This window comes from Photorhabdus akhurstii (assembly GCF_019090985.1).
Classification (GTDB): Bacteria; Pseudomonadota; Gammaproteobacteria; order Enterobacterales; family Enterobacteriaceae; genus Photorhabdus; species Photorhabdus akhurstii.
The window spans coordinates 3,344,942-3,400,566 of record NZ_CP020335.1 but is presented as its reverse complement, the minus strand read 5'-3'; the positions used below and the strand labels follow the sequence as shown (position 1 = coordinate 3,400,566).

Sequence of the window (55,625 nt, the reverse complement as noted above, 5' to 3'; positions counted from 1 at the left end):
CCGTTGCCGCTGCGTTTGTCGCAATGGAGTGCTATACCGGCGTATCTGACGAATGTGATGATGAAAATGAGAGTGGAGATTGTGTCCGCAAAGCGTTTTTGGAAGCAGTAAACACCCCTCACCCTAATGGCAAGTGGGGGGGATTTATTGAGCAGGAGAAAAAACGTCAGGAACTTATACTCAGACTTGCAGAAGAGTATGGATCTTCTCAGTGATTTGTTTTTCTCTTCTGATTAGTTGTTCGTTATCTATAGGAATTGTTTCAGAGGCTATTTGACATTCTGAAAAGAGAATATCTTTCAGGGCATCTTTTTGTACGGGTGAAAGCAGTTGTAACATTGCAATCACAATCCGCTCTGTAGCTGTAATGCTGATTTCCAGTTCACGAACAGCTTCGTTAATTGCTTTACTCATTAATGCCTCTCCCTATTAGCTATGGTTACTTATCGAGATTTAATGATAGCAGATAAGGGAATTTCCATAACGGAATGAATTCAATTGATTACGAAGGCTGCGATCTGACGCGGCCTTTTTTCTATGTATGTCATAGTAATTTTTCATTAAAGGTGGTAATCATGCTGGTTCGTCATCAGGAATCTATGGAGAAAGGCATGTCAATTACTTATTCTGATATTCGCTCTCAGCACAAACTGCTACAAGAGAAATACAAAGCCAGAAAAGAGCTTCTTCAAAGTGATGCTCAGGATTTAATGAAAGAATATTATAAATCCTTAGATCTCCCTGCATCATCGTGGAAAGATAAAGAGGGTGTAGAGCAGCCATATGTACGTTCTTGCATCATAAATCAACAAGGGGATCTTGAATATCGTCCTGCGCATGTAGTTCAATTGGATGAGGATTATAGGCTTAATTTTCAAATGGGGACGATGGTAAATGACACGCTGTGTGTGGGTGATTGGTATTATGTTGCAATATCACTATGGTATGCAAATTCACTCTTGCATGTCAGTGTGGCAAATGGCGCTCATGAGTTCACTATTCCAAAAGGCACTGTGACAGACAGGTTTTTTGAAGTGACTTCGGCAATCAAGACAGTTATCCATGCAGGATTAGATGATCCTGAGTTGGATTAATAATTTTCAGAATTATCAAGGTCGCATAAGCGGCCTTTTTCTTTTCACACCCGTTTAACGGGGTATCAATCCCCAACGGGGGTGGAAATATGAAACTCATGGACAAGCAACCAGACATCTGGATGCAGCTATGGCTGTGGCTGCTGTCAGTCAAAGAACAAGGTTTAGGCGCGGCACTGGCTGCAACAATGGCGTATCTCAGAGGTCGATATAACGGCGGTAAGTTTTGGAAGACAATTATTGACGCGATGATGTGCGCTTTAATTGCTTGGTTTATTCGTGACTTATTGGTCTTTTTAAATATGAGTACCGACCTGGCTTATATCGGCAGTGTGATTATTGGTTATCTCGGTACTGACTTTTTCGGCCAGTTGATGCGTGGGACTTTGCGTAATAAAGCGGGGGTATCTGATGCAAATCAGTGAGAAAGGACTTAGTAAGCTGAAAGCCTATGAAGGTCTCAGCTTAACAGCATATCGTTGCCCTGCGGGTGTTTGGACAATTGGCTACGGTCATACTCGCGGGGTTAAACCCGGTGATGTGGTTACAGATAAACAAGCCGAACAGTTTCTACTAGAAGACTTAGCCCCGGTTTATCTCACGATTAAATCAAACGTTAAAGTATCACTGACACAAGGCCAGTTTGATGCGCTTTGTTCTTTTATCTTCAACTGTGGCACTGGTGCTTTCGTCCGCTCAACATTGCTCAAGAAACTCAATGCGGGTGACTACAAAGGGGCTGCAAATCAGTTCATAGAGTGGAATAAAGCTGGTGGGCGTGTATTGCCGGGTTTGGATGCTCGCCGGGCTTCTGAGAGAACGATGTTTTTATCATGAAATTCAACAGAACTATAAGGAAGAGTGATGAGCATTATTCAGATTCTGGTTCCGGTAATTTATTTTGTCGGTGTTATTGCGGCATTTATTATTTTTACATTGATAGAAAAACGAGCTAATGATCCTGAGGAGTTTGGGGTCATTTTGTTTATGTCATTCCTGTGGCCGCTACTGATTATTCTTATGCCAATTGTTTTTGGATTCTCTTTTTTAAACGAGAAATACAATCAATTTGTTGGCAGACGGTCATGAAATTCAACGCTCACTACTACACGATACTCGCGTTAATCGTTATTTCACTGACAGCGTATTACTATCACTCTGAGTTACAGAGAGAGCAACGTGTTACAAAGCAGCAGCAAGAAGACATTCAGCAACTCACAGACACTATCGACTATCAGAACTCTCACATCACTATGTTGAATGAGTTAGACATTAAACACACGCAGGAACTTGCTCATGCGAAATCTGAAATTGATGTGCTTCGCAATGATGTTGCCGCTGGTCATCGCCGGTTGCGCATCGCGGCCACCTGTAATCAAGGCAAAGCCGGTTCCTCCCGCGGCATGGTCAATGCAGGAACCCCACAGTTTACAGAAACAGCTCAGCAAGATTATTACGATCTCCTCCGAATGATGGCGGAAAACGAACAGCAAACTAAGTACTTGCAAGAGTATATTAAAACTCAGTGCCAGCAGGTGAAGAAATGAAAACGGAAGTTGACTTGATTTACTTTGAAAAAAACAGAGAAGAGAAAACGCAACTCAGTAAATACTACGTATCACATACAAATTCAAAAACAATTCTCGAACAAATTCTTGTTATTGAAAAAGACCGATTCGGTAGATATACCCCAAAAATGGAATTTACTGATTTTGCGGAATTAGAATCGGAGAAAGAAGCTGCTTTAAAGCTCGCAGACTGGATGCGACGCATGAGTGAAGCAATAGAGAATCATTTTAGAACGCAGTGTCAGTAACAGCCTCAGTTATCTGGGGCTTTTTTATATCCGTATTTCACCGCGCACCGCAGCGCAACCCAAACGTCGAGCCTTTATTTAGGAATGAGCCTTTGAGGACTCAGCTATAGCTGATGCACTTCGACGGGCTGATTTCCTATGCGGCAAAGGTTCATTACCTAAGTAAGGATAAGCATCATGAATTACCCAACTATCGTAATTGAAAACATTCAAGTTCGTAGTAATGAGTATGGCACCTATAACCTTAATGACCTGCATAAGGCAGCAATAGCGGGAGGCTTAGCGCAAAAATGGCAGGTGCCTAGTCAGTTTCTTTCTTCTGATGGAATTCAGGCATTTATAGATGAAGTTTCCAAAGTGCTAAAAAACACTTTGGAACAAAATCAAATACTTGATGTTATTCGTGGTGGCGCTTATCGCGGTACATGGGCACATGAGCTTATTGCTCTTCGTTATGCTGCCTGGCTTTCCCCGGCTTTCGAAGTGAAAGTTTATCAAACATTCCGTGCTTTTATTCTCGGCCATCTGGGTAAATTTGCGCAGGCAAACCGGCTTGAGCTTGAATATCAAAGTAAGAAACGGAAAGTGAGTACAGCAGCGAGAATAATGAACAAGTGGGGCGTGGGTGGCGAGAAGCATAAAATCGAATCAGAAAGGGAGCTGCTAGCTAAAGAAATTCAGGTTTCTATTCCTGGTTTGGTGGAGATGAAATAATGGATATGCCAACCCATGAATTTTTCTGCTGGCGTGTTGCTGAGGCGTATTGCTACCACTTGATGAAGGTTAATCAGAGCCTGGTATATCGTCATTTATTTGGCGATATACAGGTAAACCAGCATTTCATTGCCGGGCTGCTTGATGGCAGGCTAAGCGAAAAACTCAAACCTGATAGTCAGGCGCGGTTTTACTACAAGCTACTTGAGCCTTTCTTTCAAAAGGCTGATGAGCGAGTCATATTTATTGGCGGTGTTGCTCCAGAGCTTAACCGGCGTGGCAAACGATACATGAATGCCTTCCTGCATGAATTCGGGATGATGCTGATTGATATTGGCGTCAGAGAAGAAAGCGGGCGCTATCAGCTACCGACCGAGTGGGAACCCGTATGAATTCTGCATATTGCTAAGGCATGGGCGAGTAAATATAGCTCAGTCAAGCCCAAATCTCGATTTATAACATTCTACAAAGAGGTAGGTATGAGTACTAAAGTTTTCAAATATCAATTAGGCCAGGCGGTCAAAATCAACATCAGCATTGAAGTGGGTGAAGTGAAAGGCCGTGCTGAGTATATAAATCACATCAATAACTATTGGATCAGCTATCGTGCCTCTGACGGCCGGGCGGCAGAAGGCTGGTTTGATGAAGATGAGATTTCATCAGCAGATGAAGACTAGTCACTAATTCAGAGCATTCTGCTGACAGAGTGCTCGATAGTAGTGATTTCTTTATGGGCGCCCAGCGAGTGGATACCGACTTTTTAGCATAAAGTTCTGATTACAACTGTTTCAGGGGTGGAAAGGGTTCTAACTGCTTCCGTTTGCTGATGTAATATACAATACTCGGCTAGGGTCGCCCCCGAAAAGCGGATTTCGTCACCGCCTGCCGAGTATTTAATGACGATTAACGAGACGAGGTTAATATGAAAAGTTTCGATTGTTTAGTTGTTGGTGGTGTCGATCACGGTAAGCGGTATACTTTTACAACGGAAGACGAATATTTAAGACTAACACCGGAAGATTATTTACGCGTTGGAATCCCTATTCACTACTGGATAAATGAGACTGACGGTAAATATTACATGATTGCAACAGATGGAGAGTTAAACTCGTCTGAGATTAGTTTAGCGATTTCGGAAACAGATCCGCCGCTTAAGTCGATATATTAAATTATTGCAGGTCGCTTTGGCGGCCTTTTTTATTTAAGGGAAAGAGATGGCACTCACAGACAAGCAGGAAATGTTTTGTCGCGAGTACCTCGTCGATTTGAACGCCACACAGGCAGCTATTCGTGCGGGGTACAGTGATAAAACCGCAAACAGAATTGCAGCTCAATTATTGTCAAAACTTGACATTCAAAAACGGATTTCAGAACTAAAGTCAGATCGTAATGAAGTGGTTAAAGTCGATGCTGAATACGTGCTTAAACGCTTAGTCGAAATCGACAAAATGGACGTACTAGACATCATTGATGACGATGGCAGATTAAAAGCAATAAGTGAGTGGCCTAAGTCATGGCGTACAACATTATCAGGCTTCGATATTTCAACGACGATTCATGACAGCGATGAAAGCACAGAAGAAACTATTCTCAAAAAAATTAAATGGCCGGATAAAGTTAAAAATTTGGAGTTGCTTGGTAAGCATGTAAGCGTTCAAGCGTTCCGTGAGAATGTTAAGACCGAGCTGACGGGTAAAGATGGCGGGGCAATCAATATTCATTACACGTCGGAAGATTACATTAAGGCACAACAAGCATTAGAAAATATTCTTCCCGATTTGGATTAGATAACAACAGGATTGGATTATGAGTGATTTGCTCGAATGGGAAAATCTGAATTTCCCTGGTCGGGTTGCGCTGAAATCTAAATCCGAAAAATCATTCCTCAATTTTACTCGGTTATGGTTTGAATTGTTGCAGGGTGAACGAATGATGGTTAACTGGCATCACAAGCTGATGTCTAGCAAAATTGATGATTTAATCAGTGGAAAACTCAACCCCAGAAACCTCATAGTCAATATTCCACCGGGCGGGACAAAAACTGAATTCTTCTCTGTTCATCTGCCTGCATACATAAATACGCTGGTTCAAACTCGACGATTGCGAAGATTTAGAAATCTGAATATTTCATTTGCCGATACATTGGTTAAGCGTAATTCTCGCAGAACGCGTGACATTATCGCTAGCCGTGAATACCAGGAATTGTGGCCTTGTGGTTTTGGTGTCAATCAGGCGGAAGAATGGGAGGTAATCGATCAGAAAGGGCGCTCAGTTGGTCAGACTGTATCTCGCTCAAGTTGTGGTCAAATTACTGGTGGTCGTGCTGGTTATCCGGGGGAGGATTTTTCGGGCTTTGTTTGTCTGGATGATTACAACAAGCCGGAAGATATGTTTTCAGCATCACGGCGTGATAATGCAAACCGAATGCTTGTTAACACAATACGTTCTAGGCGCGGAGATAAGAGTAAGGATCATCCGACGCCGTTTGTTTCCATTCAGCAGCGATTGCATACCGACGATGCTACAGGTTTCATGCTAGATGGGAGAATGGGAGTTGATTTTCATCATGTAGCGATCCCTGCTTTGGTTGATGAACAATATATAGAATTATTACCTGAGCCGTGGCGATCTTTGTGCTGGTTCGGAGTTAAAAATTCTGAAAGTGTTGTGGTTGGTGGCGTTCGTTATTGGTCGTACTGGCCTCAAAATGAGTATATTGGTGATTTATTAAAACTTTGGGAAAGTGACGAATACACGTTTCTTTCTCAATATATGCAGCGGCCACGCTCATTGACGGGAAATCTGATTGATACGGACTGGTTTAAACGTTACGCACATTTGCCGCAACTTACTCACCGCGCTGTCTATGTCGATACAAACTCTGGCAAGGTGGAAGACTATAACGACTATACCGTGTTTACGTTAGTTGGAATGGGGATTGATGGCAATCTTTACATCATTGATAGCGTTCGCGGCAAGTGGGACCCGGAAGATCTGTTAAAAACCGCAACGGAGTTATGGGATAAGTGGAAACCCTACGACAGAAGACGGCCAGCCCCATTGCGTCATATGGGTATTGAGGATAAGCAAGCCGGGCAAGGACTCATTACCACGCTGAAAAAACGTCGAAGTATTCCCGTCTTGGAAATCCCTCGCGGCGCGGGCCAAAACAAACTAATTCGCTGCTTGAACAGTATCCCTCAAATGAAAACCGGGAAAGTATTCATCCCGGCACTGATGACTGATGACGGGCAAAAAATTGAACAAGTTTATTACGCAGATGGTGCGATTGCCGCATCTACTGACTGGGTAATGCCCGCACTGGCTGAATGCGCTGATTTTTCAGCAGACGATAGCCATAAAAATGATGACATTCTCGATACGATCATGGATGCAGTCGAGATTGAATTAATTACTGGAACAACTATCAGTTATGACAAATGGGTTTAATGATGATGGATAAATTGGAGTTCGGCGGTAAGCCACGGATTCGCCTGACAGCTGACGGGATAACTAACGTCATGACCGGAATGGGTACAGACCGCGACAGACGCATGTATAACCGTTTTATGTTTGGCATGATGCAAGATTTCGCTGAACTGGAGGCGGCTTATATTGAGAACTGGATAGCTCGCTCGATTGTCGATATTCCCGTTGATGATGCTACTCGCGAATGGCGTTCGTTTTCATCTGATGAGGCTACAGCTATTCGTAATGCTGAGAATCTATTTAATGTTCAGGGAATAACGCAAGAAGCATTTAAGTGGGCTGGTGTATACGGTGGGGCCGGTGTGCTCATGATGACAGATCAGCCGCTTGATAAGCCGTTCGAATTAAACAGAATTAAAAAAGGTTCGCTTAAGCGCCTGCTAGTTCTTGATCGCATGTTTATTAACGGCCAGCAATATAATGTGACAAATCCCTTGGCAGATAATTATATGCAGCCTGACTATTACGTCGTTAATGGGGGTACACAGCAAATTCATTACAGTCATTTTGTCAGAGCGCCGGGGGCTGCATTGCCAATGCGCTTACGTATGATTAATGGCGGTTGGGATGACAGTAGATTGCGGCGTTGTATGGAAGATGTCAAAGATGCCGCTTCTGCAAAAGGCGGGATCGCTTCTCTGATTCAGGAAGCCAATATTGACACAATCAATCGGGAGAACCTCGCTACAGAGTTATCATCGGGTGACATGGATGAGGCTATAGCTAAACGCTGGAACACATTTGGCATGATGAAATCTTTGTTCAGAATTGCATTGCTTGATGCCGATGAAGTGCTGGACAGGAAACAAATCTCATTCGGCGGGTTGGCCGAAGTTTTGTATGTATTGATGGAATGGACCTCTGGTGCTACAGGTATCCCAATGACACGATTATTCGGCATTCAAGCTAAAGGGCTGGGTGATTCTGGCAAAGGCGATATGGATAACTACTACAATACAATTCGGGGCAGTCAGGAGACGCAATATCGGCCATTCCTAAAAAGGATTGATGAGGTACTTGTTCGCTCTACGTTGGGTGCATATCCAGACGGGATTGACTTTGAATTTGCACCACTTTCACAGCCGACAGATACGGAATTGTCAACTCAGCGGCTGGCTGACGCACAAGCTGATGATATTCGGCTAAATCAGCGAGTAGTTAAGCCATCACAAGTGGCTCGAAAGTTAATGGAGCAGGGTGTTTATGGTATTGCAGAATCTGACATCGACGAACTTGTTAGCGACGAAGAAGCAGAACGGGCCGGTGATTATCAGTTCAAGCTTGGAGACCTTGCAGGATCTGATAAAGAAAACACCGGTCAGGCGCAGAGCGTCAATTAGACCTATTAAGCCGTCTGACAAAACCGAACGTTATTACTGTGCACAATTGCGTGAAATTGTTAGACAGATGGCGCAAGCGGTCGATGAGGCGCTAACGCCAGTTCTCAGGCGCAGTTATACTGCTGACAGCTATCTCACTGACATTATCAAAGAGGCCATCAGGCAAGCATCAGAGTTGTTTTTCAATTCAGCATTTGGACAACAGGCAGAGCGATTAGCGCAACGAGTTGTCAGTCGTGCTGAGTCTGAAAGTTCAGAAGCTTTTGTTGAACAAATTAACCGGGCTATCGGTATCGATATGACTGGGTTAATGATCAATGAGTCGCTTGTTGATTATTTTGATGCATCGGTTGAGAGCAATGTTGCATTAATTAAATCGCTATCATCTGATTATTTTGACGATATTCAGCGTGAAGTGATGGAGGGTATTTTGCGCGGTGATTCATTGACTAACATTGTTCGAAATATCCAGTCAGTGACCGGGGCGACATATAAGCGAGCACGTTTAATAGCTAGTGATCAAGCGCTAAAAATACACAGTGATATTACACGCAAGCGTCAGCAATCAGCCGGCATTGATCGTTTTCGGTGGGACACTTCGCAAGATGTAAGAGTGTCTGGTAATCCGGCTGGCAAGTATCCCAATGCAAAAATTAAATGCTTCATGATAGCCCGTGCTGATGTTGGTCATGGCCGGGGGGTCTATCTTTGGTCGCGTGGTGCTAGCTATGCAGGTGAAACAGGACTATTCCCCGGTAGAGCACATGTTAAATGTCGCTGTAATGGCACTCCATTAATCAAGGGTCTTGATTACTAATTAAATAGGATTATTACATGCGGATTACTGTATGTGATCGCGTGTCTTACCCTGTCAATTCACAACGTGAAATCACGCCAGAGGGTTATTTAAAAGTCCCTGGCAGGGTTGCTCGCGTCGGTATACAGCAATATCTAGCGTCCGAACTGGGATTGACGGATAGGCCACCCGGTCAAATTGTTAATGTTTATCGCCCGTATGAGGAAGTATTTTCTCAATCGAGCTTGGGTAGTTATGACAATGTGGATGTCACAATTGATCACCCTGGAGAGCTTGTTGATTCCAATTCATTTAAGCAAGTCACAGCAGGGCATGCAATTTCTTCGGGAAGACAAGACGATGATTATGTTGTCGTTGATTTACTTATCAAAGATCAAGCGGCAATCAACGCAATAAACGGAGGTAAGGCGGAATTATCCGCAGGATACACATCTGAATATGAAAAATCGTCTGGCGTTTCACCAGACGGGACACACTACGAATTTATTCAACGCGATATCACTATTAATCACATAGCACTATGTGACCGAGCGAGAGCTGGACATCGCGCGCGATTATTTGACCATAAACCCACCGGAGTAACACCCATGTTTAAAGTTGTACTCGATTCTGGCGTACACGCAACAGTCACTGATGAAGCAACTCAGCAGTTGATCCAATCAACCATCGATGGACTGAAAAAACGCGTTAAAGACGCAGAGGAAGAAAAAGAAAAGGCCGAAGCCGCCAAAGATGAGGCAGAAAAGGAAAAAGAAGAAGCAGAGGCCAAAGCTGACGCTAAAGATGAAGAAATTGAGGAGTTAAAGAAAAAAACCTCTGAGGATTCAATCTCTAAACGTATCTCTGATGTCATGTCTGCGCGAGATGCTGCAATGAAAATTGTGGGTACCGGTTTTAACTGTGACTCAACCGATCCATTAAAAATCAAACGCGCTGCACTTGATGCGGCAGGTATTAAATGTCGCAAATACACTGCATGGGATAAAGCCCCGGACACATACGTTTCAGCTTATTTTGATGCAGAAGAAGAGCGTCGGGAAGATGAGGACGACGAAGGGACCGAAGAAGAAAAACAACAGGCTAATGATTCGCTGAAAAATTTCAGCCGTGACATGCGCAAAACAAAGACGACTGATGCTCAATCTATGCGCGATAGCGCTCGGCAAGAGTGGATGGACAAACGTTATGGTAAACAACCGGAGAAAAAATAATGGCTATTGCTCAAAACAATTTTACGCTGTTCCGCGGCAAGGCGTACGAAGGGCAAGTTTCAACGATTGATGTTTATGAAGCAATCTCTCGCCGCGTCGAAACTGGCTTGATCCCATTTGGCCGTGCGGTAGTGCGTGGCACTAAAGAACGCTCATGCGCCCCGGTCTCAGCAACAACCACAGCAGATCAGGTTATCGGTTTCACTATTCGCACATTAGCAGAATTTAGCAACAGCATGCCGACGAATCCGCCGAATTACCAAGTCGGCTATGACGTCAATCATATCGCGTCTGTACTTCACCGCGGGCCAATGCATGTACTTTGCGTTGATGGCGCTGAGGCGGGACAAGTTGTCAGTGTCATCTTGAAAGAAGGTACAGATCAAGGTCGCCTGACTACGGGAATGGGGGCGGGTCTACTGGTGTTAAATCAAGTGAGATGGGTAGATAACGTGAAAGCCGGTGAGGTGGGTGAAATTCGCGTTGATGGCATTCTGAATGTCTATGTAGAAGGGAAATAATTCATGAGAAAAAGTGTTTTTGACGTCAGCCCCGTAGCGGCATTGTCTTTTTTGGTTCAGCAAGCGGCCTATATTGAGTCCGAAATCTATCGTATGGAATACCCGCAGTTTAAATACAATACACTGTTACCTCTTGATGACAGTGCGCCGGACTGGATAAAGGTCGTGGCTTTCCGCTCGATAGATGCACGCGGTGAGCTGCAAGTATTTGGACCAAATTCTACTGATGTCCCCACTGTAGACATTGCAATGAGTCAGGGCTTTCAAGAAATTAAAATGGCGGCACTGGGTTATACCTACACGTTGGAAGAAATTGGCTTCGCCATGCAGAACAATATCAGTCTTGATGCTGAACGCGGGCAAGCGGTGCGTGATGTGGTAGAGCAAGGGCTGAATAAGATCTACTTACTCGGCCACGATGATATTGGTGAGGGCCTTTACACTAGTGAAAATGTGTCAACAGAGGCAGCAAAAGCCACACTGCAAGCATTGATTGCTGACATACCAACTAAGGGAACGCAGCCGATCATTGACTTCTTCGGCGCGGCTTATAGCCAGGTTTATTTAAGCAATACGATGACTGTTCATCGTCCAAATACTTTTGTGCTACCCCCCGAACAAATGCAGTTGCTGATGCGCACGCTGTTATCAACTCAGAACGCCTCAAATGTCACGTTGCTTGAGTTTTTGCGTACCAATTTCCGGGATATGGATTTTGATGATGACATTTTACTTAACGGCGTGGGGGCAGGTGGCAAAGATCGCATGGCTGTGTACAAGAAGGATAAGCGAGTTGTTAAAGGCCATGATGTGATGCCGATGCGTTTTCTTGCCCCTGCAACTGCCGACAATATTAACTTCAAAGTCCCTGCGCTTTTACGTACCGGTGGCACTGAGTGGCGTATTCCCAAAGCTGGGCATTATGTTGATGGGGTGTAATGATGAATGAGTTAACTAACTTACACACGTCGCCGCTAACAGTGACAGATGCAAACGGTAAACGAATCACCATCCACGTAGGGCATTCCGTTCTTGTTGATGGTGATTTCATTGATCACTTGTTTCATCAGGCTGGGATGATGCGTGTAGAGGTATTGGATACCCATGACGCTGATACTGATGACAAGGATATTGGCGCACTGCGGGAGGAGTATGAAACTCTGATAGGTAAGAAAGCTCCCGCAGCAGCAAAGGCATCTACATTGCAAAAGGCCATTGACGATAAGCGTGAAGAAATACAGCAAGCGTCGCGGTCAGAAAATGCCGATAACCCGTCAGATTGACGGGTTTTTGCTTTAAGGGGGAAAGGTGGAAATTACAGCGCAAATCGTGACTGATTTTCGTGAGTACTACCCGGAGTTCAGTAACGTTGAAGAATGGTCTGATAAAAGTGTTATTCAGGCACTTGAAGAGGGCGATTCAGAAACAGGTAAGCGGTGGCTGAAATATAATGCTCGTCCTGCGTCTATTAAAAAACGTGGCATGTTTGCGTTTGCCGCTCATCAGTTGGTGATGCGCAAGCGTGCTATGAATGGAGACGTGGGAGCGGCTTATGCTATTTCATCTAAATCAGTGGGTGATGAATCAACTTCATTTGCTGTTCCTTCTGTCACTTCTGATGAGTTAATTATCAATGGCAATCTTCCACTAACTTCTTACGGCCTTGAGTTTCTTCGCTTAAGGCGTCGTGCTGGAACGGGGGGAATGATGATATGAAGCTGAATGCAGAAGTCCGAGGCGGAAATAAACTGGCGCAGAAATTGCGCCAAATCCATGACCGGGTGACATCTAAGCGGCGGGTGCTGGTGGGATTGCCTGCCGGTTCTGGTGAACAAGATGGTACCCCTTTAGTCGTCATCGGGGCAGTGAATGAATTTGGTGCGACTATTCAACACCCGGGCGGTACGAGCTACGGCTACAAGGATGAAAAATCTGCCAGAGAGGGGAAAGTTCGTTTTTTGAAAAATGGACAAGGATTACTGCAAATGGGGGTCACTGGGCCGCACACAATCAACATACCTGAACGCTCATTTCTTCGTGTCCCCATTCGGCAAAATCAGGACAACATCAAGAAAGCTTTTATGAAACTGACAAAACAAGTCACTCGTGGCGATATAACAGCATTCCAGATGTTAGATCAAATCGGTGCAAAAGTTGCCGGGTATTGCAAAGAAGCCATTTCAGCCGGTATTGAACCGGCAAACGCAAAATCAACAGTGAAAGCCAAAGGATCATCTACTCCGTTGATTGATGACGGTATTCTGAGGGCCGCCATTACACATGTTGTAGAGGATTAATTATGTTTGGTAATGGCTTAGATATGCACGGTCATATCGATTCAATATTTAATTCTCCTATTGCTGGTGGTGTACGACTTATCCGCGCTGCAAGGGGTGATTATACCGGGCCGGGTGGAACGTGGCAGGAAGGAGAGCCGCAAGTAATCCCGCTCACTCTTGTTAACGTTCAGCCTGCGTCATGGAAAGATATTCAGACACTTATTGGCATGGGAGGCACGGCAAATCCACAAGATATTCGGTCAGTGCATATCAATGATGGGGTTAATTATATTTGGCCTGATGACGACGGTAAATTTGCTGATTTACTGGAATTCAGCGACGGGTTAGGTGTCCGCAAGTGGCGCGTGCTCTCTTGTGATAATCGACCGTGGCGTAATTTTTGCCGTGCGGTTGTTGAACGGTATCGAGGGGCGGGATGATGGAAACTCTGGAAGAATTACATAGTGTATTTCAGTCATTGCTAAAACTGGCATCCGGCGTTGACACAGTGATTTTAGCTGATCAGGGCAGAGCGCCACCAAGATCATTATATGTCACCTATAAGCCCATCCCTATTCGTGCATACGGACAAACAAGACGGAAACGGGCATTTGTACCCGCTGTTGAAGAATTTGACCCATCATTAGGAAATAACTGGCAGGATTTGCAAGAGGTTGCTTATACCTCAATGGAATTCATGGTGTCGGTGAATTTTCTCAATGAGGGCGCGGATAGTGCGATTATGCGGTTGCATAATGCAAATTTCCAGACTCCTGTCAGCGAATTCTTATATCGCAACAAAATAGCTTGGTGCTACGTGAGTAATTGCCGAAATCTGACAGGAATATTGCAAGCCGGTATCCAACCCCGCTGGCAGGCAGACATTCATCTGTTTATCGAACAAACCGTATCCTACTCCCTGTTGCGGGCAGCCGGATTCAAAATTGAAATTAATGATGAGAGGTAAGTATTCTCATGTCTTATTCTGTAGACAATATTATTCCTGTCAATCTGCTACTTACCCCCGCAGGGCTTGGGTACGCGGATTTTTCAAGCGCCATGATATTTGCCGATGCAACGGATTTGGTTGATAAGGTTAAATTCGAAGCGGGTACATTCCGAGACTACAATTCAACGTCAGGTATTGCGGCAGATTTTAAAACTGACAGCGATATCTATCGCATTGCTACCCGCTATTTCGCCAATATTCCCAAGCCACCACAGATTACAGTCTGGATGAAAAACCCGACTGAATCGCTTGTTGAAAACATGAATAGCGCGGCAGATGCGCTGTGGCGGTATCACTACTTCTTTAAAAATACTGACGTAACCAAAGAATCGGTGATTGAAATCGCTGACTGGGCGGATGCTAATGGTCATCCAGTCTGGTTAACATTCAGTGATGAAGGGATCGTTGACCCAAATATTAAAGATGACGTGATATCGGTACTAAAAGGCAAGGGTAACAGGCATGTGTTTGCCGGTTATAAATCTCCGTCATCAGTGAAGACAGACCCGACCCAAGCGTATGCAATGATCCAGCTAGCTGCGGCATTTCATAAATTCCGTCCTGCGGGTATTAACACCGCTATTACCGGGGAATTTCAAGTGCTGCCCGGTGTTATCGGTGATGATTTGAAAACCAGTGCATACAACGCACTGAAAGCCAAAAATAGTGTCTTTTTCACACAGATTGAATTGACAGGTCAGACAGATAACAGCCGGGTGATTAACAGTAAATCTATGTCGTCATACGGCGAGTTCATCGATGATGTGGTCAATCTGGATGTGCTGAAAAATTATATTCAAGTTGATGGTTATAACTATATTGCCGGAGCGGGTTCTAAACGAGCGTTAACGCCGCGCGATTACGGCGGATTGCTGACGACAATTTCAGATACTTGTAAGCGGTTCTATAACAACGGCGTGTTGGGAACGGGTTCCTATGTTGATCCTGATGACGGCAAAACCAAAGTGGCCCAGTTCGGTTTTATACTCCGCTCTAAACCTGAGGATGTGCTTAATTTGACATCATCACAGCGCAAACAGCGTCAATATCCGTCAACCTCTCTTTTAGTCATTCTGGCTCGCGCCGGACATGTGGCCGAAATTAATATTAACGTGGAGTAATTTATGTCTATGCAAAGGTACGGCGCGGATGGCGCTAACCTGACTGTGTTTGGTATCCCTATTGATGATTTTGGTGATACCGACCCGCCGATCACTATCGAAGATTTAGAGCCGCGAGCAACACTAAAACGCGGTATTGGTAAAACATCAGTACGTCTTGATAACCCAACCCGGCCTAAGCGTCTGACGATTAATTTGATTCCCGGTTCTGAACAGGCCCGGCAAATCATTGCAGTAGAAAAAACAAAGGTAGATGCCACATTCTCGTTTTTCCAGACGGGAACGGCGGAAACTATTCTCGGATTTGATGGGATTTTAGTTAACCGGGGTTCGACAACCCGCGCCGGTAAAACGGGTGTGAGTGATGAACAATTTATATTTGAATTTGCAGATTCAGAGGAAACCTAATTAATGGGCAGAAAAATTGAAGTTGAAATTAATGGTACTCTTTTTAGCGGTGCAACAGCATCAGCTAAAGACCAGCTTGAGATGTTACAGATTGCGGCCAAAGAGGGAATTTTGCCCGCCATGAATGATAACTCTACTGAAATGGGTTTGGCTGTGAGTCTGGCAACAGCCGATACATTATCATTGAATCGGTTGAAGGAACTTTGTATCAAGAACGGTAAGATCGTGCGTGATGCCGATAATGTGCCAGTTGCTGAAAATTTATTCCAGGATGAAGTACAGAATTACCTTGTCTTGCTTGGCAAGGTCTTGAAGGAGAATATTGGCCCTTTCTGGCAGCTCAGCGCAGGGAGCGAAAACGGCGCAGAAGTAGCACAGAATCAATAAACCCCGCGATTAATTGGTTTCTCTGGCGTCCCTGTACGGGGGCCGGTGATGCCTGTCCGCCGCTGGCTAAATGGTCTGACATGCTGGATGGCACTTATACCATTGATGATGTGCAAGCCATGCACGCAGTCATGGACGATTTAGTCGATAGTATGGAACGTGCACTCAGTCACAACACCTAACGCCCTGACATTCGTCGGGGTTTTTTATGTGCTTCACACGCACGAATCAAATAAAGCCCAGAACCTTTTCACAAATGCACCCTTGAGGACTGCCAGTGGTTGGCTGCCTTCTGGGGCTGGTATTCCTGTGTGACAAGGGTTCATTTTTGAGCAGGTAATAAGCCATGAATAATATCTTTCCAATGGAGTATGAAAAACAGTTATTCCCATTCAGTAATGCATGTTGGGCTAATGCCACAGTGGCAGCCAAGCACTTTGGCAAATTGACAAAGGACTGGCTGAAATTAGGTTCAACTAAGAATTACATTAGGGAAGTTGGTCAAGAGCTTGATATTGAAGCGTATAATTCTAAAGGGGAGATTTCTCCTCTTTTAGTTAACGTAGAAAAAGGCCGTAACGGTGGAACATGGATTCACCCTGAACTGGTCATTGAGTTTGCTCGTTGGCTCTCTCCTAAATTTGCCCGGGCATGTGATAGACATATTAAAAACATGTTGATATCACAGAACCGAACACTGACCGAAGATCAGATTATCAATCTGCTCATCCATCAAGAGCCGACGACATGGGAAAAACGGTTCCAAGAGCCTTATTATCAGGCGTTATCGAGAATGACAGGCTTACCTTATTTTGGTCATGTAGGTGGTACTCCATCACTGTTTGGTGCGATCACATCCAAGTGGGTATACCAGGTTGTATTGCCAGATGTTGTTTATGCCGAAGCGAAAGAAGCTGCTAAAGGTAGCGGGGAGAAGATCCATCAATATCTTAAGCCAGAGGCATCAAAGTTGGTGGAAGAACAATTGAAAGCCGTAACAATGCTGGCTAACGGTTGCGCTGACTATAAAGATTTTGAGGCTCGTTGTGTGTCAGCATTCGAGGTAAAGGGACAGTTAAAACTGATTTATCCAGCCGCGTGATTGATATGGATATATACATTTCACTTTGGTATATTCTGGGCGGGCGCTTGAGACTATCTGTCTCTGGCGTGCTGGAGCGGATAGAAGAAAGCCCCAAATGATCTTTCAATCAATTTGAGGCCAATTCTTTATGCTTCACAACATAAGATTAGCCTCTTACACGCCGAAAGGCAAGGAGACGCTAACCATGAAACAGCAAAAAGCGATATTTATCGCTATCGTTATCTGCATTGCCGCCTTAGCGGCTGTACTTATTACGAGGAAAGACCTCTGTGAGGTTCGCATCCGAAGCGGCCAAACGGAAGTTGCTGTTTTCATGGATTACGAAACCAAGTAAGAGCAACGGCGGGGAGCAATCCCCGCCATCTCTTGTTGCTGAACATGGCTCTCAAGCGCCCTTTTTTGCGTTTAATTGCGCCCTCCTGGTGATAGGATGTGATTTTGTCATTGAGTAAGGGTAAGAGATGGGAATTATAAAATTTTTCATTGTTATTATTGTGACTTCTATTAGCTTAACATGCCTTGCTAATCAAAAGTTACCAAATGAAATAAATGGCTATATCGGTCAAGAAATTATAACCGGAATGGGTAATAGGATGGGTAGCGGCATGGTCAATGTTGGAGGATTATCGGTCGGAAAGGATAGGGTAAAACTTTATTTCATTGATTATACAATCGATATATTAACCAATGAAAAGAAACCGATTTTTTTCAGAAATGGCCTTATTGATCATAGGGAAATAGTGCTAAATTGTAAGGATAAAACATATTCATCTTACACAGCAAAAGAACTTCATGAATTGGCAAATGCTCCATTGTCATATCATGAGTTAGGTCATCCTCATAAATGGGGTGATTATGATTTTAAAGATGATGGTTACTTGGGCGTTCAATATAAAGATGATCAAGAAAAAGTTACCAAGCTATTTAATTTTATGTGCGATTCTGGAATTAAATAAAAGGGCGATATTATAACAAATATCATGATCCGCCTCGCACCGTTCACTGCCGCACAGGCAGATTAAAGCCCCGAAAGGGGCTTATTTATTGGGGTTGTGCTTCTTGACTTTTATTGGTTCAAGCAATGGTGGAAGGGTGTCTTCTATCCGCTGAACAGTATCTTTCAATGAGTTGATATTTCTTCTGATTAAATCAAATTTTTGTTCATCACTTATTCTTGTCGATTGTGTAAGTAGTTTGATTTGATCTTTTAAGTTTGCTACCTGTGTTTCTAGCTGAGTGTTTTTTCCTTCAGCTACGTGGGATGTTTTCCATAACTGAGCGACATGTGAATACATTCCCTCAATGCCGGGATTGTTCGCGGCGAATAGATTTTCTAGGGATAGTGAAAGCTCTATGCGTTTAAGCATCTCTTGTTGAAGGCTCCTCCCTGACTCCTTTGCCTTTAATTCTATTTCTTCCCTCATTTCTGTTGGCATCCTGAAAGGGTACGGCGAGTATTGCTTTGCCATGTGAGTAACCTCAAATAGATATAAAAAGATACATGATATACCAAATGTTCATGTTGACAATGATACAAATAGGATCATATCATTCATGCATGCCACAATTATTATGTATCTTTTTGTATCGGAGGAGGGAATGAAGAAAGAAGCGCAAGCGAAAGCATACCCGCTTAGACTGCCCCAGGATGTAAGGGACTGGTATCAAGGGCAAGCGAAGTTGTCGGGACGGTCTTTTAATAGTGAGGTTGCAAAGGTTCTAACTGAAAGGATGAATCGTTCAATTGGAAGGGTAAAGAATACGTAAAAAACAGAGCAAAGTACTCGGTCTACTAATTCCATGAAAATAAAAAGATGATATTGTCCGCCAAAAGTAGCAAAACCCCAATGGTTGCAGCCGATTGGGGTCTCAAATCTGTTATTAACTAGCGAGGAAATTACAGACATGAATAATGTAACACTAGCAGTAAATTCTGTCACTATGTCAAGCCGCGAGATAGCGAAGTTGACGGGCAAGAATCATGCTGATCTATGCCGTGATATTCGCGTCATGCTATCTGCCTTATATAGTGGTGAAGAGAAAGATTACATCCGTAACGCAGATTTGCTTTACTTTACTAATCAATGTGTTGGTTGTGTTCAGTATGACATAACCAATCCGAACGCATGGGAGTATCATCTTGACCGTCGTCATACCGAAATCTTAATCACTGGCTATGATGTTAAACGCCGTGCAGCGGTAATTGATAGGCTTGTTCTATTGGAGTCAAACACAAGAAAAAGTGTTAAAAGCCAGTCTGGTTTGCCTGAATATCGCCGAGCCAGAACTTTGAAAATGTCAGTTGATGCAGTTAGCAATCTGTTTAATTTGATGCCTCACTTAAGCAACGAATCAAAACAGTGTGCAGCCGCAAATATCATTAACCCTATTGTCGGCTTTGAAGCGGTTCCTCTCCCTGCGTTGGAAGAGAAATATTACACGGCTGGTGAAGTAGGAAAGATGCTGGATCTGTCAGCTAACAAAATCGGGCGGATTGCTAATGATAACAATCTGAAAACCGAGCAGTACGGGAAGTTCTTCTTGGATAAGTCTGCTTACTCCGATAAACAAGTTGAAGCTTTCCGTTATAACGAGAACGGCATCAAGGCACTTAGACATTTGATCCACGGTGTTGAAGTAGCTTAAGGATTTAAGGCCACGGACGGCTTGAATATCTAACACCGCTTAATTGCGGTTTTTTTACATCTAAAATGAGGTCACAAATGGCAGAAACAATTGATTCATTACTTGTATCTCTTGGTTTGGAAACAGACAAAAAGAGTTTTGATATAGCTAATGCTGCGTTTAAAGGTGTTACTGACAATATGATGCAATTAGCGGCTACTGTAGCTGCTGGATTTGGCTTTGATAAGCTAACACGAGATTTCGCTGGTTTTGTTTCTGAGATAGATAGATTTTCTCGTCGCCATCTTATTGATCCCAATAATGTATTGCGTTGGGGTTATGCATATGAGCAGATGGGCGGTAAAGTCCAGGATGCAATGAGTACCATTGAGAAATTTAATAATCTTAGAGATAAAGCTGCTGATGGCCGAATTGACGAAAACGCTCTCAGGCAGGCTGGTATTAATCCTTATGAATTGATTAATAAGGATAATCCTCATTCTGCAATGATGTGGGCTGCTGAAAATATGCCCAAGATGAATATGGATCAAAGGAGAAGGTTTAGTAACGGGTTGGGGTTAAATAAATTCGAACAAGATGTGTTTTCTAAGGGGCCAAACTGGGTACAGGAACAATTCAATGAATACAATAAACGTGGTCAAATAATCACTCCTGAAGCAATAAAAATAGCGAATGAATATAATGATGCTGTTCAAAAGCTAACAACCAATTTAAATGGATTATCTAGTGAAATAAGTGGACCGCTTACAAAAAGCGTTACTGATTTAGCCAAACGTGCTGATAAATGGTTATTAGATAACAAGCAGGGAATTATCCAAAAATTGGATGAGGCTATGCCTTATTTAGAACAAATAGCAAAAGGGATTACTTTTTTAGTTGTCGCACAGGCTGCGGCAAAAGGCGGTAGAATGTTAGTAGGTAATCTTCCTTTGCTTGGTGCAGCAGCATATGCTGAATATTTTTATAGTGATTGGGATAATATTAAAGCAAGTACCATTGCATCATATGATTATAACAAGCGTCAATTAGAACATGGGCTAAATGAGAATTTAAATTACCCTGTGGGTGATGCTCTCTCTTGGCTTGGATGGACTAGCAACCCCTGGAGAAGGCCGGTTAAAGTAAGCTCAATTAATCCAAATGCAATGGATATTCCCGGTAATGATCCTTTGAACAATATGGATTATATAAAAAATTATTTAACAATGTCGGGTGTCAATAATTCATCTCAGCGTGAACAATTGGCTGAATCATTCTCTCAAGCGTCAAAAAAATATAATGTTCCAGTCAGCGTTTTATTGGGAATGGCAAAACAAGAATCAGGATTTAACCCTAATGCTACAGGCCCACAAACAAAATGGGGACAGGCAAAAGGAATAATGCAATATCTTGATAGCTCCGCTCAATCCCTAGGCATAGATCCGCTTAATTCTGATCAAGCTATAAATGCTGCTGCAATGCAATTACGCCAGCGCCTGAATAAAGGTGAAAGTATGGAAGAGGCTGTTGCGGAACATCATGCCGGACCAAATCGTAAATTATGGGGAGAAAAAACAGAGGATTACGTGAGAAAAGTTGGTAACTATTCCCTGGCTATGGAAGACTATGCTGCTCGCAGAAATACAATACCAACCCCCCCTATAAAGTCTAAATCTAGCAATAATGGTGCCCCTATCAACGCTACCGTTAATGCCAATGTGACAGTAAATGAAGCTGGTAATCCAGAAAAAACAAAGGAAATTGTTCAGCAATGTATCAATGACGCATGTAACGAATTAGCCGTATCTGTGAGGACAACAGCACAATGAGTATTGTCGGTATTTTTACCAAATCCCGCCCAGAAATTGGCGGTATTTTTTTTGACGCAGTTCTTGAAGAGTCATCAGAAATGAGAACGGATGTTAGCGAATATCCATTAGAAAATGCAATGACAGCAAATGACAACGCAGTCACACGCCCGTTATATGTCACTATGACCGTTGCGCTGTCAGATAATCCGATCAAAGCTCTGATTGCTGAAACCGGTCAATATTCAGGGATATTGGGGATGGGGGCTGGCGTTGCTACTGGCTTGGCCGCGTCAGTATTGCCTGGTGGTATTGCTGCATTGGCTGGACTGGGTGCTTCTGTAGGATTTGGCATTGCCGGTGAGTATGGAACGAAACGGTCAATGAATATTCTTGATAAGATCAGGGAGCTACAGAGTAGTCACACTGTAATGACTGTCATTGGTGCCAAAAGTGCGTCATATGCGAATATGATTATTACCAATACCCGGCAAGTAACAAATACAGAGAATCAAGATGGGCTGGAATTAGTTGTTGAAATGCGGCAGCTTTTGATTATTAACAAAGATGGAAAAAACAAGGACGCATCACTTATCAATGCTAATCTCCCGGCTGGAGATAGTGTAAGCACGCAGGGGCAAGCTACTGTTAATCACGGAGAGGTTTTATTGCAATGAATATCATTCCTCTTACAAGAAATGCAGCCTACCAAAAATTTTCTATTACACTAAATAATCATCAACTAGTATTTTATCTACGTTGGTTGACTCGATATAGATATTTTGTTGTTGATATCATGAATATTGATAATAGTCCGATAGCATTAGGCCGGGCATTACATGTTGGAGTAAATTTACTTGCCGGATTGAATGCAGATATTGGGGAAATTATTCTGGAAGGAGAAACCCCAACTATCAGTAACTTGGGTATTAAAAATCAATTAAAGTGGTATCCAATATGAATGGTGATCTGTTTGGAAGAAATTATAAATTGGTCATAAAATCAAGCGGTGGTGGAGAAGACCTTATTTTTAGTCCACCGATGCAAGTTACATTTAATATAGAAGGGATACCAAATAACGCTGACGCATTGGGACGCATCACCGTATACGGCGTATCAGCAGAAACTAGAAGCCGAATTTACAATGAATATGATTCAGTTTCCTTATCTGCCGGCTATGGTGATGATGTTGGTGTTATATTTAAAGGTGAAATAAACAACTTCGAGACGGGTCGAGATGGTGTAAATACATATATCAGGTTTTATTGTCGGTCATTCTTTAGAAAATGGGTTAATGCATATATAAATAAGTCTTGGGGCGAAAACACGACAATATTAGAAATCATAAAGGATGTTGCCGAAACATTTGGGACTACTTTAGAAGTAGTAGGAGATTTTTCTGATTTACCGTTAGCAATTAAAGGAAAGACTGCGGGTGGCGTAAATTCTATAACATTCTTAACCGAACTATCAGAAACGTTTGATTTTAAATATAATTTCGAAAGTACAAAATTAGTCGTTATCAGAAATAAAGCATCACGAGAACATACACATAAAATATCATCTCTCAATGGTATGGAAGGGATACCGAGAGTTTACTTACAATCTTTAGAGGTTGATATAAAGCTTAATCATTTGATTAGACCAGCAGATTGGGTAGAAGTCTATCGGATGTATGATCAGTTTAATTTTAGTGGTATGTATACAACACCCTATAAAGACCTTCTTACTGCCGGAAGATTTTCAGTGTTAAGTATTTCGCACCAAGGTGACTTCTATCACGACACATGGAAAACTACGGTCAAAGCATTATTGCTTAAAGGATAATATAATGAAAATTATAGACTCAAAGCTGAATCCAATGCTGGAAGCAATGAAGGAGTTTAAAAAGTCTGCATTATCACCGCTAATGATTTGCTTGCCGGGGAAAATTATTTCTTATAACCCAGCTAATCAGCGGGCACAAATTGAGTGCGGCATTCAGAGAAAAATAGGCAACGATTTTATTACCATGCCTGTTATTAGCAATGTCCCGGTCCAGTTTTCAGGCACTCAAGAATGGACGCTATTCCATGAATTACCACCCGGTACAGAAGGGCTTATTCATTTTAGCCAGAGAGCTATTGATACATGGATAGATCAGGGAGGTCCTGTTGCTCCTCACGAAATGAGAATGTTCAGTGCCACCGATGCCTTTTTCTCACCCGGCTATCGTTCAATGCAAACTGTTATTCCCGGTTTGCCAACATCGGGTATGGGAATGAGTAACCGATCTGGTTCTGTTCGCATTTATATAACAGACGGAGGGATAACGCTGTCAGTTGGAGGAACGTCTTTATCACTGACAAGCTCAGGTATGACATATAACGGCCCGGAGTTTACGAATGGCGGTAAAACTACGCTCAATGGCAGAACCACAGTTAATCAGGGTGGGCTGTCTGTTGAAGGTATCGAGTTTGGTAAACATATTCATGGCGGGGTTCAGACTGGTAACGGTACAACACGAGGGCCACAGTAATGACGACTGATAATAAAAAAATGGCGGTGCAAATACTTATTGATAGCACCGCAATTAAAGAAAAAACGAATCAATTAATGCAGATAATTACCTCTTCTTGGTTGTGTGAGAGCTACCAAGATAGCATTTGCTAACCTCTTTGCCCTGGCAGGTGCTAGGGCTTTTTTTTGAAGGGGATCGCATGATAAGAAATTTCATAGATGGCGATATCGTCACGCACGGCACCCAATTTGCAACAAGTAAAGAAGCGACAAGGCAGGCCATTATCAGGCGGCTTCGTTTATTTTTGGGGGAGTATTTTTTAAATGTTACCGAGGGTACGCCGTGGTTTCAGAGTATATTGGGTAAAACCTCGCTTGATATTGCGGCGGCCAATGTCAAGGAACGCATTATCACCGCACCGGGCGTAATTGGGTTAACCAAATTCGAATTTAAAACTGATATGCAAAATCGGAAAATCACAATTTATGCATCATTGATTGATATCAATAATGAACAATTTGAATTCCTGTTCAATGAGGAAATTGTTTAATGGCTAAAATAACAAGAGAGGGAGCAAAAGGGCAGACGCTGAATGAATATTTAACTGTGATGCGTCAACGTTATTTGGCTATAGATGACGGCTGGAATATCAACCCTGAATCCCCGATGGACTTGCAATAGCAGCATGGTGCGAGGCATTGGCTAATCTCGATGAAGGAGTAATTGCCGCTTATCACTCAGCAGATCCCCACTCTGCTGTGGGGCAACAACTAGATAGAATAGCGGCATTTGCAGGTATTAAGCGTAATAAAGCCACATTTTCCACGTCAACGGTAATTTTTAAAGGCGTTCCGGCTACACTCATTCCCTCTGAGACACTTGTTCGTAATAAAATCACGAATACACTGTGGGCTACAGATAACAATGTAACGATAGATGAGGGTGGAAGCGCTACTGTCAATGTAACGTGCACAACATCGGGATCACAAACTGCAAATATTGGTACTTTAACCATTATTGCTACACCAGTAGGGGGTATAACGGCCGTTAACAATGAAACATCAGAATCGCCGGGCAGAGATATTGAATCAGATAATGCTTTTCGAATCCGCCGTAACGAATCTGTAGCCCTGCCCGGCTCCAATCAAGTTGATAATATGTATGCTGCGCTGGTTAATATAGACGGCGTAAAGCAAGCCCGTATTTATGAAAATGACAATGGTCAGATTGATGAAAACGGAGTAAAAGAACACTCAATGGCAATATTTGTAGATGGGGGATCGGTCAATGATATTATCAATGCTATTGCAGCAAAGAAGAATCCGGGTTGCGGGTTAAATAAATATAACACATTTCCCAACAAAATTACTGAGGATACAAAAACCCCACTGGGAAACCCTGTGTCAGTGACATTTTTCAGGCCGGAACTTGTTCCTATTTATGTTCGCGTCGAGATATCGAGTAACAATAAATTTGATGATGAAAATATAAAACGGGCCATCGTTCACTACACAACGTATGGATTTGATGAAACCAGAGGATTTTCAAAACTAGGTTTTAGGATCGGTGAGAGTGTTGGAGCCGGAAGAATATTCACACCTGTAAACTATATAATTGCTGATAATGGATTTGTAAACTCAATCACAGTCGGCAAATCTTGGGATCAAACGAGAGGGGTAGTTAATGTTAAATTTAATCAACTTGGTGTATTTGCCACTGAGAATATAGAGGTTGTATATGTATGACCATAAAAGTAAAGCATTATCTAGAATTTACTGGCAATATAAAAATTCACCAAAACTTATCAACTGGATAACCTCATTACCTGATATTGCTCAATCTTCTATTGAGGACCAAATAGAAAAAATAAATAATATTCTTGATATAGATAAAGCCGAGGGTGATCAATTAGATATATGTGGAAGAATTGCGGGATTTGCAGAGAGACCACTTATCCGTACTGACTTTGTTTCTATTTTTGCATATAATGGTACCGGTGGAGCACAGCCATATAACATTGCACCGTATAAATCTCCCGGCGAACAAATTAAAATAGCACCAGTATCTGATTTCATGTACCGGATATTAATTAAATCGAAAATACAAAAAAATAACTCAATAGCAACAATAGACGATGTAAAAAGTGCTGTTGATTATATTTTTAATGTTAATTCTGCAATTATTGATGGGCAGGATATGACAATGAAAACAATCTGGATGGATAAAGCTATCGCTGCAAATATTCGCGTGCTGATTGAAATGTTTGATTTAATACCAAGACCACAGGGAGTAAAAGCCTGTTTAATCAGAACTAATCATCATCCATTTGCTTATAAAGGCACTTATGATGCACAACCCTACGGCGTAGGCGCATACGTATAATCGGAGTAATAATAGATGGCTAGAAAAGACAGTTTTAATAAAACGTGGGCCAGTAATCCGGCTCAATTTGAAAAACCCGGTGATGCATTAATTGAACGTGGATGGGCTGGTGGAGCATCAGAAGATCCGCCCGAAGCTAAATGGGAAAATTGGTGGCACAATCGTTTAGATGAGGCATTACTTGAAATCCAAAATAGTGGTGCGCTCGCTTGGTTCCCTGACGCAAAATATACGAAAGGGGCGCTTGTAAACTATGGCGGGAAAAATTGGGTTGCATTGTCGGCCAGCTCAAATATAAGCCCGAATGGTCCGTTAGATAATGGAATTTGGTTAGAAGTAGAATATTCAAAATCTGATTTTCTCAAGAAATCCCAAAACGGCGCAGACATTCCTGACAAAAACGCTTTTGTGAAAAACCTCGGGTTGGTGGAGGCTGTGGAGAGGGCGAATAATGCCGTGCCGAACAGCCGGAAAATTAACGGCAAGGCGTTGACTGGGGATGTCAGTTTGAGTGCCGGGGATGTGGGGGCTTTTCCTTCTCTACCTGCGGGGCAACTGCAAAATGGAGGCAAATTCTCAGATTGTCGCGAGTGTGGTTTCTATCATGTTTTTGGCGTAAATGTTGATACTGTTGCTGATTTTCCGCGCTACTCAACATCACAGCCGCTTTACAGTTACGGTGTACTCGAAGTCTACAGAGAAGGGCCTCTGATATCCCAGCGATACACAACACACTTCGGTGAGATTGCAGTTAGACAAGCGTTCCCCGGTAATGAGGTTTTGAAAGATTGGATAATTCACAGTCAACATGCATCTGATTTGCTTTATAACAATATCCCAGTCGGCGTTCCAATGCCGTACCCCCACCGCTACACCCCAGTCGGTTACTTAACGTGCAACGGTCAGACATTTGATAAATCTTTATATCCGAAGTTAGCGGAAGCTTATCCTGCCGGTAGAGTACCTGATTTAAGAGGGGAATTTATCCGTGGTTGGGATGACAGTAGAGGGGTAGATCCGGGGCGGGTGTGCGGAACATGGCAAGGGGATGCGATTAGAAATATTACGGGAGGGTTTGTCGGGGGAAGTTGGGATAACCCAACTGGCGCATTTTACAGAACGATAGCAATAAAATCATACACTAATTACGCATCAAACGATAAAGATCTATCGTATATAAACTTCGATGCATCACGTGTTGTTCCTGTTGCTTCAGAGAACAGACCCCGCAACATCGCATTTAACTACATAGTGAGAGCAATATAATGACAGAACAGAAATACTCTTTAGAACATGAAACAGCCGTGCTAGGTAAAGATGGTTTAGCGATTCAACCCGGCTGGATTAAAGTTTATCACTCGAATCAGATAACGAGAGAATTCACAAACTCTGATATTGAATACGTGATGCTCGGTGTCAGTCTATCGGCCAGTGCTTATCCCGATGCGCCTGAGTTACCGAAGTCTGATGACAAGGCCGTGTGCCGCAGCATTGACGGTAAATGCTGGGAAATACTCCCAGATTACCGAGGAAAAATCGCTTACGACACGTTAACACGAGAGCCGATTGAGATAACTGAAATTGGGGAATTACCGGATACGTTAACCTTCAAAAAACCGCCCACCGATTTCGATACGTGGAACGGCAAAGAGTGGGTAGTTGATAAAGACTTACTCAAAGCACATCAAATCAACGAAGCAAAACAGAAACAAGCAACACTGTTACAGCAAGCAAATTACACAATCTCACTGTTGCAAGATTCTGTTGACTTAGAGATGGCTACAGATGAAACAAGAGCATCTCTTCTTGAGTGGAGAAAATACAGAGTACTACTCACTCATACAGATTTGAATCAAGCGCCTGATGTCGTGTGGCCGGAAGTGCCGAAGTGATGGGCAGTAATAATTAGATAATTTTATATTTTGGGGTGGGAAGGGCTGGTTTATAAGTGGTTATGAATGCCAGGTTTGAAGTCGGGGTTTTTCCCCAGTTTTGCCCCTATTTTTCCCCAACCAAATCTCAGGTATAAAAAAACCAACCCTAACAGGTTGGTTTTTCTAGGGAAATTTGGTCGGCATGAGAGGATTTGAACCTCCGACCCCCGACACCCCATGACGGTGCGCTACCAAGCTGCGCTACATGCCGATAATTCCTATTATAGTACTGATTTTTTATCTAAAAGCAAGCGCTGAATTTTGTGACCGATTGATTTTTAAGCATTTAATTAGCTATAAAATGTTTAACCTCGGTTAGTATCTGTAACAGTTGCGCCAGATTAGGTTTAGCATCTTTTATTTCGTTGCCTTCCAGGTCATATAGGCGATAGTCACCATTTTTATCCAGGAACAAGGTGTTTTCGCTGGTTGTAATGATTAGGGAACCATCATCACCGGTAATCACCCACGGATTATCACGCTGTGCTGCAAATAGATCTTGGCCTTGGGAATAATCAGCAGGAGTATTGCTGACATGCAACAAACGTTGCATTAATGTTGTCATAATATCCTGATGGCTTGTCAGTTTATTAATTGTCTGTGATGGTGTTCCAGGCCAATGAATCAGCAGTGGAACATGCATCTGAGCACGATTAAATCTGCCATTGTTTATCCATCTAGGTGGATGTGTGGCGGCGATTTCACTGTGTTCAGCGGTAATAACAATGACAGTATTGTTCAGTGCATTTTTGTTTTTTAGTGTCTCTAGTACGGTGTTAATTTGAGCGTCTAGTGCCGCTCTATTACCTTGGTTGTCAGCTTTATCTAACCCGTTCATCCTCAAGAAGGAGAACCACGGAGCATTATTATTGGGTAAATTTAGCCATTGCTGCCATTGTTCCACCGTGAGTTGGTTACTTTGGTTGACCTCAGTAGGCAATGAGTAGTCGGAAAGTAATGCATGACGATAAAGCGGAGTATTAAACCCTACAGAAGAGAATAGGCCAAATTGATATCCCCGATGAGTCAGGGCATTAATCAGGGCTGATGATTTACGTCCAGCCAATATTCCATCCAGATAACCAGAAGAAATGCCATAAAACAACCCGAATAGGGCAGTATCATTTTGAATCCCAGTACTGAAATGTTGATTGAACTGAATGTTGGTTTCTCTGAAATGAGAGAGCACAGGCATATTCCCTGTAATATCTCTATTATCCAGTTTATCGACTACCAGTATTAACAGGTTGTATCCGCTTCCTTGATTCTGATAAGTCAGGTCATTAAGTGGATATTCCACTGTCAGCGCGGCAGGATCACCCTGTTGCATAAGACGGCGCTGATATTCTTGTTGATCGAGCAAACCATGTTTTTCAAGAAATTTACGCGCTGTCATTGGATAGGAGAGCGGCAGGTTAGAACGTTGCATGGTAATCGGACGATAAAAATTAGCATCAGCCCAGATATATATCAAATGGGAAGCTAAAAAAGCCGAAATAAGGACGGCAGCCAGCGGTTTACCAAACCGTTGCCGATTCAGGCTGCGTAGTTTCTGCCAACTCCAGGTGCCAAATAACATCTGTATCAGAAAAATGACTGGAATACAGATGAACAGTAGCTGCCATTCTCGCGCAAGTTCCCCTTGATCAGGATTGATCACTAAATCCCACACTAAAGGTGTGAGGTGAAGATGGAAACGGTTGTATATGGCAATGTCGAATATTAACAGTGTCAGCCCGGCTGTAGCGAAAATGGCTGAAAGAAACCTTAGCAAGCGCTGTGACATGACAATAAATGTCAGTGGAAATAGGATTAGCAAATAAACAGCAAAAACAATAAAACTAAAGTGCCCAAGCCAACTCGCCAGAGCATAGACTCGGCCGAACAGTGAGCTCGGCCAGTCAGAAACAAACAGGTAACGACTACCTAATCCAAGACTGAACAGAATATTAAATAGGGCAAACCAATGCCCCCAGCTAATCATTTGGGAAACTTTTTCACGATAACGCTGACGGCTAGTTACCATATTTTGTTTACATTGTCGTCTTAGTTAAAAATTAATGGGCTTTATCTTCGTTTACCGAAGATTTAAGCGCGTGTGCAAACGAGTCAGCAATATGTCTGCGCTGTGCAGGAGATATACTCGTATTGATTAAATTTGTTACCATATTGCCCAGTACCATTAAAGAAAGGTCTGTCGGCGTACGGTTTCTTTCCAGAACACTAACGAGTTCTGTTAATAAGCGTTCAACGTGTTCGTCACTGTAACGAGATGACTGTGGCATAGATTTAAACTTCCTGAACTAACAAAGCATATTATCTTACCGTATAGATGCGTGATTTTCCGCTCTTTTGTGGCAAATTAATTCACGGATAAGATTATGTTGCAGTAATAACCTATTTTTAGCAATTTTTTGATATCTGTCAGTAAATTATAGTTGATGGCAGATGACGAAACGTTGTTTTCTTTCAGGGTTTTTTATTGCAGTCGTTTGTTATCGGTGTTTGAATGCGTGTTTAAAAACGCATGAAGTCAGCCGCGAAAGGAGTAGAAAGAATGAGTCTGCAAATAGATCAGATTGCCTTGCATCAATTAATCAAGCGTGATGAACAGACATTAGATGTCGTGTTGCGTGATTCTTTACTCGCCACCGATCAAGTGGTGGAAGATATGATGGCTGAATTACACCGGGTATACAGCGCAAAAAGTAAAGCTTACGGCTTATTTAATGAAGAGAGTGAATTGGCAGAAGCGCTCAGGCATCAGCGTAAAGGTGATGAAGATTTTCTTGGGTTTAGTCGTGCGGCAACAGCACGTCTGAGGGATGAACTGGCGAAATATCCGTTTGCCGAGGGAGGAACGGTCCTGTTTTGTCAGTATCGCTATCTGGTGGTAGAGTATTTATTGATTGCTGTGCTTAATAGCTGTAACAGTATGTCTGTTAACGATAATCTGGATTTAAATACTACGCATTATCTGGATATTCCTCACGCTGATATTGTTGCTCGTATAGATTTGACGGAGTGGGAAACTAATCCTGAATCAAGCCGTTATTTAACATTCCTGAAAGGCCGGGTAGGGCGTAAAGTTTCAGATTTCTTTATGGATTTTCTTGCCGCCAGTGAAGGTATGAATGCTAAGGTTCAGAATAAAGGTCTGTTACAAGCAGTTGATGATTATTGTGAATCTGGTGAGCTTAATAAGAATGAGTGTCAAGCCTATCGCCAGCAAGTATACAGTTATTGTAATGAACAATTGCAGGCGGGAGAGGAAATAGAAATTAAGGAGTTGTCGCAGGCATTACCTACATTTGGAGAACAGAATTTCCAGCAGTTTTCTCAGGAGAAGGGATATGAACTGGAAGAGAGTTTTCCGGCAGATCGCAGTACGTTGCGTCAGCTAACTAAATTTGCCGGCAGTGGTGGCGGGTTAACAATCAATTTTGATGCGATGTTATTTGGTGAAAGAATTTTCTGGGACCCGGCAACGGATACTTTAACCATTAAAGGTACGCCACCAAATTTACGTGACCAGTTACAGCGCCGTAGTGGTGGTCATTAAGAGTGGTGGTCATTGAGGCCAAAAAATAAATAACGCCGCAAATGCGGCGTTATTTACTCGGCGTCCCGAAAAGCTCGGCTGTGGCTAATTAAGCACGCAGGAAGTCAATGTGTGCCAGTTTTGGTTTAAACGGATGGCGCTGTACAGCCTGCACTTTAACTTTAGTCTCTTTACCGTCGATAACCAGGGTCAGAACTTCGCTATAAAATTCAGCTTTGTGTTCCATATTGATAACCTGATCGTGATCCAGTTCAATAGAAACTGGCTCTTGGTTGCCACCGTATACGATAGCTGGAAACTTGTTAGCTCTACGCAGGCGGCGGCTCGCACCTTTGCCCTGCTCTTTACGTACTTCTGCATTAATAATAAACATTATTTTTTCTCTTTAAGAAGAAAATAAATCCTGCTACAGGCGACCCAGCAGCAGGTTCGAGATTTGGCTTAACATTTAACATAGTAGCATCGTGTCAAGCGGGCGGCATTCTAGCGAAAAATGGCGGTTACAGCAAATAGAATAGGTCAATCGGAACCTATTAATATAATTCGTCTGCCCGTCGAAAACGCCCTTGGTAATCAAAGATTTTTTCACGAATCTGCCAGAATCGACCTTTTTTACGAGCGACAACAAAATCTGGATGACGCAATAGAGGTTGCTGGTGAACGATATCTGAGGCTGTTTTCCAGTTAAAAGGTATAGCCGGAGCACGCTGATGTTGACGAAGAAATTGGTACTCAAAGAGCCGTCGTTGGGCAGGGGTTGTCAACCGAAAACGTTCTGAAACGTCAGCGCCATCTTCATCGTAATAGATGATTTTCAGCCATTCTCCTTTACTGTCAATTTCAGGAATGAGCTGCATACCACCACAACGCAGTACCAGTGCGTCTTTGAGTTTCAATGCGGCTTTCAGCATATCGTCGGGATCGACCAGCACCTCTTGGCAACTGTGGCAATGCCGTGCGGCGATATCATTTTCTGCACCGCAATGAGGGCAAAGTTTAAAACGAAAACGGAACTCACATTGGCGGCGTTTGCCGCATTGATCCTTTTCCCAACCCTGACAGCGGCGGCCGAAGTGTTCAATAATTTCACCGTCGGAGGTGCATTTTCCCCAAAATATATTGGCGAAGTTACAGATAGGGCAGAATACTTGAACCGGTTGGCTCTGTTTATCCGGTTTATTGCCGCCAACTTCTGGTGTGTAGAGATCGTGAGGATTTCCTGCATAATCGAGAATCAGGCAATCTTTTTTGCCGGGAAATAATCGTAAACCACGACCGATAATTTGCTGATATAGACTGACGGATTCAGTAGGACGCAGAATGGCTATCAGATCAACATGGGGAGCATCAAATCCAGTTGTTAATACGGCGACGTTAACCATATAGCGCAATTGCTGAGTTTTAAAGGCTTCGATGAACAGATCGCGATCAGCGGTTGATGTATCGGCACTGACTAATGCGGCTTGGCCAGAAGGGAGTAATTGAAAAATCTCTTTGGCATGTTCGACAGTTGCCGCAAAAAGCATAATGCCTTTGCGATCAGCGGAATATTCAATGACTTGTTTTATAATATGAGGTGTGATGCGTTTTTGTCGTTTGATTTCGTGATTTAAATCAGTTTCATTGAAAATACCTTGCTGACTGGAGCGAACTTGGCTGAAATCATATTGCATAACCGGCATATCTAGCCGCTTTGGGGGGACCAGGAAACCGTGTTTAATCATATAACGCAGGGGCAATTCATATATGCAATCACGGAAAAAACAGTTTTCATCACCACGGATCATTCCGTGATAGTGATATTGATATATCCAGCCGATAGCCAGTCTGTAAGGTGTTGCTGTTAAGCCAAGAATACGTAATTGGGGGTTATTTTGCCGAAGGTGATGAATAATTTGCTGATACTGGCTGTTTTCATCATCGCTAATGCGGTGACATTCATCAATTATTAGCAACGAGAATTGATTATCAAAATGTTCAAGATTACGGGCGACAGATTGAACACTACCAAACACCACTTTTCCTGCGCTTTGTTTTTGCTGCAATCCGGCGGAAAAAATATCTGCGGGTAAACCGTATGCGCAATATTTGCTGTAGTTCTGTGCAACTAATTCTTTTACATGAGCTAATACTAATACTTTCCCACGAGCTAATTTTGCCAGTTCAGCAATAACCAGGCTTTTACCTGCTCCCGTTGGTAATACAATGATCGCAGGCTCATGATGGCGCCGGAAGTGATTAACAGTGGCATCCACGGCTTCTTGCTGATAGGGACGTAAAGTAAAAGTCATGATCGTTCCGTAACAGAAAAATATTCGTAAAAGAGTAACATTTTTCTTATTAATTTGCTGTGGGCGGAAGTCAAGGTAAGATAATTATCTGATTGAGAGAAACTATAACTGGTTATAACAAATAGATAATTGTTGTTTATAGTAAACATAGTTATGATTAGCTTTCAAATCTTTTGGGTTAATTTCACATCTTCTTTTTTGGTGGCACTGTTTGGTGGCATTGTTTGGTGGCATTGTGTTGTAGTGCCGAGGTAGTGCCAAAATAGTAGTGGATTACGTTCATGTTTAAATTAATTAATACAGGTGTTTTCATCCATGCGATTGGATAAATTTTTGTCACAACAGCTTGGTATCAGTCGGAATGACGTAGGACGCGAGCTGCGTGCGGGGCGTATCACTGTTGATGATGAGATTATAAAAACCGGAGCTTATAAATTAACTCTAGAGCAACAGGTCATGTTTGATGGTTCGTTATTGGAACAGCAGCAAGGGCCTCGTTATTTTATGCTAAATAAACCACAAGGGTATGTCTGTTCCACTGATGATCCGATAAATCCGACCGTTCTCTATTTTATTGATGAATCGGCAGCGCATAAATTACATACGGCTGGTAGGTTGGATATGGATACCACCGGTCTGGTTTTGCTAACCGATGATGGTCAATGGTCTCATCGCATTACTTCCCCAAAACATCATTGTAAAAAAACATATCTAGTTACACTTGAATGCCCGGTTGCAGCAGAGACGGCAGATAAATTTCTTGCAGGTGTTCAACTTAATGGTGAAAAGACACTGACAAAACCCGCCCAACTGGAAATTCTGGAACCTCAAGTTGTCCGTCTGACAATTAGTGAAGGGCGTTATCATCAGGTAAAACGTATGTTTGCCGCGGTAGGGAATCGGGTAACAGAGCTTCATCGTGAGCGAATCGGCGAAATCATCTTAGATCCTGAATTGAAGCCAGGAAAGTATCGGCCATTGACTAAGCAAGAAATTGCCAGTGTCAATGTTCCTTAGTGCTAGTTTTAGTTAATTATTTTAAATTATTGGAGCAATATACGTGCAACAACAACGATCATCCTATTTAGGACTGATTTTAATCCTTGGCCTGCTTTCTATGTTAATGCCTCTTGCCATTGATATGTATTTACCGAGTTTACCGACTGTTGCCGAAGATTTCGGTGTAGATAGCGGGCAGGTTCAGATGACGCTGAGCAGTTATATTCTTGGTTTTGCTATCGGTCAGATGATATATGGTCCAATGGCTGACAGTTTGGGGCGTAAGCCGGTTATTCTGGGTGGGGTTGCTGTATTTGCTCTAGCTTCGGCTGCATGCGCAATGGTTCAGAATATCGATGATTTTATTTATATGCGCTTTTTGCATGGTTTTTCCGCAGCCGCCGCAGGGGTTGTCATTAATGCGCTAATGCGAGATTTGTTCACCAAAGATGAATTCTCGCGCAGCATGTCTTTTGTAATATTGGTAATGACTGTTGCTCCATTAATTGCTCCAATTCTTGGTGGCATGATAATGATTTGGTTCACATGGCATGCTATTTTCTGGAGTATTGCGGTAACTGCTGTTATTACCGTATTCCTCGTTGCTTTCTTTATCAGAGAGACTTTGCCAAGAGAGAAAAGACAAAAATTTCATCTTCGTACAACTGTAAATCAGTTTATTATGTTATTTCGCCAGCGCCGTGTATTTTGCTATATTCTTGCCAGCAGTTTTTCATTTGCGGGAATGTTTTCTTTTCTCAGTGCAGGGCCGTTTGTTTATATTGAGTTAAATGGTGTTTCTCCTCAGCACTTTGGTTATTACTTTGCGCTTAATATTGCATTTATGTTTGTAATGACGACAATAAATAGTCGCTATGTCCGACGTTTTGGTGCGTTGAAGATGATGTATTTTGGTTTGAGTGTGCAGTTTGTGATGGGGATCTGGTTGTTACTGTCTACCACACTCGATTTTGGCTTTATTGCTTTGGTCATCGGTGTTGCAGCTTATATATGTGGTATTTCTATGATTACATCTAATGTCATGGCGGTGGTTTTAGATGATTACCCACATATGGCCGGAACGGTGTCTTCATTTGCGGGTACAATTCGTTATGGTATTAGTGCCTTGGTTGGTGCATTACTTGCCATGTTACCAGCACAAAATGCTTGGCCAATGGTTGGCTCTATGGTTTTATCTGTTATTTTAGCTGTGCTGTTTATTATGTATACAAAAAAGAGTCGGTAAATAAAAACAGAAGGCTGTTTTCATGTGCAGCCTTTTCTTTAAAAAGAAAATTATTGTAAGCGAAAAATATTTCTGATGATATTTTACGGTTATAATTTTATGAGAGGTTATTGAGTAACCATTTTATTCTAAAATGTATATCTTCTTTCATTGATATATTCTTGATTGATAGTGGTAAGATTTAATATGATTTATTAAATCATATTCTTATGGTGTTTTTTTTATTTTAATATTTACCATTAAATAATGAGGCTGTAATGAGTTTGTGGTATCAGTAGCATTTTCTGTATCACTGGAATTATCATTAAAAACGATAATTTTATTAAAGAGAGTATTTTTCCTGAATATTTCGGGGAATTGAAAATTGGTTGTGCTTAATAGCTATAAATAGTGGTACTGATCTATTTATAGCGAGGCGAAACTATTGTTGTTTCATTGTTTTTTTATTATTGCTGTTGTGTTTTGTTGATTTTTGTATTCCCGTTGGGCTAACAGTCTAACTTTTGACTGTAAGGAAATTCCGAAATGTTCTGCCATGAGAATAAGTTGTTGTTGATGCATTGATAGTAATTATAAGTCTTTGTTGTATTTTTGTTAAATTAACAAATATTAAATGGCGTTATTATTAGGTTGTCTTTAATTATACCTTATAAAACACATTGTTATCTATTTGTTTTTACAGTTCTTATTTGATTTTTATGTTAAAGTGTTGAGTTGAAAAAATAAAATATGTAAACAATCATTAAACATAAAGTTGGGTTTTTGCATAAAAATTAGTTGAGTTTTCTTTAAAAAAAGTATAAATATATGAGAAATGAGAGATTGATCTCACTTTTTCTAAGGTGAAATTTGGAATTAATGTAATACTATAAACACAAATTTAACTTTTCGTTTACCTTTTTTGGGGGTTAGTTATTCGGTTTTGGCGAGTAGAACACCTGAAGATAGCCGCTAACTTTAACTTTTGTATCTATGTTCTTTCAGGTAGGAATGATTCGTGAATAATATTCAGCTTTCGGTAGTACATCGGCTGCCGCAAAGTTACAGGTGGTCACCCGGTTTTGTGGGTATCAAAGTTGAGCCACTTCCGGTTGATGAAGTGAATGCAGAGAGCAGCCTGATGGGGTTGAAGTTACTCAGCCACGAGGACGGGGCTGCGTGGAATGTTATGCAAAAATTGCAGCAATCACTTGCTGATATGCAAATCGGAAGCACTGTGATTGAGTTGGAAGGTCAACCGTGCTTATTTATTAATAGTGAAGATGAAAGTGCGGTTATGTGTCGTTTGAAGACACTTGGTGCTGCCATTGCTGAAAAGATAACTGCGCTTTATCCATTCTGATATAAACGCGAAAAGCGCTTCCTTTGATGGAGGCGCTTTTTTGTGGGCAAGGGAAAAATTTTTAGCCGTTAGGTACTTTTTATCCGTTAGGTACAATCAGCCGTTAGGTACCATGCTATTGCTGATGACTCGGCGACCGCCGTAATAACGTTTGCTCCAGTATGTGCTGCTTAACCTGGAAACGACGACACCATTGCTGGTAGAAGCATGGACGAATTGGTCATTGCCAACATAGATGCCAATATGCCTGGTACGGGCACCTGTCTTAAATAAAACTAAATCGCCAGGGCGCAACTTTGAGCGGTCGATTTTTTTGCCAATATTTTGTTGTTCAAATGTTGAACGTGGCAGTTCCATACCAAACTGATCACGGAAAGTACGTTGAACAAAGCCAGAACAATCTATACCGCGTTTTGTATCGCCACCGAGTCGATAGGCAACGCCCTTCCAGCCATTGTATTGGCTAAGAATTTTAGATTTTATGTCCAGATTACGAACAAGCGCTTCGAATTCATCCTGAGACGCTTGAAGTAAGAAGCCGTTCTTACCGTTTACTGCATGCGTATCAGTTTGTGTGTTACGAAACCTTGATGAATCTGGCGAGCTGCACGCGGATAAAGTGATCGCTACGAACAGCGCGGGTATCAGCCGCGTAATGTATCTCAGAGCCGGTTGAGACTTGACCATTATTTTTGTTTTCCCTTGCTATCCTTACCTTAGTTGGTCGCTATTATTGAAAAATATCAAACGCTTCGAAGCCTGGTGTTAGAAAAAACAATGAGTAAACAACGCGCTTGGTGGAAAAACGCGCCTGATGCCACGTTTTATAACGATATTTACAATAAATGTCATTCAGACCGAGAGTACAGAAACAATCAGGAAAAGGCGAGTATTTAATGACATAATTTACAAAAAATTAGATTTCTAAGTAGGAGAGATCAGGAATGTTGCTAGTTTATGTTATTTATGTGGGTTTTATGAGCTATTGGGAAGGTTAAATATCTCCCCAATATTATTCGGTAAAAAGAGTTTAAGGGAAAGATCTTAAATTGGGCGACCAATTTGTGGCAGATTCTTATCCAGCCAGTTAATCATGACATCACTTAATGGTGTTAATAGTAGCCAACTTGTTCCGATTAGCACCAGTGATAAAGAGCCGACGGCAATATCAGTAAACCAATGCGCTCCTGCCATGATACGAGGTAATGCAAAGATTACCATGATCAATAATGCGATACAGAATGCTCTACCTGAGATATAGCGAAGGATAAAGCAGCTAAAAATCAGAAGCATTAATCCGTGATCGCCTGGAAAGCTATCGCCTGATGCATCTTTTGTTGCCAGATTGGTCATTTCGCTAATACGATTGATATGATCAAAGGTTAATGTTGGACTTGGGCGGATAACTGGGAGTAGATGACCGATTTGGTTAAGTATAACTGCGCTTATTATCATGACCAGACCAATCATGAATAATCTGCGTTTGCCATCGTAATTCTGTTTACGAAAAGCGTTGTAATATAGTAATCCCATACATAAAAGCGAAATGGCATCGAAAGCCCTGATATTCACAAATGCTACAAATTCTGTGAATACTGAACCTGGGATTAATTTCTCATTAAAGAAGTGGAAGATTGCAGAGTCGATTTTGAACCAAAAACCGTGCTGTTCTGGTAAATACCAAGAGAGAAACAGAGTAATCCCCAACAGGTTCAATATAAATATGGTAAATGAGTGACTGCGTGTCATGGGAGACCTATTTGTTAAAAATAAAATAAGTGGTAACTAAACTTACAATTATGTTGGTTAATATAACAAATATTGAGTAATAATGTCACAATTCTTAATCATAAGTTAATTTGTTGTTTTTTTATCTACCTTGTGCTTTTTCCTTCATTTTTTATTTACTTTGGTAACTATATCTGTTCAATTCTGCGGGTTTTTATTGAGTGATGTTGTGGTGTTTAAGGTTGTAAATTCTTAATTTATTGATAATTATCTCTGATAATTCTAATTTTGGAAGATATAAATATCTTAATCAGCTTTAATCGCTAAAAATCATAAATAAACAACGAAAATAGCCGTTACCAATACATAGACTCATAAATTTTTCCGATTTCTAGGTTGATTTCATTTTTGGAAATCGCAGCGAATGATGCTGTTTTATGGTGAGGGCTTTATGTCTATGTTCCGGGTTATGATGGGTTGCTTTTTTCTGATGATTCCTAGTGTTGTCAATAGCGGATCAGAAACAACATCAAATACAGGGGTTATTCGCTTTTCAGGTGCGATCGTTGAATCACCGTGTCGTTTTGATTGGCGTGATAACTGGGCTGACACCACTTGTTGGCGAAAGGGACATAAAATTACCCAACGACGAAAGCTCGATTTGCAAAATGATATTTATTTTTATTTACCACACCAAATGGGGGTAACAGAGATTAAATGGATAAAAGGAAAAGATAAAATCGGTGTTGTTACAATTTTCTATAATTGATGTTAAGAAAAATTTTAGAAGAGGAGTAAGGATTTTATTTGTCATTGCTAAAATGAATGAGTGACAAATTTATGTTGTATTTTATTTGAGAATTTAAATTATCTCTAAATGCTAAAGGGAAAGTAGGTGACTGATTTAATTAATGGAATAGGTAAAGTGAGTTACCCTGTTTTATCCTGGGCAACTCAGAATTAGCTACTATTGTTAATCGCAACGTCCCATATAGCGACGTTCTGCAATATGAATACGGATTTTTTCTCCGCTACTGATATATTCAGGTACTTGCACGGTGAGTCCGGTGCTCATTTTGGCAGGTTTTGTCCGTGCACTGGCTGAAGCGCCTTTAATTCCAGGGGCTGTTTCTTCGATAACCATATCGACTGTCTGTGGTAGTTCAAGGGCAATGACTTGTCCTTCTATTGTCAGAACTTGCATGCCCGGCAGGCCACCTTCGGGAATGAATAACAACTCTTCTTCGATTTGTTCCTTTTTAAAGTGATAAGGTGTGAAATCTTCATCATCCATGAAAACATATTCATCACCATCAATATAAGAAAAGTTAACGCTACGACGAGTCAGGTTGATCGTATCAAGGATATCATCGCCTTTGAAACGTTCTTCCACTTTCTGGCCGGTGCGGATATCAGTAAAGCGCATTTTATATAATGTGCTAGCTCCCCGGGCGCTTGGTGCTTGAATATCAATGTCTTTGACTAGCAGTAATTTACCATTATAACTGACGGCACTACCGCGTTTAATTTCGTTGGCTTTAGCCATATGTAACCTTCCATAAAACTGCAAGAGAATAATCGGCGACAAAATTACTCGCAGTCAGGGCATTAGGCAAGTAGGGATTAAAAAACCCCGCTGTTTTTTTACATTGGGGTTGTAGTAAGAATGTTTTATATCAACGATACACAGGTAATAAATCAAGGGAGGACAAAATATGAGCTATAGCATTTATCAGACCAAACAGGATGACAAACCCAATAAGGAATTTTCCTCCTGGCGCTCGGTAGCTGGCTTCTGGGAAGCGTTGACGACTTGCCCGAGCCATAAGTGCTGGAATAATGACCGCCCAGATAGTTGCAGCGAATCCAGCGAAACCAATAGCATATAGAAAACCATTGGGGAACAGTAAAGCTAGCGCTGTTGGTGGAATAAATGTCACTAATGCAGATTTTAACCGGCCGGTGTTATTATCTTTAAAACCAAAGAAGTCAGCTATGTAATCAAATAGCCCTAAAGAGACACCAAGAAATGAACTTGCTAATGCCATATAAGAAAAGGCATTTAGAAGCTGGTGAACGGTTTCGCTGTTTGTTGTATTATCCATGTGCTTTAATAAAGCATCGATATTCCCGCCATCAGCAATAATCTGTTTGAATACTTCGCGGGGAATATTTCCCTGAATGACATATTGCCACAAGATGTAAATAGCTAATGCGATTAACGTACCGAATAACAGGCTGCGAATAACAGCTTTGCTATCTTTATGATAATATTTTACTAAACTTGGAATGTTACCGTGATATCCGAATGAGACGAGTAAATAGGGCAGAGCGGCTAAAGCATAAGGCATATAACTTGTTGATGTGTCGTTTGATATAGCATCCGTCTGATTAAACAGGATGACATATTTAACTTCGGTAAACATACCGCCAGCGGACATAAAAAAAGTAATCACCATACCGCCGATCAAAATTGTGCTCAGACGATCCACAGCTTGAGTCGATAACCAGACAATAAGTGCAACGATAAAGGCGAAAATAAGGCCAGCATTTGCCTGTGATATCGGAATAATATTTTTAAAATTGTGGACAATAATTGAGCCGCCCGCTGAAATATAGGCGTAGGTCAATATATAAAGCACGAATGCAATAGAGATACCATTGATGGCATTCCATCCTTTACCGAGTAAATCTTTAGTCATGGTATGGAAGCTGGCGCCTGATGGATAGTTCAGGTTGGTTTCTAGTATCATCAAGCCGGAAAAATACATACACGCCCATGTGTAAACCAGCAAAATAATTGAGCCAGTAAACCAGACTCCAGAAGTTACCACAGGAGTAGAGAACATTCCTGCACCGACAGCAGTTCCGGCAATGATCATTGCACCTCCCAGTATGGGAGGGCGCTTTAAACTCTGGGTTGTCTCAATGGACATATTTAACTCCTGCTGGTATATTGTTTCTTTGTACTAGCTTAAAGATACATTTTTGTCTATAGAGTGTAAATAGATGTCATAAAGGATTATTTGAAATTGAACTAACATAAGTTAGTCATTCGGTCAGATAAAATTTATTTTCTTGCCACATTTTTATTGCATTCCGACTGGCTTCAAAATGAGGTTCAGGAAGATTATCAGGATTGCACCACATAAGTTGTTCACATTTTTCTGGTTCCATCAATTTCGGCTCATCTCCTGCATGTTTTGCCAGTAAACACACCGAAATAGTATGTTTTCCTTCCTGTTGATAAGTTTGAAGGTTATTGCAAATCCCGTAGACTTTTGGTGACTGAATTGTCAGACCTGTTTCTTCTGCAATTTCACGGATTGCACATTGCTCAAAAGTTTCTCCTGCATCAACATGACCACCAAAGATTGACCAGTATGGTGCATGTTTACTGTTGCGTTTTCCTAGTAATACTTGTCCATGTTCATTTACAATAACAACGCCAACACCCACAATGACAGACATTTGGTTTATTCCTTCATCTAAATTTCAGCAAATTTGCATCTCATTTTGAGAAAAACTCAATGCTATTCTTATCCGTAAATCAATTTAAGGCAACGATCAATAAAGTACGGAATTTAACTGAAACGATTCAATTTTAGTGATATAAAGTGATATAAATAGAACTGAAAATTCGTAGTAATGATGATTATCTACTTAGGAGACATTGGGCAAAATGAGTCGTAGAGTTGCCACTATCACCCTAAACCCTGCTTATGATTTAGTGGGGTTGTGCCCGGAAATCGTCAAGGGGGCGATCAATCGAGTGCAAACCGCCGGACTACATGCTGCGGGAAAAGGCAATAATGTTGCTAAAGTTTTGCGCGACTTAGGTATTGATGTCACGGTGAGTGGTTTTTTGGGTAAGGAAAATCAGGAAGGATTTCAACAATTCTTCAATGAAAATGGTATGGTCAATCGTTTTCATTTAGTACCGGGCAGAACACGGATTAATGTCAAATTGACAGAAGAAAGCGGCGAAGTGACAGATTTTAACTTCTCTGGTTTTTATGTCGGTGAAGCTGAATGGTCAGGATTTGTTAATGATTCGCTTTCATGGCTTGGGCAGTTTGATATGGTGGTTGTGAGTGGAAGCTTACCTGCTGGTGTCTCTGCTGAATCGTTTACTGACTGGATGACCTGTCTGCGCCAGCTTTGCCCTTGTATTATTTTCGATAGCAGCCGTGAAGCATTGGTCGCAGGATTAAAAGCATCCCCTTGGTTAGTGAAGCCGAATCGCCATGAGCTTGAAGTATGGGCAGGGCGCCAGTTACCTGAGTTATCCGATATCATCATGGCTGCGCATCAACTTAGAGATCAAGGAATTGCTCATGTTGTCATATCCTTGGGTGAACAGGGGGCATTATGGGTTAATGCTTCTGGAGCATGGTTGGCAAAACCACCATATTGTAAAGTCGTCAGCACTGTTGGGGCTGGTGATTCAATGGTTGGTGGTTTGGTTTATGGTCTGCTGATGCGAGAATCCAGTGAACACACGTTGCGATTAGCGACGGCTGTATCTGCGCTTGCCGTTAGCCAACCTAATGTAGGTATCAGTAATCGCCCCGAATTAGCGGCCATGATGGCTAACGTTGAACTGATACCCGTTGAATGATGCTTTAATTAAAGAATAATTAATGTTGTTGTAACTTCAGCCAGGCAATTTCTTGCGGCCAAATATCTGGGTTTATCGTTTCAAGGATGAGAGGAATACCATCAAAACGAGCATCTTTCATAATATAACTGAAAGGTGTTTTGCCAATATTTCCTTCTCCAAGGCTATGATGTCGGTCAACACGGCTGGCGAATTCACTTTTGGCATCATTTAAATGCATTCCGCATAGATATTGAAAACCAACAACTTTTTCAAACTGTTGAAAAGTTTGTTTACAAACATCATCCGTACGTAAATCATAGCCAGCAGCAAAGGCGTGACAGGTATCAATACAGACACCCACTCGGCTTTTATCTTCAACTCCGTCAATAATTGCCGCCAGATGTTCAAATTTGAAACCCAGATTAGTGCCTTGACCTGCCGTATTTTCGATAACAGCAGTGACTCCCTGGGTTTTATTGAGAGCAATGTTGATAGATTCTGCAATACGTGCGAGGCATTTATCCACATCTATTTTATTGAGATGGCTGCCAGGATGAAAATTTAATAGATCGATCCCTAATTGTTCGCAACGTTGCATCTCATCAATAAAAGCTAGCCGGGATTTTTCCAGAGCTTCACTTTCTGGATGGCCGAGATTAATCAGATAACTGTCGTGGGGGAGAATTTGCCGACGGCCATATCCATAACGTTCACAATTTTCTTTAAATTTATCGATAACATCAGCGGATAGAGGTGGAGCATTCCACTGGCGCTGATTTTTTGTAAATAGGGCAAAGGCGGTAGCTTTTAATTCGTGCGCCCGGATAACCGCTTGATCAACTCCGCCGGCAGCGCTGACATGTGCTCCAACAAATTTCATATTTTTCTCCTTCCTACTTTACGTCATTATGACATTGTTCAATCACTCAATGAACCTTAAGAATGGAAAGGTTATATGCTGCTGAAATTTTTCCGTGCGGATTTTGATTAACCAAACAAATGTTGAATGCCCAGATTTATCAAAAAACCACCCGCCATCAGCCAGACAAATAAAATTAGAGCTAATAAAATGGGTTTAAATCCGGCCTGACGGATGGCGCTCACATGAGTCGTTAAACCCAATGCCCCCATTGCCATAGTAAGCATAATAGTATCGATATTAATCAGAAAATGAACTATTGCGGCAGGTAGTAAATTGAAAGAATTAAAACCCGCTATTGCAATAAACATCACCGCAAACCAAGGGATAGTCATTGGTGTTTTTTCCTGACGGTTTTTTCCATTTTTAGTGCTGGCTCGGCTAATGTAACGGGATAATAACAACAGGAATGGCGCCAACATCATAACCCTGAGCATTTTACTGATAACGGCTGCGTTTTCCGTTTGATCGCTAATCGCATGTCCAACAGCAACAACTTGAGCAACTTCATGAATGGTAGAGCCAGTAAAGATACCGAAAGTTTCCTGAGTAAGTGGTAACCACTGATAATACTCATTGAGTTGATAAAACCACGGATAAATGAAAATAGCGATAGTGCCAAAGATGACAACTGTCGATACCGCAACAGCAACTTTACTGGCAGGGGCGTTTACTACCGGCTCTGTTGCCATAATAGCTGCTGCGCCGCAGATACTGCTACCGGCGCCAATTAGTATTACCGTTTGTTGATCTAATCCAAAGAGTGATTTGCCTAGCCAGATTGCAATAAAGAAAGTGGAAGATAATATCACTGCATCAATCAGAAGGCCGGTAATACCAACATCGGCAATTTGTTGAAATGTCAAACGAAAACCGTAAAGAATAATACCGGCTCGCAAGAGATAATGTTTTGAGAAATGGATACCCTTATCGCAATAAGGTTTGAGTAAAGGGTAGACAGTATTACCGGCAATAATCCCCGCAAGGATCGCCAGTGTTAATGTGCCCAGTCCCATATTAATAAACCACGGGATATTTCCGGCATATATTGAAATTGCAGTAAGTATTGCCGCCAATATTAACCCTGGTATTAATTTGATACCGGGGATAGATGATTGTTTGTTGAATCTTTCAGCACGAATATCAGACATAGATGTTTCTCACTTTGCTTATATGTTTTAAGCATAAGCATATAGCAGATTAAGTTATCATTAAAATTGATAATATTTTTATATGTAATCTGAAAAAGTGGTAAGAAAGAGGATTTTTGTTAAGTTGTTTATTACTGTATAAAATTAAAACAAGCTAACTTTGACTGACACCATATTTTGCGGGGCAATATGCACATCACATTGAGGCAGTTGGAAGTTTTTACTGAGGTATTGAAAAGCGGTTCAACGACGCAAGCTTCTCAGCAATTGGCGTTATCTCAGTCCGCAGTGAGCGCCTCATTAACGGATCTGGAAAACCAGCTTGGCGTACAGCTTTTTGATCGGGTAGGAAAGCGGTTGGTGACTAATGAACATGGCCGCCTCCTTTATCCCAAGGCTTTGGCGTTGCTAGAGCAGGCAGGGGAAATTCAGCAGTTATTCAAACAGGAGTTGGGAGCGTTACGTATCGCTGCCAGTAGTACCATTGGTAATTATATGTTGCCGGAAATGCTGGCAAATTATCGTCACGATTTTCCTGATACGCCGTTAGAGTTAAATATCAGTAATACGCAGGATGTGATCAATTCTGTGCTGGAATTCCGTGTTGATCTTGGTTTGATTGAAGGTCCCTGTCATAGTCCTGAGTTGATAACTCAGCTGTGGATGGAGGATGAGTTGGTTGTTTTTTCTTCTCCCGAAAATCCGTTAGCTAAGCAGGATTTAAAATTGGATGATTTAGTTAAGGCATCATGGATATTAAGGGAGAGCGGATCGGGTACACGAGAAGTGCTGGATCATCTGTTGTTTGCCCGTTTACCTGGGTTCAAGATTTTGATGGAATTGGGAAACTCTGAAGCGATAAAGCATGCGGTCAAATTTGGTATGGGTATCAGTTGTTTATCCAGACGAGTCGTTGCGGAACAATTGCAAAATCGCACTTTACTGGAGTTAAAAGTGCCAGGATTAAGACTTTTCAGAGTATTGTACCTAATTTATCATCGGCAAAAGCACATGTCTAACGCATTGCAAAAATTGCTCAGTTATTGCCGGTAAGGTTTACGTTCTGTCTAAAATCCAAAATTAGCTGTGTTACTTATAATTTTCTCTAAATTATGAAGGTATCTTATAACAGCGCTTCCTCGCTATTTTGATAGTGAGGATTTGTTACAATCCGCCATCAGATTTATTCGCAGCTAACAGGAACAGAATGTCTCAACAACAAAAAAGTGTTTCCGGGAAACCAGTAGCGCAACATTTGCGACGTGAATTGAAAGCTCGGCATCTGGCGATGATTGCCGTTGGCGGATCAATAGGCACCGGGTTATTCGTGGCTTCAGGTGCGACAGTTTCACAGGCAGGGCCTGGCGGAGCATTACTTTCCTATGCATTAATTGGCTTGATGGTTTATTTCCTGATGACCAGTTTGGGTGAATTGGCCGCTTATATGCCGGTTTCCGGCTCTTTCTCAACGTACGGTTCCAAATATGTTGAAGAAGGGTTTGGTTTTGCCTTGGGTTGGAACTATTGGTACAACTGGGCGGTGACTATCGCGGTGGATTTGGTTGCTGCTCAATTGGTTATGGGGTACTGGTTGCCGGATATGCCGGGTTGGATCTGGAGTGCGCTATTTCTCGCGCTGATTTTCCTATTGAATTTTATTTCAGTGAAAGGATTTGGTGAAGCTGAGTACTGGTTCTCTTTAATTAAAGTCAGTACGGTTATTGTCTTTATTGTGGTCGGATTACTGATGATAGCCGGTATCATGAAAGGAGCTGAGGGGGCTGGATGGCATAACTGGACTGTTGGTGATGCGCCTTTTGCTGGTGGCTTCGCAGCCATGATTGGCGTGGCGATGATAGTTGGGTTTTCTTTCCAGGGAACCGAGCTGATTGGCATTGCGGCGGGTGAATCAAAAGATCCGGCGAAAAATGTTCCTAGTGCTGTACGTAAGGTATTCTGGCGTATTCTGCTGTTCTATATTTTTGCAATCCTGATCATCAGTCTGATTATTCCTTATACTGATCCAAGCCTACTGCGTAATGAGGTCGGTGATATCAGTGTTAGTCCGTTTACGTTGGTATTTGAAAACGCCGGTTTATTATCCGCCGCGGCTATGATGAATGCGGTTATTTTGACGGCTGTGTTGTCTGCGGGTAATTCAGGTATGTATGCATCGACTCGTATGTTGTTCACATTGGCAAAAGAGGGTAAAGCACCGAAGATTTTTGGCAAATTATCCAAAGGCGGTGTTCCACGTAATGCTTTGTATGCAACAACAGTGGTTGCTGCGTTGTGTTTCCTCAGTTCAATGTACGGTAATCAGACCGTCTATCTGTGGTTGTTGAATACCTCTGGGATGACTGGTTTTATTGCATGGTTGGGGATTGCTATCAGCCATTATCGTTTCCGCCGTGGCTATATAGCTCAGGGATTGGATTTAAGTAGGTTGCCTTATCGTTCGGGATTTTTCCCGGTTGGCCCAATCTTTGCGTTTGTTTTATGTCTGACGATCACACTAGGACAGAATTATCAAGCATTTCTACAAGATAAAATTGACTGGTATGGTGTCACTGCAACTTATATTGGTATTCCATTATTCCTGTTGATTTGGTTTGGTTACAAGTTAGTGAAGAAAACTCACTTTATTAAATATAGCGAGATGAAATTTCCTGATATCGCAAACCAGTGAATGTGAATATGTTAAATCGTGATTAGCAGACGGGCAGGGATCTTTGAAAAAATTCCTGCCCGTCTGGTTTTTATGGTTTTTTAATTCGATTCGCGGTTAGTTTATTATTATCTTAATGTTTTATTTATCTGAGTAGATCAGCCGTTATTGATAGGAAATTAAAAGAAAACCCCCATTTTGTGATCAGATGGGTGTTTTTTATTTTTCATAGAGTTAATCATACAATTAATCACGTAATTTACCAAAATTTGTGTAGATCATATTGATAAGTATTCTCATTTGGCCTATTGTTAATGCCATAATTATTAATATCAAAGGGCTAGCAAAATGAAATTTATATCTCGATCTGTAGCAAAGAGTATCAGTGTCGGCCTGTTAGCGGGTTCGGCAGTCATGGCAAGCTTCGCATCATGGGCTGAAACGGTCACCGACATAGTTGGTCGCACTGTTGAAGTTCCTGAGAATGTAAATCGTGTTTTGTTGGGCGAGGGCCGTTTGTTCCACGCTATCGCTTTACTTGAAGGCGATAAACCACTGGCCCGTATCGCAGGTTGGCAAGGTGATTTCCGCAAATTGGACCCACAGTCTTATGCTGTCTATAAAGCTAAATTCCCTGAAATTGACAAGGTTCCTTTGATTGGTAATACCAGTGCTGATAGTGTCAGTTCTGAAAAAGTATTAACTCTCAACCCGGATATCGCTATTTTTGGTTTGTCTGGTCATGGTCCTGGTAAAGACAGCGAATTGGTCGCTCAACTTGAAAAGGCAGGTGTTCCGGTTGTATTTGTCGATTTTCGTACTGAGCCGTTAAAGAATACGCTGCCGAGCATTCGTATGCTAGGTAAAGTACTAAATCGTGAGAAACAAGCGGCGGAATATGCCGATTTTTACGAAAAAAATGTAAAGCTGGTGACTGACATCACTAATAAAATCCCGGAAGAGAAAAAACCAACAGTATTTATCGATTTGAGAGCGGGTGCTTTTGAAGACTGCTGTGCAACTGCCGGTGACGGTAATATGGGTAACTTTATCGATTTGGCTGGTGGTAAAAACATTGCTAAAGGTGTTCTGCCAAGCGTACTTGGTAACATGAACCTTGAAAAAATTATTGCAGTTGACCCTTATATTTACATTGCTAGTGGTGCAAAAGCGCCAGACAGTAATGAACCTGGTGTAAAACTGGGAGCGCAATCTACGCCTGAATTAGCAAAAGCCAGTCTGAAACAAATGACTGAACGTAAAGGTATTAGCTCGTTGACTGCGGTCAAAGAGGGCAGAGATTATGCGATTTGGCATAACTACTACAACTCTCCATATAATGTGGTAGCAACTCAAGTATTTGCTAAATGGTTTTATCCTAAGCAATTTGCAGATTTAGATCCGCAAAAGACGCTGAATGAATTACACAGTAAATTCCTGGCGGTTGATCCATCAGGGGTCTACTGGATCAGTGAGAAGTAATCGGTAAGTCAGGTAACGGGAATAATGAGCGCCACTACTGAGCCAATGGTGAAACAACAATTAGATGACAGCAGTGTAAAAGTCCATTACCAATATATTTTACGCCGCCGTATTGTGATGATGGTATTCATCGTGCTGATTATTGGTGTGTCATTGGTGTTAGATTTTACGATAGGACCATCAGGTTTATCTTTGTCATCTCTCTGGCAGACTTTAGTATCGCCAGAGAGTGTGGATGCGGGTACACGGGTAATTGTTTGGGATATCCGTTTACCATACGCCCTGATGGCGGTAGTGATTGGCCTGTCTCTTGGGCTGGCTGGCGCGGAAATGCAGACGATCTTAAATAACCCATTAGCCAGTCCCTCTACTTTAGGGGTTGCTCAGGCGGCTGCATTTGGTGCTGCGTTGGCGATTGTATCCGATATTGGTATTCCTGGCGTGCCTGATCAATGGTTCATCTCTGCGAATGCTTTCATTTTCGCTTTGTTGGCGGCATTGGTGCTGGATACGATTACTCGTTGGACACGCGTTGCTACGTCTGGGGTAGTATTGTTTGGTATCGCGCTGGTCTTTACCTTTGAAGCATTGGTTTCCATGATGCAATTTATCGCAACGGAAGATACCCTTCAGGGGTTGGTGCTCTGGACAATGGGTAGTCTTGCCAGAGCAACTTGGATAAAACTGGGTGTTATGTTGTTGGTGTTTACCGCTGTTTTTCCTATTTCAATGATGAATTCCTGGAGACTGACAGCGCTGCGCTTGGGTGAGGATCGTGCAATCAGTTTTGGTATCAATGTTCATCGTCTGCGCTTGGGGACATTATTGCGTATCAGTATTCTTGCCGCTTTAGCCGTTGCATTCGTTGGGCCAATTGCCTTTGTCGGTTTAATTGCGCCACATATTGCCCGTATGATGTTTGGTGAAGATCATCGTTTCTATTTGCCAGCCAGTGCCCTAATTGGTGCATTGGTGCTCTCTATGGCGTCCATTGCCTCGAAGAATCTTATCCCGGGTGTTGTTATTCCGGTTGGGATCGTTACTGCGTTAGTGGGGGTTCCATTCTTCCTTAGCATAATTTTACGTCATAGGGGGAATATATGAGCTCGGGATTAACCATTAGCAATTTTTTCGCGGGTTATCCGAAACATTCGGTTATTGAAAATCTGAATGTTGCTCCGTTGCCGCGTGGGAAAATTACGGTACTGTTGGGGCCAAATGGTAGCGGTAAATCAACACTTCTGCGTTCTTTGGCTGGTTTAAATCGTGCGACAGGTCAACTTTGGCTTGATGGTCAAGATTTGATGCAGATGAGTTTTGCCCAGCGATCGGACAATGTGGTTTATTTACCACAAAGCTTACCTGCTGGTGTTCATTTGCATGTACTAGAATCGATTATCGTTGCTCAACGAGCGTCCGGATGGCGTCATTCTGAAACCAGTGAAGAAGAGGTGATGTCGTTATTACGTCAGTTGGGGATTGAACACCTGGCGTTATGTTATTTAGATCAATTATCTGGCGGCCAAAAACAGTTGGTCGGATTGGCGCAATCGTTAATCCGTAAGCCAACGTTATTATTGTTAGATGAACCGCTTAGTGCGCTGGATTTAAATTATCAATATCACGTAATGGCGCTGGTGGCGCAAGAAACGTATCGGCGGAATATTATTACTGTGGTCGTTGTACATGACATTAATATCGCATTGCGTCATGGTGAGCATGTATTAATGTTGCAAAAAGGTCATTTAATTGCAGAAGGAACTCCAGAGCAAGTTATTACGTCAGAGAGTCTGGCACAGGTTTATGGCGTCAAAGGCAGAATTGAACGCTGTTCTCAGGGCATTCCCCAGGTATTAGTTGATGGATTGGTTTCAAAGCTAGCGAGTGAGAGTTCATTTTAACTTGTTATTTAAATTATATTTTTTACAAAATATGGCATAAACTGCGCACAAAAACGGAATATACATAGTTATACGTGGGGGAACGATCTATTTTTCTTATACTACGGTGTGCTAAAAGCGACATTTTTTGTCTGACTGATGCCAAGCTCCACTCTTTACTGCAAAGGATGGTAAATCGAATGATTTAATAAGATAGATTATTATAGCTAATAAAAATAAAATTTTATACTTTATGGTAATAAGATGTTAGTAAACTAATAGAACTACACAGGGATAAATATTTTATTTTCGTTACCTTAGCATACGTTGATTATTCATTTTTATTAAATGAACTACTTAGTGAGTTGAATTTAAATGATTAATACTACGTAGTAGTATTGGTATCACGATAAACATATTGTCGTAATATTATTACCTTGGGTAGCTGTATATGATATTAATACTGATTTGTGACATGGCAAGGAATTAAACACAGTTATCAGAGGGGTATTTTATAGGTATTGATTTCAAAGCTAGAGATTGGAGAATTCATTTTAACTTATTGTTTAAGTTATATTTATGATAAAGCATAGGCGCGTAATGCGCATAAAAATCAGAACGTGCATCGCCGTACATGAGGAATAGTTTATTTACCTTGTATTACTGTGTGTTTAAAAGCTAACTGCATTTGAACGCTACAGTTTTTGCCTGACTAATGCTGAGGTTTACTCTTTAACTGAAAAGGATAGTAAATGGAATAAATTAATAAGATGGATTATTGGAACTAATAGAGAATATTGTCTTATGCTTTATGGTAATAAGATATAATCAGGCTAATAAAATAATAAAACCACACAGAGGTAAATATTTTATCCTCGTTATTTGAGCACATGTTGATTATCCATTTTTATAGATGAATAAAGTGAAATTATATCTTTTGGAGAATCGGGAATGGGTGTTTTTAATAAAAGAAAAATCGCGTTAGGCGTTATTGCTGCAATCTCATCTAGCTCAGTTTTTGCGGCTAGTAGCAATAATGACACTATTATTGTGACTACAGCAGCAGGCTTTCAACAGAAAATTGAAGATGCGCCAGCGTCTATTTCTGTGGTGAGCCGTGAACAATTGGAAACGAAGGCTTATCGTGATGTGACTGATGCATTGAAAGATGTGCCGGGGGTCGTTGTTACAGGTGGTGCTAGCAACAGTGATATCAGTATTCGTGGTATGTCGCCTCAATATACTATGATTTTGATCGATGGGAAGCGTGTTGACACCCGTGGTACTCGTCCAAACAGTGATAATTCGGGTATTGAGCAGGGTTGGTTGCCGCCATTGGCCGCGATAGAACGCATCGAAGTGGTACGCGGTCCTATGTCTTCCCTTTATGGTTCTGATGCGATGGGAGGGGTGATTAACGTGATCACCCGTAAAGTTCAGAAGGAGTGGAGAACCAATTTCCGTACTGATACGACATTAACTGAAAGTAAAGATTCAGGTAACAGTTATCAGAGCAGTGTTTATGCAGCAGGGCCAGTGGTTGATGGCTTGTTAGGCTTGAAAGTCAATGGCCTATATTCTCACCGCAACGAAGATAAATTTATTAATGGCTTTAATGAGCAAGAAATGCGTAACGGTTCAGCAACTCTTTCTCTAACACCTGATGATAAGAATACTTTTGATTTTGAAGCGGGTCGTTATGAGCAGAAGCGTAATGCTATTAAAGGAAAATCGTCTCGTTATAGTGACTCGAAAAATGATTATGATCGTAATAACTATTCTATTACGCATAATGGCATTTATGATTTCGGTACCATGACTTCATATATTCAACATGATGATTCACGTAATCCTGGGCGTGATATGAGGTATAAAGATACTGTATTTAATAACCAAACCGTCTTTCAGTTATTAGATGATCATACTGTGAGTATCGGGGGGCAATATCGTTATGAGAACTTACATGGTGGTGATAATAGACTAGCTTCTACTAATGGCTTGGATAAATTGACTCGCTGGAGTTGGGCGTTGTTTGCTGAGGATGAGTGGCAGATGACCAATGACTTTTCCTTGACTGGTGGTATCCGTATGGATAAAGACGAGAATTTTGGCAGTCATTGGACTCCACGCTTATATGGTGTGTGGCATGTAGATGAACAATGGACAATTAAAGGTGGTGTATCTACAGGTTACCGTTCTCCGGATTTGCGTTATATTTCGGCGGATTGGGGGCAGCAAACAGGTGGTTATGTTGGAAATGGTATTATTCTGGGTAACCCGAATTTGAAACCAGAGAAAAGTGTCAATGAAGAAATTAGTGTTATGTGGAACAATCGGGATAATTTTAATGCTGGATTGACCATATTTAATACTGATTTTAAAGATAAAATCACAGAAATCACAGCTTGTAGTAGGAAGAGTTCAAAACCTTGCACTATCGGAACGGATCCACATGTATATACATTTATCAGTGAACGTATAAACGTACAAAAAGCTAATATTCGTGGTATAGAAGCGACAATGAACTGGGATATCGTTGAAAACTGGTCATTGGCTGCAAACTACACTTACACTGATTCAGAACAGAAGAGTGGGAAAAACAAAGGAAAACCTTTGAACAAAATGCCTAAACATATGGTGAATGCGACTCTGAACTGGCAAGCTTTGCCAGAAATGCAAACTTGGACCCGAGTTAACTTCCGTGGCAAAACTTCAGATTATTTAGATCGTGGTGAAAGAATGAGTGAAGGAACGCCGTCTTATGCCTTTGTGGATATAGGCGCTGTTTATAATCTGACCAAAGATTTACGCGTGTTGGGCGGTGTATATAACGTATTTGATAAACGTGTTACCAGTGAGAATTATGGGGCACAACTGGATGGTCGTCGCTATAACATTGGTATCAATTACGACTTTTAATAACGCGTTCTAACTAACAGTGCCATAATCCTCTTTGTTTGTTGCTGACAGAGGGGATTTTTGTTTTTTACTTATACCGGTAAAAACTGAATAGCAATCCGTTTTGTGTTGTGTTAAAACTTAGCTCGTGTCAAAGAAATGTATATGACACCGCTAAACTCCATAGCGCTATCGATGAGTGTGGTAAAAAATAATGAACTTTTAGTGCGGCGAGTATTGCTATTTCAGGTCTTCGAGTGCAGAATTCGCCCACTAGAGAATAACTGATGCGTTTA

General features: G+C 41.8%; 67 protein-coding genes and 1 tRNA gene (1 of these 68 cut by a window edge). 54 read left to right on the top strand and 14 right to left on the bottom strand.

Features of this window, described 5'->3' with window-relative positions:
• Positions 1-215, top strand: partial view of a hypothetical protein gene (locus tag B0X70_RS14750; protein ID WP_217469676.1) — the 3' portion only. It extends 121 nt beyond the left edge of the window; 215 of the gene's 336 nt are visible here — the last part of the coding sequence; the start codon falls outside the window, past its left edge; its stop codon occupies positions 213-215.
• Here B0X70_RS14750 and B0X70_RS14745 read toward each other — a convergent pair.
• A complete protein-coding gene (locus tag B0X70_RS14745; protein WP_040153682.1) occupies positions 181-414 on the bottom strand; it encodes a hypothetical protein in 234 nt (77 codons plus the stop codon). The two genes, B0X70_RS14750 and B0X70_RS14745, sit on opposite strands and share 35 nt — an antisense overlap.
• A 161-nt stretch (positions 415-575) precedes the next feature.
• Here B0X70_RS14745 and B0X70_RS14740 point away from each other — a divergent pair, with 161 nt between their 5' ends.
• The 28 genes from B0X70_RS14740 (at position 576) to B0X70_RS14605 (ending at position 18,267) form a co-directional block, all read left to right on the top strand.
• The gene (locus B0X70_RS14740) at positions 576-1,094 is read left to right on the top strand and encodes a hypothetical protein (protein WP_217469675.1); all 519 of its coding nucleotides are present in this window, start codon (positions 576-578) and stop codon (positions 1,092-1,094) included.
• An 89-nt stretch (positions 1,095-1,183) separates the two neighbouring features.
• Positions 1,184-1,519, top strand: a complete 336-nt coding sequence (locus tag B0X70_RS14735; protein WP_217469674.1) for a phage holin, lambda family — start codon at positions 1,184-1,186, stop codon at positions 1,517-1,519.
• Positions 1,506-1,931: a lysozyme gene (locus B0X70_RS14730; RefSeq protein ID WP_217469673.1), complete on the top strand. Its 426-nt coding sequence runs from the start codon at positions 1,506-1,508 to the stop codon at positions 1,929-1,931. Before B0X70_RS14735 ends, B0X70_RS14730 begins: the two co-directional genes overlap by 14 nt.
• Positions 1,932-1,958: 27 nt before the next feature.
• Positions 1,959-2,183 (top strand): hypothetical protein, encoded by a 225-nt coding sequence (locus B0X70_RS14725; RefSeq protein WP_040154786.1) that lies wholly within the window; start codon positions 1,959-1,961, stop codon positions 2,181-2,183.
• Positions 2,180-2,641, top strand: coding sequence for a lysis protein (locus B0X70_RS14720; protein ID WP_217469672.1), 462 nt, complete (start codon positions 2,180-2,182; stop codon positions 2,639-2,641). Before B0X70_RS14725 ends, B0X70_RS14720 begins: the two co-directional genes overlap by 4 nt.
• Positions 2,638-2,910, top strand: coding sequence for a hypothetical protein (locus tag B0X70_RS14715; RefSeq protein WP_217469671.1), 273 nt, complete (start codon positions 2,638-2,640; stop codon positions 2,908-2,910). The genes B0X70_RS14720 and B0X70_RS14715 overlap by 4 nt, the downstream gene beginning before the upstream one ends.
• A gap of 177 nt (positions 2,911-3,087) precedes the next feature.
• Positions 3,088-3,624 (top strand): KilA-N domain-containing protein, encoded by a 537-nt coding sequence (locus B0X70_RS14710; RefSeq protein WP_065822517.1) that lies wholly within the window; start codon positions 3,088-3,090, stop codon positions 3,622-3,624.
• Complete coding sequence (locus B0X70_RS14705) at positions 3,624-4,016, top strand: hypothetical protein (RefSeq protein ID WP_217469670.1); 393 nt, start codon at positions 3,624-3,626, stop codon at positions 4,014-4,016. Before B0X70_RS14710 ends, B0X70_RS14705 begins: the two co-directional genes overlap by 1 nt.
• 87 nt (positions 4,017-4,103) lie before the next feature.
• A complete protein-coding gene (locus B0X70_RS14700) occupies positions 4,104-4,301 on the top strand; it encodes a hypothetical protein (RefSeq protein WP_217469669.1) in 198 nt (65 codons plus the stop codon).
• Positions 4,302-4,546: 245 nt separating this feature from the next.
• The gene (locus B0X70_RS14695; protein ID WP_040154803.1) at positions 4,547-4,792 is read left to right on the top strand and encodes a hypothetical protein; all 246 of its coding nucleotides are present in this window, start codon (positions 4,547-4,549) and stop codon (positions 4,790-4,792) included.
• A 46-nt stretch (positions 4,793-4,838) separates the two neighbouring features.
• The gene (locus tag B0X70_RS14690) at positions 4,839-5,411 is read left to right on the top strand and encodes a terminase small subunit (protein WP_217469668.1); all 573 of its coding nucleotides are present in this window, start codon (positions 4,839-4,841) and stop codon (positions 5,409-5,411) included.
• A 19-nt stretch (positions 5,412-5,430) separates the two neighbouring features.
• Complete coding sequence (gene terL / locus B0X70_RS14685; protein WP_217469667.1) at positions 5,431-7,074, top strand: phage terminase large subunit; 1,644 nt, start codon at positions 5,431-5,433, stop codon at positions 7,072-7,074.
• 2 nt (positions 7,075-7,076) lie between these two features.
• On the top strand, positions 7,077-8,453 hold the full coding sequence (locus B0X70_RS14680) for a phage portal protein (RefSeq protein ID WP_217469666.1): 1,377 nt from the start codon (positions 7,077-7,079) through the stop codon (positions 8,451-8,453).
• Positions 8,377-9,270, top strand: a complete 894-nt coding sequence (locus B0X70_RS14675) for a putative phage head morphogenesis protein (RefSeq protein WP_246593302.1) — start codon at positions 8,377-8,379, stop codon at positions 9,268-9,270. Before B0X70_RS14680 ends, B0X70_RS14675 begins: the two co-directional genes overlap by 77 nt.
• Before the next feature lie 17 nt (positions 9,271-9,287).
• Positions 9,288-10,481, top strand: a complete 1,194-nt coding sequence (locus B0X70_RS14670; RefSeq protein WP_217469665.1) for a DUF2213 domain-containing protein — start codon at positions 9,288-9,290, stop codon at positions 10,479-10,481.
• Complete coding sequence (locus tag B0X70_RS14665; protein ID WP_217469664.1) at positions 10,481-11,002, top strand: structural cement protein Gp24; 522 nt, start codon at positions 10,481-10,483, stop codon at positions 11,000-11,002. Before B0X70_RS14670 ends, B0X70_RS14665 begins: the two co-directional genes overlap by 1 nt.
• A gap of 3 nt (positions 11,003-11,005) precedes the next feature.
• Entirely contained in the window at positions 11,006-11,941 is a 936-nt protein-coding gene (locus B0X70_RS14660; protein WP_217469663.1) for a DUF2184 domain-containing protein, read from the top strand.
• Positions 11,941-12,285 (top strand): hypothetical protein, encoded by a 345-nt coding sequence (locus tag B0X70_RS14655; protein ID WP_246593301.1) that lies wholly within the window; start codon positions 11,941-11,943, stop codon positions 12,283-12,285. Before B0X70_RS14660 ends, B0X70_RS14655 begins: the two co-directional genes overlap by 1 nt.
• Positions 12,286-12,310: 25 nt before the next feature.
• A complete protein-coding gene (locus tag B0X70_RS14650) occupies positions 12,311-12,718 on the top strand; it encodes a DUF4054 domain-containing protein (protein ID WP_217469662.1) in 408 nt (135 codons plus the stop codon).
• A complete protein-coding gene (locus tag B0X70_RS14645) occupies positions 12,715-13,299 on the top strand; it encodes a hypothetical protein (RefSeq protein ID WP_217469661.1) in 585 nt (194 codons plus the stop codon). The genes B0X70_RS14650 and B0X70_RS14645 overlap by 4 nt, the downstream gene beginning before the upstream one ends.
• Positions 13,300-13,301: 2 nt before the next feature.
• Complete coding sequence (locus B0X70_RS14640) at positions 13,302-13,721, top strand: hypothetical protein (protein WP_217469660.1); 420 nt, start codon at positions 13,302-13,304, stop codon at positions 13,719-13,721.
• Positions 13,721-14,248 carry a phage neck terminator protein gene (locus B0X70_RS14635; protein ID WP_217471740.1) on the top strand — a complete coding sequence of 176 codons (528 nt, stop codon included), beginning with the start codon at positions 13,721-13,723 and terminating at the stop codon, positions 14,246-14,248. Before B0X70_RS14640 ends, B0X70_RS14635 begins: the two co-directional genes overlap by 1 nt.
• Positions 14,249-14,256: 8 nt before the next feature.
• Positions 14,257-15,411 (top strand): DUF3383 family protein, encoded by a 1,155-nt coding sequence (locus B0X70_RS14630; protein ID WP_217469659.1) that lies wholly within the window; start codon positions 14,257-14,259, stop codon positions 15,409-15,411.
• Between the two features lie 3 nt (positions 15,412-15,414).
• On the top strand, positions 15,415-15,819 hold the full coding sequence (locus B0X70_RS14625; protein ID WP_040154593.1) for a hypothetical protein: 405 nt from the start codon (positions 15,415-15,417) through the stop codon (positions 15,817-15,819).
• A gap of 3 nt (positions 15,820-15,822) precedes the next feature.
• Positions 15,823-16,206 carry a phage tail assembly chaperone gene (locus tag B0X70_RS14620; protein ID WP_217469658.1) on the top strand — a complete coding sequence of 128 codons (384 nt, stop codon included), beginning with the start codon at positions 15,823-15,825 and terminating at the stop codon, positions 16,204-16,206.
• A 346-nt stretch (positions 16,207-16,552) separates the two neighbouring features.
• Positions 16,553-17,308, top strand: coding sequence for a KilA-N domain-containing protein (locus B0X70_RS14615; protein ID WP_217469657.1), 756 nt, complete (start codon positions 16,553-16,555; stop codon positions 17,306-17,308).
• Positions 17,309-17,495: 187 nt separating this feature from the next.
• Complete coding sequence (locus B0X70_RS14610) at positions 17,496-17,645, top strand: Hok/Gef family protein (RefSeq protein WP_146748035.1); 150 nt, start codon at positions 17,496-17,498, stop codon at positions 17,643-17,645.
• A 127-nt stretch (positions 17,646-17,772) separates the two neighbouring features.
• Entirely contained in the window at positions 17,773-18,267 is a 495-nt protein-coding gene (locus B0X70_RS14605) for a hypothetical protein (RefSeq protein WP_217469656.1), read from the top strand.
• Between the two features lie 81 nt (positions 18,268-18,348).
• On the opposite strand, the gene B0X70_RS14600 is transcribed toward B0X70_RS14605, so the two are convergent.
• Positions 18,349-18,780: an Arc family DNA-binding protein gene (locus B0X70_RS14600; RefSeq protein WP_040149558.1), complete on the bottom strand. Its 432-nt coding sequence runs from the start codon at positions 18,778-18,780 to the stop codon at positions 18,349-18,351.
• An 85-nt stretch (positions 18,781-18,865) separates the two neighbouring features.
• On the opposite strand from B0X70_RS14600, the gene B0X70_RS25975 reads away from it, so the two are divergent.
• The 13 genes from B0X70_RS25975 (at position 18,866) to B0X70_RS14540 (ending at position 28,518) form a co-directional block, all read left to right on the top strand.
• Positions 18,866-19,078 carry an Arc family DNA-binding protein gene (locus tag B0X70_RS25975; RefSeq protein WP_040149557.1) on the top strand — a complete coding sequence of 71 codons (213 nt, stop codon included), beginning with the start codon at positions 18,866-18,868 and terminating at the stop codon, positions 19,076-19,078.
• 138 nt (positions 19,079-19,216) lie between these two features.
• A complete protein-coding gene (locus B0X70_RS14590; protein ID WP_040149555.1) occupies positions 19,217-19,957 on the top strand; it encodes a Rha family transcriptional regulator in 741 nt (246 codons plus the stop codon).
• A gap of 77 nt (positions 19,958-20,034) precedes the next feature.
• Entirely contained in the window at positions 20,035-21,765 is a 1,731-nt protein-coding gene (locus tag B0X70_RS14585; protein WP_040149554.1) for a transglycosylase SLT domain-containing protein, read from the top strand.
• Positions 21,762-22,421: a phage baseplate protein gene (locus tag B0X70_RS14580; protein ID WP_040149553.1), complete on the top strand. Its 660-nt coding sequence runs from the start codon at positions 21,762-21,764 to the stop codon at positions 22,419-22,421. Before B0X70_RS14585 ends, B0X70_RS14580 begins: the two co-directional genes overlap by 4 nt.
• Positions 22,418-22,705 carry a phage baseplate plug family protein gene (locus tag B0X70_RS14575; protein WP_065391069.1) on the top strand — a complete coding sequence of 96 codons (288 nt, stop codon included), beginning with the start codon at positions 22,418-22,420 and terminating at the stop codon, positions 22,703-22,705. The genes B0X70_RS14580 and B0X70_RS14575 overlap by 4 nt, the downstream gene beginning before the upstream one ends.
• Positions 22,702-23,571, top strand: coding sequence for a phage protein (locus B0X70_RS14570; protein ID WP_065391070.1), 870 nt, complete (start codon positions 22,702-22,704; stop codon positions 23,569-23,571). The genes B0X70_RS14575 and B0X70_RS14570 overlap by 4 nt, the downstream gene beginning before the upstream one ends.
• 4 nt (positions 23,572-23,575) lie before the next feature.
• Positions 23,576-24,262, top strand: coding sequence for a Gp138 family membrane-puncturing spike protein (locus tag B0X70_RS14565; protein WP_217469655.1), 687 nt, complete (start codon positions 23,576-23,578; stop codon positions 24,260-24,262).
• 181 nt (positions 24,263-24,443) lie between these two features.
• Positions 24,444-24,794, top strand: a complete 351-nt coding sequence (locus B0X70_RS14560) for a contractile injection system sheath initiator (RefSeq protein WP_040152931.1) — start codon at positions 24,444-24,446, stop codon at positions 24,792-24,794.
• Positions 24,794-24,925, top strand: coding sequence for a hypothetical protein (locus tag B0X70_RS25585; RefSeq protein ID WP_256448122.1), 132 nt, complete (start codon positions 24,794-24,796; stop codon positions 24,923-24,925). The genes B0X70_RS14560 and B0X70_RS25585 overlap by 1 nt, the downstream gene beginning before the upstream one ends.
• 17 nt (positions 24,926-24,942) lie before the next feature.
• Positions 24,943-25,989: a baseplate J/gp47 family protein gene (locus B0X70_RS14555; protein WP_246593299.1), complete on the top strand. Its 1,047-nt coding sequence runs from the start codon at positions 24,943-24,945 to the stop codon at positions 25,987-25,989.
• A complete protein-coding gene (locus B0X70_RS14550; protein WP_217469654.1) occupies positions 25,982-26,626 on the top strand; it encodes a baseplate wedge 1 family protein in 645 nt (214 codons plus the stop codon). The genes B0X70_RS14555 and B0X70_RS14550 overlap by 8 nt, the downstream gene beginning before the upstream one ends.
• A gap of 15 nt (positions 26,627-26,641) precedes the next feature.
• A complete protein-coding gene (locus B0X70_RS25790; RefSeq protein ID WP_336246292.1) occupies positions 26,642-27,892 on the top strand; it encodes a phage tail protein in 1,251 nt (416 codons plus the stop codon).
• Positions 27,892-28,518, top strand: coding sequence for a tail fiber assembly protein (locus B0X70_RS14540; RefSeq protein ID WP_217469653.1), 627 nt, complete (start codon positions 27,892-27,894; stop codon positions 28,516-28,518). Before B0X70_RS25790 ends, B0X70_RS14540 begins: the two co-directional genes overlap by 1 nt.
• Before the next feature lie 176 nt (positions 28,519-28,694).
• On the opposite strand, the gene B0X70_RS14535 is transcribed toward B0X70_RS14540, so the two are convergent.
• From B0X70_RS14535 to B0X70_RS14525, 3 genes are all read right to left on the bottom strand, one after another.
• Positions 28,695-28,771, bottom strand: a tRNA-Pro gene (locus B0X70_RS14535).
• Positions 28,772-28,846: 75 nt separating this feature from the next.
• A complete protein-coding gene (gene yejM, locus B0X70_RS14530) occupies positions 28,847-30,586 on the bottom strand; it encodes an LPS biosynthesis-modulating metalloenzyme YejM (RefSeq protein ID WP_217469652.1) in 1,740 nt (579 codons plus the stop codon).
• Between the two features lie 31 nt (positions 30,587-30,617).
• Positions 30,618-30,845 (bottom strand): YejL family protein, encoded by a 228-nt coding sequence (locus tag B0X70_RS14525; RefSeq protein WP_011147091.1) that lies wholly within the window; start codon positions 30,843-30,845, stop codon positions 30,618-30,620.
• A 272-nt stretch (positions 30,846-31,117) separates the two neighbouring features.
• Here B0X70_RS14525 and yejK point away from each other — a divergent pair, with 272 nt between their 5' ends.
• A complete protein-coding gene (gene yejK / locus B0X70_RS14520) occupies positions 31,118-32,122 on the top strand; it encodes a nucleoid-associated protein YejK (RefSeq protein WP_217469651.1) in 1,005 nt (334 codons plus the stop codon).
• A gap of 88 nt (positions 32,123-32,210) precedes the next feature.
• Here the strand turns inward: yejK and rplY are convergent, their stop codons facing one another.
• Both rplY and radD read right to left on the bottom strand, forming a co-directional pair.
• Positions 32,211-32,495, bottom strand: coding sequence for a 50S ribosomal protein L25 (rplY, locus tag B0X70_RS14515; protein WP_217469650.1), 285 nt, complete (start codon positions 32,493-32,495; stop codon positions 32,211-32,213).
• Between the two features lie 160 nt (positions 32,496-32,655).
• Complete coding sequence (radD, locus tag B0X70_RS14510; protein ID WP_217469649.1) at positions 32,656-34,413, bottom strand: DNA repair helicase RadD; 1,758 nt, start codon at positions 34,411-34,413, stop codon at positions 32,656-32,658.
• A gap of 315 nt (positions 34,414-34,728) precedes the next feature.
• Here radD and rsuA point away from each other — a divergent pair, with 315 nt between their 5' ends.
• The 3 genes from rsuA to B0X70_RS14495 all read left to right on the top strand — a co-directional run bounded on the left by rsuA (position 34,729) and on the right by B0X70_RS14495 (position 38,000).
• Positions 34,729-35,430 carry a 16S rRNA pseudouridine(516) synthase RsuA gene (gene rsuA / locus B0X70_RS14505; RefSeq protein WP_217469648.1) on the top strand — a complete coding sequence of 234 codons (702 nt, stop codon included), beginning with the start codon at positions 34,729-34,731 and terminating at the stop codon, positions 35,428-35,430.
• 43 nt (positions 35,431-35,473) lie between these two features.
• Positions 35,474-36,658 (top strand): Bcr/CflA family multidrug efflux MFS transporter, encoded by a 1,185-nt coding sequence (locus tag B0X70_RS14500; RefSeq protein WP_046394933.1) that lies wholly within the window; start codon positions 35,474-35,476, stop codon positions 36,656-36,658.
• A gap of 997 nt (positions 36,659-37,655) precedes the next feature.
• Entirely contained in the window at positions 37,656-38,000 is a 345-nt protein-coding gene (locus B0X70_RS14495; RefSeq protein WP_036777304.1) for a YejG family protein, read from the top strand.
• 96 nt (positions 38,001-38,096) lie between these two features.
• Here B0X70_RS14495 and mepS read toward each other — a convergent pair whose 3' ends face one another.
• Both mepS and B0X70_RS14485 read right to left on the bottom strand, forming a co-directional pair.
• The gene (gene mepS / locus B0X70_RS14490; protein ID WP_036814449.1) at positions 38,097-38,687 is read right to left on the bottom strand and encodes a bifunctional murein DD-endopeptidase/murein LD-carboxypeptidase; all 591 of its coding nucleotides are present in this window, start codon (positions 38,685-38,687) and stop codon (positions 38,097-38,099) included.
• A 357-nt stretch (positions 38,688-39,044) separates the two neighbouring features.
• Positions 39,045-39,749, bottom strand: a complete 705-nt coding sequence (locus B0X70_RS14485) for a phosphatase PAP2 family protein (RefSeq protein ID WP_217469647.1) — start codon at positions 39,747-39,749, stop codon at positions 39,045-39,047.
• A gap of 403 nt (positions 39,750-40,152) precedes the next feature.
• Between B0X70_RS14485 and B0X70_RS14480 the strand changes: the two genes are divergently transcribed.
• Positions 40,153-40,497, top strand: coding sequence for a YmdA family protein (locus tag B0X70_RS14480; protein ID WP_246593298.1), 345 nt, complete (start codon positions 40,153-40,155; stop codon positions 40,495-40,497).
• Positions 40,498-40,701: 204 nt separating this feature from the next.
• Here the strand turns inward: B0X70_RS14480 and yeiP are convergent, their stop codons facing one another.
• The 3 genes from yeiP to B0X70_RS14465 form a co-directional block, all read right to left on the bottom strand.
• Positions 40,702-41,274 carry an elongation factor P-like protein YeiP gene (gene yeiP, locus B0X70_RS14475; protein WP_112878518.1) on the bottom strand — a complete coding sequence of 191 codons (573 nt, stop codon included), beginning with the start codon at positions 41,272-41,274 and terminating at the stop codon, positions 40,702-40,704.
• A 130-nt stretch (positions 41,275-41,404) separates the two neighbouring features.
• On the bottom strand, positions 41,405-42,664 hold the full coding sequence (gene mtr / locus B0X70_RS14470; RefSeq protein WP_036814447.1) for a tryptophan permease: 1,260 nt from the start codon (positions 42,662-42,664) through the stop codon (positions 41,405-41,407).
• A 115-nt stretch (positions 42,665-42,779) separates the two neighbouring features.
• The gene (locus B0X70_RS14465) at positions 42,780-43,199 is read right to left on the bottom strand and encodes a nucleotide triphosphate diphosphatase NUDT15 (protein ID WP_036814444.1); all 420 of its coding nucleotides are present in this window, start codon (positions 43,197-43,199) and stop codon (positions 42,780-42,782) included.
• Positions 43,200-43,410: 211 nt separating this feature from the next.
• Between B0X70_RS14465 and fruK the strand changes: the two genes are divergently transcribed.
• A complete protein-coding gene (gene fruK, locus B0X70_RS14460) occupies positions 43,411-44,349 on the top strand; it encodes a 1-phosphofructokinase (protein ID WP_217469646.1) in 939 nt (312 codons plus the stop codon).
• Positions 44,350-44,368: 19 nt separating this feature from the next.
• Here fruK and nfo read toward each other — a convergent pair whose 3' ends face one another.
• Together nfo and B0X70_RS14450 are read right to left on the bottom strand one after the other, a co-directional pair.
• Positions 44,369-45,211 (bottom strand): deoxyribonuclease IV, encoded by an 843-nt coding sequence (gene nfo, locus B0X70_RS14455; RefSeq protein WP_217469645.1) that lies wholly within the window; start codon positions 45,209-45,211, stop codon positions 44,369-44,371.
• 107 nt (positions 45,212-45,318) lie between these two features.
• Complete coding sequence (locus B0X70_RS14450) at positions 45,319-46,401, bottom strand: YeiH family protein (protein WP_217469644.1); 1,083 nt, start codon at positions 46,399-46,401, stop codon at positions 45,319-45,321.
• A gap of 189 nt (positions 46,402-46,590) precedes the next feature.
• On the opposite strand from B0X70_RS14450, the gene yieE reads away from it, so the two are divergent.
• The 6 genes from yieE (at position 46,591) to B0X70_RS14420 (ending at position 55,350) form a co-directional block, all read left to right on the top strand.
• Positions 46,591-47,454: a DNA-binding transcriptional regulator YeiE gene (gene yieE / locus B0X70_RS14445; protein ID WP_217469643.1), complete on the top strand. Its 864-nt coding sequence runs from the start codon at positions 46,591-46,593 to the stop codon at positions 47,452-47,454.
• Between the two features lie 154 nt (positions 47,455-47,608).
• Entirely contained in the window at positions 47,609-49,090 is a 1,482-nt protein-coding gene (locus B0X70_RS14440; protein WP_036814433.1) for an amino acid permease, read from the top strand.
• Between the two features lie 327 nt (positions 49,091-49,417).
• Entirely contained in the window at positions 49,418-50,551 is a 1,134-nt protein-coding gene (locus B0X70_RS14435) for an ABC transporter substrate-binding protein (RefSeq protein ID WP_105398230.1), read from the top strand.
• Between the two features lie 24 nt (positions 50,552-50,575).
• Positions 50,576-51,655, top strand: a complete 1,080-nt coding sequence (locus tag B0X70_RS14430; RefSeq protein ID WP_036814428.1) for a FecCD family ABC transporter permease — start codon at positions 50,576-50,578, stop codon at positions 51,653-51,655.
• Entirely contained in the window at positions 51,652-52,452 is an 801-nt protein-coding gene (locus tag B0X70_RS14425) for an ABC transporter ATP-binding protein (protein WP_110091334.1), read from the top strand. Before B0X70_RS14430 ends, B0X70_RS14425 begins: the two co-directional genes overlap by 4 nt.
• A gap of 930 nt (positions 52,453-53,382) precedes the next feature.
• A complete protein-coding gene (locus B0X70_RS14420) occupies positions 53,383-55,350 on the top strand; it encodes a ligand-gated channel protein (protein WP_217469642.1) in 1,968 nt (655 codons plus the stop codon).
• Positions 55,351-55,625: the final 275 nt, after the last annotated feature.

Coding starts and splice junctions, on each gene's coding strand:
- B0X70_RS14565 (WP_217469655.1), top strand. CDS start 23,576: ATGAAAATTATAGACTCAAAGCTGAATCCAATGCTGGAAGCAATGAAG.
- B0X70_RS14550 (WP_217469654.1), top strand. CDS start 25,982: ATGTATGACCATAAAAGTAAAGCATTATCTAGAATTTACTGGCAATAT.
- B0X70_RS14615 (WP_217469657.1), top strand. CDS start 16,553: ATGAATAATATCTTTCCAATGGAGTATGAAAAACAGTTATTCCCATTC.
- B0X70_RS14450 (WP_217469644.1), bottom strand. CDS start 46,401: ATGTCTGATATTCGTGCTGAAAGATTCAACAAACAATCATCTATCCCC.
- B0X70_RS14435 (WP_105398230.1), top strand. CDS start 49,418: ATGAAATTTATATCTCGATCTGTAGCAAAGAGTATCAGTGTCGGCCTG.
- B0X70_RS14645 (WP_217469661.1), top strand. CDS start 12,715: ATGAAGCTGAATGCAGAAGTCCGAGGCGGAAATAAACTGGCGCAGAAA.
- B0X70_RS14735 (WP_217469674.1), top strand. CDS start 1,184: ATGAAACTCATGGACAAGCAACCAGACATCTGGATGCAGCTATGGCTG.
- B0X70_RS14635 (WP_217471740.1), top strand. CDS start 13,721: ATGGAAACTCTGGAAGAATTACATAGTGTATTTCAGTCATTGCTAAAA.
- B0X70_RS14710 (WP_065822517.1), top strand. CDS start 3,088: ATGAATTACCCAACTATCGTAATTGAAAACATTCAAGTTCGTAGTAAT.
- B0X70_RS14575 (WP_065391069.1), top strand. CDS start 22,418: ATGAATATCATTCCTCTTACAAGAAATGCAGCCTACCAAAAATTTTCT.
- B0X70_RS14745 (WP_040153682.1), bottom strand. CDS start 414: ATGAGTAAAGCAATTAACGAAGCTGTTCGTGAACTGGAAATCAGCATT.
- B0X70_RS14680 (WP_217469666.1), top strand. CDS start 7,077: ATGATGGATAAATTGGAGTTCGGCGGTAAGCCACGGATTCGCCTGACA.
- B0X70_RS14705 (WP_217469670.1), top strand. CDS start 3,624: ATGGATATGCCAACCCATGAATTTTTCTGCTGGCGTGTTGCTGAGGCG.
- B0X70_RS14425 (WP_110091334.1), top strand. CDS start 51,652: ATGAGCTCGGGATTAACCATTAGCAATTTTTTCGCGGGTTATCCGAAA.
- B0X70_RS14610 (WP_146748035.1), top strand. CDS start 17,496: ATGAAACAGCAAAAAGCGATATTTATCGCTATCGTTATCTGCATTGCC.
- B0X70_RS14630 (WP_217469659.1), top strand. CDS start 14,257: ATGTCTTATTCTGTAGACAATATTATTCCTGTCAATCTGCTACTTACC.
- B0X70_RS25790 (WP_336246292.1), top strand. CDS start 26,642: ATGGCTAGAAAAGACAGTTTTAATAAAACGTGGGCCAGTAATCCGGCT.
- B0X70_RS14465 (WP_036814444.1), bottom strand. CDS start 43,199: ATGTCTGTCATTGTGGGTGTTGGCGTTGTTATTGTAAATGAACATGGA.
- B0X70_RS14670 (WP_217469665.1), top strand. CDS start 9,288: ATGCGGATTACTGTATGTGATCGCGTGTCTTACCCTGTCAATTCACAA.
- B0X70_RS14740 (WP_217469675.1), top strand. CDS start 576: ATGCTGGTTCGTCATCAGGAATCTATGGAGAAAGGCATGTCAATTACT.
- yeiP (WP_112878518.1), bottom strand. CDS start 41,274: ATGGCTAAAGCCAACGAAATTAAACGCGGTAGTGCCGTCAGTTATAAT.
- B0X70_RS14605 (WP_217469656.1), top strand. CDS start 17,773: ATGGGAATTATAAAATTTTTCATTGTTATTATTGTGACTTCTATTAGC.
- B0X70_RS14525 (WP_011147091.1), bottom strand. CDS start 30,845: ATGCCACAGTCATCTCGTTACAGTGACGAACACGTTGAACGCTTATTA.
- B0X70_RS14585 (WP_040149554.1), top strand. CDS start 20,035: ATGGCAGAAACAATTGATTCATTACTTGTATCTCTTGGTTTGGAAACA.
- yejM (WP_217469652.1), bottom strand. CDS start 30,586: ATGGTAACTAGCCGTCAGCGTTATCGTGAAAAAGTTTCCCAAATGATT.
- rplY (WP_217469650.1), bottom strand. CDS start 32,495: ATGTTTATTATTAATGCAGAAGTACGTAAAGAGCAGGGCAAAGGTGCG.
- B0X70_RS14480 (WP_246593298.1), top strand. CDS start 40,153: ATGATGCTGTTTTATGGTGAGGGCTTTATGTCTATGTTCCGGGTTATG.
- yieE (WP_217469643.1), top strand. CDS start 46,591: ATGCACATCACATTGAGGCAGTTGGAAGTTTTTACTGAGGTATTGAAA.
- B0X70_RS14540 (WP_217469653.1), top strand. CDS start 27,892: ATGACAGAACAGAAATACTCTTTAGAACATGAAACAGCCGTGCTAGGT.
- B0X70_RS14600 (WP_040149558.1), bottom strand. CDS start 18,780: ATGGCAAAGCAATACTCGCCGTACCCTTTCAGGATGCCAACAGAAATG.
- B0X70_RS14440 (WP_036814433.1), top strand. CDS start 47,609: ATGTCTCAACAACAAAAAAGTGTTTCCGGGAAACCAGTAGCGCAACAT.
- B0X70_RS14420 (WP_217469642.1), top strand. CDS start 53,383: ATGGGTGTTTTTAATAAAAGAAAAATCGCGTTAGGCGTTATTGCTGCA.
- nfo (WP_217469645.1), bottom strand. CDS start 45,211: ATGAAATTTGTTGGAGCACATGTCAGCGCTGCCGGCGGAGTTGATCAA.
- B0X70_RS14660 (WP_217469663.1), top strand. CDS start 11,006: ATGAGAAAAAGTGTTTTTGACGTCAGCCCCGTAGCGGCATTGTCTTTT.
- B0X70_RS14655 (WP_246593301.1), top strand. CDS start 11,941: ATGATGAATGAGTTAACTAACTTACACACGTCGCCGCTAACAGTGACA.
- B0X70_RS14620 (WP_217469658.1), top strand. CDS start 15,823: ATGGGCAGAAAAATTGAAGTTGAAATTAATGGTACTCTTTTTAGCGGT.
- B0X70_RS14580 (WP_040149553.1), top strand. CDS start 21,762: ATGAGTATTGTCGGTATTTTTACCAAATCCCGCCCAGAAATTGGCGGT.
- B0X70_RS14665 (WP_217469664.1), top strand. CDS start 10,481: ATGGCTATTGCTCAAAACAATTTTACGCTGTTCCGCGGCAAGGCGTAC.
- B0X70_RS14695 (WP_040154803.1), top strand. CDS start 4,547: ATGAAAAGTTTCGATTGTTTAGTTGTTGGTGGTGTCGATCACGGTAAG.
- yejK (WP_217469651.1), top strand. CDS start 31,118: ATGAGTCTGCAAATAGATCAGATTGCCTTGCATCAATTAATCAAGCGT.
- terL (WP_217469667.1), top strand. CDS start 5,431: ATGAGTGATTTGCTCGAATGGGAAAATCTGAATTTCCCTGGTCGGGTT.
- B0X70_RS14560 (WP_040152931.1), top strand. CDS start 24,444: ATGATAAGAAATTTCATAGATGGCGATATCGTCACGCACGGCACCCAA.
- B0X70_RS14700 (WP_217469669.1), top strand. CDS start 4,104: ATGAGTACTAAAGTTTTCAAATATCAATTAGGCCAGGCGGTCAAAATC.
- B0X70_RS25585 (WP_256448122.1), top strand. CDS start 24,794: ATGGCTAAAATAACAAGAGAGGGAGCAAAAGGGCAGACGCTGAATGAA.
- mepS (WP_036814449.1), bottom strand. CDS start 38,687: ATGGTCAAGTCTCAACCGGCTCTGAGATACATTACGCGGCTGATACCC.
- B0X70_RS14730 (WP_217469673.1), top strand. CDS start 1,506: ATGCAAATCAGTGAGAAAGGACTTAGTAAGCTGAAAGCCTATGAAGGT.
- B0X70_RS14720 (WP_217469672.1), top strand. CDS start 2,180: ATGAAATTCAACGCTCACTACTACACGATACTCGCGTTAATCGTTATT.
- B0X70_RS14725 (WP_040154786.1), top strand. CDS start 1,959: ATGAGCATTATTCAGATTCTGGTTCCGGTAATTTATTTTGTCGGTGTT.
- B0X70_RS25975 (WP_040149557.1), top strand. CDS start 18,866: ATGCATGCCACAATTATTATGTATCTTTTTGTATCGGAGGAGGGAATG.
- B0X70_RS14640 (WP_217469660.1), top strand. CDS start 13,302: ATGTTTGGTAATGGCTTAGATATGCACGGTCATATCGATTCAATATTT.
- B0X70_RS14430 (WP_036814428.1), top strand. CDS start 50,576: ATGAGCGCCACTACTGAGCCAATGGTGAAACAACAATTAGATGACAGC.
- B0X70_RS14590 (WP_040149555.1), top strand. CDS start 19,217: ATGAATAATGTAACACTAGCAGTAAATTCTGTCACTATGTCAAGCCGC.
- fruK (WP_217469646.1), top strand. CDS start 43,411: ATGAGTCGTAGAGTTGCCACTATCACCCTAAACCCTGCTTATGATTTA.
- radD (WP_217469649.1), bottom strand. CDS start 34,413: ATGACTTTTACTTTACGTCCCTATCAGCAAGAAGCCGTGGATGCCACT.
- rsuA (WP_217469648.1), top strand. CDS start 34,729: ATGCGATTGGATAAATTTTTGTCACAACAGCTTGGTATCAGTCGGAAT.
- B0X70_RS14690 (WP_217469668.1), top strand. CDS start 4,839: ATGGCACTCACAGACAAGCAGGAAATGTTTTGTCGCGAGTACCTCGTC.
- B0X70_RS14485 (WP_217469647.1), bottom strand. CDS start 39,749: ATGACACGCAGTCACTCATTTACCATATTTATATTGAACCTGTTGGGG.
- B0X70_RS14625 (WP_040154593.1), top strand. CDS start 15,415: ATGTCTATGCAAAGGTACGGCGCGGATGGCGCTAACCTGACTGTGTTT.
- B0X70_RS14570 (WP_065391070.1), top strand. CDS start 22,702: ATGAATGGTGATCTGTTTGGAAGAAATTATAAATTGGTCATAAAATCA.
- mtr (WP_036814447.1), bottom strand. CDS start 42,664: ATGTCCATTGAGACAACCCAGAGTTTAAAGCGCCCTCCCATACTGGGA.
- B0X70_RS14715 (WP_217469671.1), top strand. CDS start 2,638: ATGAAAACGGAAGTTGACTTGATTTACTTTGAAAAAAACAGAGAAGAG.